The organism is Pseudoalteromonas sp. SG43-7 (assembly GCF_014164295.1).
Classification (GTDB): domain Bacteria; phylum Pseudomonadota; class Gammaproteobacteria; order Enterobacterales; family Alteromonadaceae; genus Pseudoalteromonas; species Pseudoalteromonas rhizosphaerae.
In genome coordinates, this window is record NZ_JACJEY010000040.1 from 1 (window position 1) to 44,740 (window position 44,740).

Here is a 44,740-nt window from a genome sequence, read left to right on the forward strand (position 1 = left end):
CAAGTGATAAGGTTTTCTTTGATGAGCTCTAGCATAGCAATAAAGCTAACCACTACACCACTGCGGCCTTCGTCAAGAGTGAATAAGTCAGTGAAAGGAAGTTGCGTGCCGACTGTCGATAACTTTTGCAAAATTAAACTCATTCTTTCGCGAGTTGATAAAGCTTCAGCGGTTATTTGATGATGCTCAAAAGTTTTAGCTCGCGCCATCACATCACTGAGCGCAAATAGTAAATCTTTTAAATCAACATCCGGTAACAATTGAGCATGCTCGCTCTGCTCAGGCACTAACGCATGGGCAATAAAAATATCGCGGCCAACACGTGGAATATCATCAAGGTTCTGCGCAGCTAGCTTAAATTGCTCATACTCTTGTAAACGACGAATTAATTCAGCCCGTGGATCTTCTTCTTCCTCAAGCTCTTCATGTTTTGGCAGTAATAGTCGTGATTTTATTTGTGCAAGTAATGCCGCCATCACCAAATATTCACCAGCAAGCTCCAATTGAAACTCGGTCATCATTTCAACATAACGGACGTATTGTTCAGTAATGCTAAAAATCGACAATTCCAGAATATCTAACTTATGTTTTTTTATTAAATATAGTAATAAATCAAGTGGCCCTTCAAAGGTTTCTAAAATTACTTCTAGAGCGTCTGGCGGAATATACAAATCTTCCGGGGTATTCATTACTTCTTTGCCATGCAAAAAAGCCAGCGGCAGCTTTTGTTGCGCCGGCTCTCGTATTTGAGCTACATCATCAGTATGTAGTTCGTTCATGGTTTATCGGCGTAGTTATTCAAATGGAGCTGTATCGCCACAGCCTACACGCAGCACCTCAACAGTATCTTCTGACAGGTCGATTACTGTGGTTGCTTGCTCAGCTAAATAGCCGCCATGAATAATTAAATCAACTTGATTACCTATGCGATCACGTATCTCGTCCGGATCAGACTCAGTAAACTGCTCACCGGGTAAAATTAATGAACACGACATCAATGGCTCACCTAACTCGGCTAGCAATGCGCAGGTAATTGGATGTTCTATTACACGAATACCAATGGTTTTTTTCTTGTCGTTTAACAAACGTTTTGGTACTTCTTTAGTGCCTTTAAAGATAAACGTATAAGGCCCGGGTGTATTGTTTTTAATTAATCTAAACAGTTGGTTATCTACTCGTGCATAAGTAGAAAGCTCAGATAGATCACGACATACTAAGGTAAAGTTATGGTGTTTTTCAATACCACGGATGCGCTCAATACGCTCTTTTGCTTGTTTGTTACCTAAATTACAGCCTATTGCATAGCCTGAATCGGTTGGGTATACCACCACACCACCTTGTTTGATAATGTCGACCGCTTGATTAATTAAGCGTGGTTGTGGATTATCTGGATGAATATGAAAAAAATCACTCATTTAGTTCTCCTGTTTGCCCTTCCCAAGTTTGCCAAACGCCTTGGCAATCTTTTGGCAAATATAAGTTTTTTCCTAATTCTAGCCAACTAGTAGGAAAATGAAAATCAGATCCTTGCGAACACAGTAAATCGTATTCACGGCTCAATTCGCCTAAAAACTGTCGCTCAGTCGGTGCTTGTTGTGGTTGTGCAACTTCCATTGCATCGCCACCGGCATCTTTAAACTGACTCAATAATTTGCGCAGCCATTTATTTGACATTTGATAACGCCCAGGGTGGGCAATCACAGCAACGCCACCTGCGGCATGAATGGCGGCAATGGCGGTTTGCATATCACACCAATCGCTTGGTACGTAACCCGTTTTAGCGCGGCCAAGGTATTTTTTAAACACCCCAGGAATTGTGGTTGCAACGCCACGAGCAATAAGTGCTCTTGCATAATGTGCACGGGTAATTTGTGCATCTGCGGCAAGCTCTTGCGCTTGTTGATAAATGCCATCAAAGCCATTTTTCTCTAAACGGCGACCAATCTCGACAGCTCTATCAGCACGTTTTTGCTGTTGGATAGTCAATAAGCTGGTCAGTGTTGACTCGTTGATATCTACGTTTAATGCCACGATGTGGATCTCAAAACTTTCCCACTTAGTGGAAATTTCAACCCCTGATATCAAGGTTAATGGTAGAGATTCGCTTTCTATATATGCTTGTGCAGGTTTAACCGCAGCAGTGGTGTCGTGATCAGTGATCGCAAACACATCTATCTTTTTTTCAACTGCACGCAATAATAATTGCTCAACAGTTAATTGCCCGTCAGAATGTGTGGTATGACTGTGTAAATCGTATTTTATCAAAAGAGAAGACTGCTCTTATTAAATGTGCGAAAGTTGTTATTAAGTATAACAAAATTTTTTAATAAATTGTTTTAAATAAATACTTGACACTAACGCCGTTGATACGGTTTACTGTAGTCACTTGAGACACAAATAGAACTACAACAATGATCAATTCAATCCAAAACACTATCTGGTGGTGGCACTCGTAAATTATCGGGTGACGAATTGTCGTGTCTAACACATTCTAAACCCGCTTATTGCGGGTTTTTTTATATTTAAATTTTAGGGTAACAAACATGAATAACGTAGCAACTCTTACACATCATTGGTGGTGGCGCCTGGTATAGCGGGACGGTAATGGTCTATCTGAAACATAGGTATCGTTATTCAAACCCCGCATAGCTTAGCTTGCGGGGTTTTATTTTTTTGAGGGAATGAGGTTTGATTTTTAGTCATATAACAACAACGCCAGGTGAAGTTACTAGCATCACCGAAGTGCGAGAATATATACATAGCCCATTGGCACTATATGGATTGCTTGATAAAGATAATTCATTACTGTTAGAGTCAGCAGAAATTGATTCTAAAGACAGTGTCAAAAGTTTAATTTTGGTAGATTGTGCACTAAAAATAATCTGCACAGGTAAAACAGTCACAGTAACGGCGCAATCTAATAATGGTCAGCAATTACTGCCTTATTTACAAACTAAATTAGAAAACTGCCATACTCAATTAAACAAGCAAACTCTCAGCATCGAATATCAAGGTATCGATCATAATATTGATGAAGCCTCAAAGCTGATTGCCGATAATGCTTTTAGTGCCTTGCGCTGTTGTATAAATAGTATCAGCAGCACCACAAACAATCCATTTTCGTTATTTTTAGGCGGTGTGTTTGCTTACGACATGGTAGCCAACTTTGAACAACTGAGTGATGTACCAGATGGAGAAAATAGCTGTCCTGATTACGTATTTTATTTAGCTGAAACCTTAGTGGTAATTGATCACCAAGCTAAAACCACTGAGCTGATTGGTAACGTTTTTAATGGCCCTGATGTGCATGCAAACTGTTTTGAAGTGGGTAAAAAGCTCGAACGTTTAAATACCTTATGCGACCAAGCCGATAGCTATAGTGCGCAGCAAAGTGCTGGCAGCAGTGACGTCAGTGTTGATATTAGTGACGAGCTCTATTGCCAACAGGTCAATAGTTTGAAAAAACACATTGTCGATGGCGATATTTTTCAAGTTGTGCCATCGCGTACCTTCTCGTTAGCTTGCGCCAACCCACTACATGCCTACAGCCAACTAAAAAAACAAAATCCAAGCCCGTACATGTTTTATATGCGCGACAGTGAATTTGCGTTATTTGGTGCCTCTCCTGAGTCAGCTTTAAAGTTTTGCGCTACATCACAACAAGTTGAAGTATATCCAATTGCAGGAACTCGCCCGCGAGGAAAGTTTGCTAATGGCCAAATTAATCCTGATTTGGACAGTCGTATTGAACTGGAACTGCGCAACGATCAAAAAGAGCGTGCTGAGCATTTAATGTTGGTTGATTTAGCACGAAATGACGTAGCTCGTATCAGTGTCCCGGGAACTCGCCACGCAAAAGAGCTATTAAAGGTCGACCGTTATTCGCAAGTAATGCATTTAGTGTCACGCGTTGTTGGCACATTAAAACCTCAGCTGGATGCCCTACACGCTTACCAAGCCTGTATGAACATGGGCACTTTAGTTGGTGCGCCTAAAGTCAGCGCGGCAGAGTTGGTAAGGCAAACTGAAGGTAAGCGCCGTGGTAGTTACGGTGGTGCGGTAGGTTATTTAACCGGTGACGGCGCCATGGACAGTTGCATTGTTATTCGCTCGGCCTTTGTTAAAAATAATACCGCGTATGTACAAGCCGGTGCCGGAGTTGTGTTTGACTCAGACCCTCAATCTGAAGCTAATGAGACTCGTGCTAAAGCACAAGCGGTTATTACAGCCATTCAATCGACGTACCAAGGACACTAAAATGAGTGAAAACATCAACAACTTAACGGACTTAAAAATCTACTTTTTAGATAATTTTGATTCATTTAGTTATAACTTAGTCGATGAACTTTCTATGTTAGGCAGCGATTTAGTGGTATATCGTAACAACATAGACGCGCAGGTGATTTATGACAAAATGTGTGCGGAAACTAAACCAGTGATTTTAGTACTGTCGCCGGGCCCAGGCACCCCCACTGCGGCGGGCTGTTTAATGGCATTGATTGAACTATGCAAAGGCCGTTTTCCAATGTTGGGGATTTGCCTTGGTCAACAAGCACTAACACAAAGTTATGGCGGTATTATTGGCCATGCTGGAGAAACCGTACATGGTAAATCATCAATCATAGAGCTTGGTGAGCACCCAGTATTTGCAGGTATGGGTGAACGTATGCCTGTGGCACGTTATCATTCACTGATGGCCACGAAAGTACCCGACAGTGTTGCAGTGATAGCCCACTATGAGTCAATACCGATGGCAATTTATCATCGTGACGATAAAGCCCTTGGCTATCAATTTCATCCTGAGTCTATTTTGACGCCCAATGGCGCCGCGCTACTTCAACAAAGTATGCAATTTTTAGCCAGTGCACAGCAGTAGAGGATAGTATGTCAGTAAACCAACAATCAGCCAGTGAGGCGAGCATTGGCTCAATGATTGATGTGTTATTAACGCAAACATCATTAAGCTTTAGTCAAAGCCAACAGTTATTTGATGCTATTATGCAAGGCAAAGTAAATGACATCGAACTGGCAGCCATCTTAGTGGCACTGAAAATAAAAGGTGAAGTAAGCGACGAAATCGCAGGAGCAGCCGCATCGATGCGTGCTAATGCGATACCTTTTATTACTCACTTAACCAACCTTGTCGATAGTTGTGGCACTGGCGGCGATGGCTCAAACACTATTAATATTAGCACCACCGCCGCCATCGTTGCTGCAGCTTGCGGTATAAATATGGTCAAACACGGTAATCGCAGTGTTTCGAGTAACTCCGGCTCCGCTGATTTACTCAAAGCATTGGGCATCAATATAGACATGAACCCAGCACACGCGGCGCAGTGTTTAGAGCAAACCGGCTTTACGTTTTTGTTTGCTCCGCATTATCACAGCGGCGTACGCCATGCTATGGGTGTGCGAACGACCTTAAAAACCCGTACTATTTTTAATATTTTAGGGCCATTGGCAAATCCAGCAGCACCGGATGTGCAATTATTGGGGGTATATGATGAAAGTTTATGCTTAGCGATGGCACACACCTTAAAAACGTTAGGTACACCGCGCGCAATGGTCGTTCATGGCTCGGGCACCGATGAAATAGCCTTGCACGGTGAAACGACCGTCGCAGAGCTTAACAACGGAAAAATCAGCCAGTACACACTTACCCCTGCTGATTTTGGTCTTGCAAACTATTCACTTGAACAACTTGCCGGTGAAGGGCCAGAATATAACGCCAAGGCTAGCATGGCTATTTTAGCTGGTAACGGCACCGACGCGCACAATGCGGCCATTATTGTTAACGTTGCTGCGTTGCTTTATTTAACCAATAAAGCCGACGATTTTAAAAGTGCCGCGATGCAAGTTAAAGAGGTTTTACAAAGCGGCCGTGCATTGAATACCTTAAATGCCATTGTCATAAGCAGTAATAAAGAATACGCAAACTCCGAGGTAAGTAATGGCTAATGTATTAGACAAAATAGTTGCAGATAAAAAAATAGAGCTCATTGAACGCAAATCCAAGCGCCCTCTTGAGAGCTTTAAGCATCAAGCAATACCCACAAATCGTGATTTTTATAAAGCCCTTGCAGCGCCTGGCACTCAGTTTATTTTGGAATGCAAAAAGGCCTCGCCGTCAAAAGGCCTTATTCGAGAGCCGTTTGATTTAGCCGAGATCACCCGTGTTTATAAAAACTACGCTAGCTGCATCAGTGTGTTAACCGATGAAAAATATTTTCAGGGTAGTTTTGATTATCTCGAATTTGTGCGCAGTCAAGTAGAGCAACCATTGATCTGTAAAGATTTCTTTATCGATGAATACCAAATTTATTTGGCCCGTATTTATGGCGGCGATGCTATTTTATTAATGTTGTCAGTACTCGATGATACGCAATATCAATCGCTTGAAAAAGTTGCAAAAAGCCTAAACATGGCAATCCTCACCGAAGTGAGTAACGAAGCTGAAGTACATCGAGCTCTGGCACTCAATGCGCAAATTATTGGTATTAATAACCGTGATTTACGTGATTTGAGCACAAACTTAGCTACCACAGAGGCACTAAGAAAGCTTATTCCTGATAACAAAGTGGTTATTTCAGAATCAGGTATTTACACACACCAAGATGTAAAACGCTTGGCCCCGTTATGTAATGGCTTTTTAATCGGTAGTTCACTAATGGCTGAGCGTGATTTAGAGCGCGCTTGTCGAAGCGTAATTTTAGGTGAAAACAAAGTTTGTGGCTTAACCCGTAGCCAAGATGCCATTGCCGCTTATGAAAGTGGTGCCGTTTATGGGGGGCTAATTTTTGCACCTAAATCCCCTCGTTTTGTTGATTTAGATTGTGCAAAACAAGTTATGCAAAGTGCCCCGCTTGCCTATGTAGGCGTATTTGTAAACGCAACAATCGCAGACGTTGTCAATCATGCTCAGAGCTTAAAGCTTGCAGCAGTGCAATTACATGGCCAAGAAGATGCAGTCTATATTAACGAACTGCGTCCTTTGCTACCAAGTAATTGTCAGATTTGGAAGGCGCAAGCTGTGAAGGATAGCTTGCCAACACCTGTCAATGGCGCTGATCGCCACTTATACGATACTCACAGCGATACGCAAGCCGGCGGTACCGGTAAGACCTTTGATTGGGCAATACTCAAAGAGACTAAGCAGCCATTTATGCTTGCTGGTGGCTTAAATCCAGAAAATATTCAAGGTGCATTATATCAAGGTGCGCATGGACTCGACCTAAATTCAGGGGTTGAGCAAAGCGCCGGTAAAAAATGTCCAAACAAATTAAATGATGCATTTATCAGCATCCGTAAATATTGAGGTTAATATGAATAATCCAGCTTATTTCGGCGAATTTGGCGGCATGTTTGTCCCAGAATTGCTAGTACCAGCACTTAAACAACTCGAAAACGAATTTAATAAATCGCAAACAGATCCGGCTTTTCAAGCTGAACTGGAAAAGTTACTTAATGAATATGCTGGCCGTCCTACGCCGCTGACATTAACGCGTAACTTAATTAAAAACCCAAAAGTAAAATTATACTTAAAGCGTGAAGATTTACTGCACGGTGGCGCGCACAAAACGAATCAGGTGTTAGGCCAAGCACTATTAACTCAACGCATGGGTAAAAAACAAGTTATTGCTGAAACAGGTGCAGGTCAACACGGCGTTGCAACGGCGCTTGCGTGTGCATTACTTGGTTTAAAATGCCGTATTTATATGGGCGCTAAAGACGTGGCACGCCAACAACCAAACGTATTTAGAATGAAACTAATGGGCGCTGAAGTGATCCCAGTTACTGCAGGCTCTGGCACATTAAAAGATGCCGTAAACGAAGCGCTTCGTGATTGGTCAGCAAATTATAAAGAAGCGCATTACTTACTTGGTACTGCTGCAGGTCCTCACCCATTCCCTACCATCGTTCGTGAGTTCCAAAAAGTGATTGGTGAAGAAGCGAAACAACAAGTATTAAAAGCTGAAGGTCGCCTACCTGATGCGGTACTTGCTTGTGTAGGCGGTGGCTCTAACGCCATTGGTATGTTTACAGATTTTATTGACGAGCCAAGTGTAAAACTCATTGGCGTAGAGCCCGCTGGCAAAGGGCTTGATACCCACGAGCACGGTGCAACAATCTGTAAAGGAACCAAAGGTATTTTGCACGGTACTTATACATATATAATGCAAAATGATGATGGCCAGATTGAGGAATCATATTCTGTCTCAGCGGGTCTTGATTACCCAGCTGTTGGCCCACAACATGCGTTTTTACATGAAACTGGCCGTGCGCAATATGTGGGTATTACAGATACCGAAGCATTAGAAGCATTCCAATTACTGGCTAAAAACGAAGGGATTATTCCTGCGCTCGAATCAAGTCATGCACTAGCTTACGCACTGAAGTATGCAGAGCAGCAAACTGAAGAGTCAATTTTAGTAGTGAATCTAAGTGGTCGCGGCGACAAAGACTTATCACACGTTATGGATGTACTTTCTAAAGGGGATCAGTTATGAGCCAGACAGCAATTCAAAAAACAGACCGCTACGGTAAAATGTTCGCCCGTTTAAGCGAGCTAAATCAAGGTGCATTTGTGCCGTTTGTTACAATTGGCGATCCAAATAAAGAACTGAGCGTTGAAATAATCAAAAGCTTAATTGATGGCGGCGCTGATGGCTTAGAGCTGGGTATTCCATTTTCAGACCCAATAGCAGATGGCCCAGTTATTCAAGCTGCCAATATTCGCGCTCTTAAAGTAAATATAAATACCCAAGATTGCTTTGATATCATCAAACAAGTACGCCAGTACAATGCTGATATCCCAATTGGTTTATTGTTGTATTCGAACTTAGTTTTTAAACGCGGTTTAGAGGCTTTTTACCAAGATGCCAAAGCAGTTGGCGTTGACTCAATTCTAGTTGCAGATGTGCCGCTTCATGAATCTAAAATGTTTCGCAAAGCGGCAATGAGTAATGGCATTGACCCCATTTTTATAGCCACGCCTAACGCACCTGATGACACTTTACGCGAATGTGCCTCTTATGGCCGTGGTTATACTTATTTGCTATCTCGTGCGGGTGTAACAGGCACAGAAACTAAAGCACAAATGCCTGCGACATCAATTGTCACTAAACTAAAAGAATACCACAGCGCCCCTGCGTTATTAGGTTTTGGGATTTCAACCCCTGATGATGTAAAAGCAGCACTTAATGCCGGTGCAGCGGGTGCTATATCTGGCTCGGCGGTAGTGAAAATTATTGAAGCGAATCTCGATACCCCTCAAGCTATGCTCAGTGGTTTACAACAGTTCGTAGCGAGCATGAAAGCTGCAACTGCGCTGTAAATTCATACTTCGAAAATAAGAAAAGGGCCTGTTGCGGCCCTTTTCTGGTAATCAAACGCGTTAAAGACTCTCTTTCAACGCTTTTGCTGCTTTAAATACAGGCTTGTTAGCGCCTTCAATGTCTATTGCCTCTCCCGTTTGTGGGTTGCGTCCTGTACGTGCGGGATAATAACTTAACGCAAACGTGCCAAAGCCATTTACTTGCACTTGATCACCTTCTGATAATGATTTAGTGATGGCTGCAAGCATGCTTGATAAAGCCGCTTGAGAATCTTTTTTAGTTAATTCACTGTGTGCAGACATTGCACTAATCAGTTGTGCTTTATTCATAAAATGCTCCTAAAAATACCGCTTACTCAGTCACTGTTCAGCAGATTTTGGTAATGATTGAATACAAAGGCACGCAGGCTAAGGGTTAGTAACTACTAAGTCAACCTTGTAAACAACACAATAAGTTGATACAACCTCTGCAACTATTTTTGGTTTTAAATTTTTGGGCATTCTATGCATGCAATAATTGAGTTTATTCCGCTAATTTTATTTTTTGCGGTATTCAAGTTAGTTGATATTTACTGGGCAACGGCATTATTAATGGGCACCACTTTTCTGCAGGTCGCTTATTCTTATTTTAAAATAGGCAAAGTACCTACACGCCAATGGTTATTTTTTGCCATTGCAGTGATTTTAGGCACTCTTACGCTGGTGTTTCATGATGAACAATTTGTGAAGTGGAAAGCCACTATCATCTACGCTGTGCTCTCATTAAGCTTATTGATCAGTCGCTACTTTCTTGGTAAAAATTTAGTTAAACAAGCACTCAGTGCCATTTTAAATAATGCATCAGACTCTGAGCAAGAAATTACCGTACCTGAGTCGCTTTGGGATAAACTCAACATATTGTGGATAGCGATCACAGCGGGAATATCAGCGTTAAATATCTATATCGCTTATAACTTTTCTCTCGATTTTTGGGTTAACTTTAAAGTGTTTGGCTTAATGGGGATCACATTTGTCAGTCTTTTTGCCACTATCATCATGTTGTATAAATATTTACCCGATGAAGATGAGCCCAAAGTAGACAATAAAAAGCGCTCTTAATGTCATAAATATGTCGTCTTAGCTTGTTAGCCTAGTATACAAAATCACGCTGAGACGACCTTGAACGCCAATCAATACCGCTGGTTTGAATTTACCTTTATATTTGTATGCCTTCCTTTGCTGGGTTTTTACCTTCGTGCCTACCTTGCTAATTGGCTGATCCCCGCGTTAATCGTGTTAATGAGTGTCTGCGGTATGTTGCTGCTAGGCGATCCCCACTTTAAACGCTTTAGACTTACCAGCCTTGGTCAATTTTCCGCAGTGAAACGCCGACTGTTTAGTTTCTTTTTTATCGGCGCACTGTTTTCAGGGGTTTTTTACGGGATCATTAATCAAGGTAATTGGTTTATGCTGCCTCGAAACTCATTTAATGACTGGTTAATGTTACTCGCGTTCTATCCATTATTGTCAGTCATGCCGCAAGAGTTGATATTTCGAACTTATTTTTTTCATCGTTATAAACGCATCATGCCAAAAAAAACGGTGCGCATAATTGTTAGCGCCACAGTATTTGCTTTAGCGCATATTGTTTATGCTAATTGGGTGGCAGTACTACTGGCATTTATAGGCGGGTTATTATTTGCATTTACCTATGCTCAAAGCCGCTCCACGTTTGTCTGCGTTATCGAACACAGCTTATGGGGACTGTGGATGTTTACATTAGGAATAGGTCAGTACTTAGATTCGGCAACAATCTCTTAACTGAAAAAGCCGTGCTAATGATACTTAACACGGCTTAATTATGGGAAGCTCAATTAGTTGTATTAATTAAAAACCGAAAATGCTCATAGCAAAAAACTTAGTCGCTACGGTATTAATAAATATAACTACTAAAATTACCGGAATAAAGGTTGATAGCGAAAAATTAACGTATTTTTCAGTAAAGCTACCTGCATAGCCTGGACAACCTTGGCTTAGCTCTTCACTTAAACGTACTTTTTTCCAGCGATACATCACGAATAAACATACCATTAAACCATTCAATGGCAAGATAGTGTCGTAAAATACATCATACACAATATCAAATAAGCTTTTAGACGCTCCACCATAGTTAGTAAATGAAGTTAACCCTTCAACCATACCAAACGACATAGTACATAACACTGTCAGTACACCGATGCTACCAGTTAATATCAGTAACGCCATTTTACGACTTATGCCTTTACGGTCACTTAGCGTAGCTGTTGGCACCTCAACGATGGATACCAACGAGGTAATTGCAGCAAAAAATACCAGCAAGAAAAACACAAACGCAACAATTGATGCACCAACATAGCCAATATCAGTTTGTAGCGCGAGTAAAATCTTTGGTAAAAACTCAAAAATCATCGACACAGATGAGTCAGACAATTTAGTAGGATCAGTATCTGGGTTAAAACTAAAGATAGCTGGTAGCACCATAAGACCGGCAATAAACGCCACCAGTGAATCAGTCAGTGCAACCATTTTAGCACTGCCAACAATGTCATCCTTTTTCGAGATATATGAAGCGTAAGTCATCAATATACCCATACCCAACGACAATGAGAAAAACGCTTGCGCTAATGCACCATTCAAGACACTGGCATTCATCTTAGAAAAATCAGGGATAATATAGTACTTAACGCCAGCCATAGCATTGTCTAGCGTCAATACATACGCCACTAATGCGATTAGCAATACGAACAATGCGGGCATTAAAAACTTAGCTGCTTTTTCAATCCCTTGCTTAACACCACCGACTAAAATCAAATTAACAATTAATGCCACGGCTGCCATATACGCAAACACGCTGGAACTATTAATAAACACCCCAAAGCTTTTTGGATCAGCCAACACATCTAAGTTCCCAACCGCAACTTGGCTTAAGTAACCAAAAATCCAGACTGTAATAACCATGTAAAACACTGCAATCATAAACGGGGTTAATACTGCTAAAAAGCCAGCAAAACTCCACTTAGCATCATTACCTGATAATAACTTGTAAGAGCCTAGTGGATCTTTTTGTGCTTGGCGTCCCATTGCCATCTCTGCCATCATTACCGGCAAACAAATAAACACAACAAATAGCGCGTAAACGAGCAAAAATGCACCACCACCATTTTTTGTTGCTGAGACTGGAAAACCAACCAAGTTACCAATACCGACCGCAGAGCCAGCAGCTGCTAATATAAATCCGAGGCGGGAGCTAAAATGCTCACGAGTATCGCTCATTTAAAAACCTTATTATTATTTTGTACCATTCAAGCGACTCTACCAGTGTTGTGCTGGGCTTTTCAAGCAGATTCCACTTAAAAATATAATGATACTGTAAACCTTAGAGGTTGTTGTTCTTTTAAGATTAAAATTTGTTCAAGCTAACAGTGATTAAATCGCAGCATCAATTTACAGCCTCGAAAGTTAACTAAAAACTGCGTAAAGCTTTCGCGCTTTAATAGCGCTCTAAACTAATCGTAATTTATTCGCCTATTAATTTTGCTGTGCTAATATCAGCATAATTCCAATAATATTGAAATCCAGAGAACACACCATGTTGTATATGATTTACTCAACTGATGTTGAAAATAGCTTAGAATTAAGAAAAGCCGCCCGCCCTGCTCATTTAGCACGCTTGCAAGAATTAGAGAAGCAAGGCCGATTACTGACAGCAGGTCCATTACCTGCCATTGATAGCGCCGAGCCAGCTGACGCTGGTTTTACTGGTTCTTTAGTGATTGCAGAATTTAGCTCATTAGAAGCAGCTCGCGAATGGGCTGCAGCAGATCCTTACGTCAACGGCGGCGTATATGAAAACTCACAAGTTAAACCGTTTAAAAAAGTTTTTCCTGGCTAAGTAAAACCAACAATCAAACAGGATTATACTATTTAAATGAACCAGATTTTAATGCAATGGCTATAAGACTTTGAGTCAAATCACCACAATTCAGTGTTTGTTCACCGGATGTTAATTAAACTCTGTTGCATTGAATCATCAGATTTAGTGATTTTTCACTTGAATTATAGCTACTTGGTTCATTAAACTATTCAGGTCTGGTTTAGGAGTTTCTCATCATGCGTACTGTGTTAGCTCTCAGCGTCGCCATCACTGTGCTATTTTCGAGTGTTTTTTCGACTAGTAGCCAAGCTGCATCTCAAGTCAATAAAGCTGAGATCAATAAAAAACAAGCTGTTGAGCTTGCTAAAAAAGTCGAAGATGGTAAAACTCTTAAAATTACCGTACTTAACGATATTTATACTGTAAGAATATTAAAATCGGACGGCCATGTCGTCGACGTTCATGTCAATAAAAAGACCGGCGAAGTGAAGAAGGATTAAGAAATGCGAATTTTAGTAATTGAAGATGATTTACACTTAGCAGACAATCTGCGTAATGCATTAGAAAAAGAACGTTATAGTGTCGATCTCTGTCATGATGGCGAAGCTGGTTTATTTCACATCACAGAATATCCTCTTGATATGGCGGTAGTTGATTTAGGCTTACCAAAAATCGATGGTATTGAACTGATCAATAAAGCCCGTGCACAAGGGGTCACCATTCCAATTCTGATTTTAACAGCACGTGACCGTTGGCAAGATAAAGTTGAAGGACTTGATGCTGGTGCTGATGACTATTTAACTAAACCATTTCATGTTGAAGAGTTAATAGCGCGTTGTAATGCGTTAATTCGTCGTAGCGCAGGTAAAGCAAATCCTGAAATGACTGCTGGGCCTATTAAAATTCATACCCGCTCACAACAAGTGTGGGTTGATGACCGAGAACTAAGTCTCACCGCATACGAATACAAAGTGCTTGAGTATTTAATGGTTAATCCACAAAAAGTGATTTCTAAATCTGAGCTTACAGAGCACATATATGATCAAGACTTTGATTTAGATTCAAATGTAATCGAAGTATTCGTACTGCGCTTACGTAAAAAGCTTGACCCTGATGGTACTTTAAATCCAGTAGAAACACTACGCGGACGCGGTTACAGGCTTAAAAGTCAGTGGTAGCATCGCAAATACCGTTAAAAGTAAGGCAAGGATTTATCCTTGTCTTTGTTTTATTAGTCGCTTTACCTATCCTATTCTTCTCTATTGGTAAGGCGTACTACGCTTCATTAGTCGAAGCCACCGAAAAAACCCTCGAAGCCCATTTATATTCTTTAATTTCAGAAGTCGATTTTACTGAGCGCGGCATTATCATGCCCAGCACTATTTTAGCTCCTGAATTGAATCGTTTAAATTCTGATACTTATGCGATGATCTATCGTGAAGAACAGCCTGTATGGCACTCTGAGTCGGCGGTAAATGTTAACTTTGTGCCTGACGAACTAGAAACCAAAGCAGGCGCTGCCGACTTTCGTCGTGTGGAATATAAAAATACAGTGTATTGGCAACTTAGCCTAACCGTTATTTTAAATAACATTGACCAGTCAGAGCATGCTCGCTTTATTTTATTAAAACGCAACGATGCTCTACTGCGGTTAATGGATGGTTTTAAACAAACCCTTGTAAACTGGATGTACGTCATGGGTGTAGCCATTGCAGCATTAATGGCTGTGGGCTTTGTGTGGAGCGCGCGGCCGTTGCAACGACTGGATAAAGAAATAAAAGCCATTGAGTCAGGTGATATTCAAGAAATTAAAGGACTTTATCCTGTTGAGCTGCAAACTATAAAAGCCGATTTAAATTTACTACTCGAAACTCAGCAACGCCAAAAAGAGCGCTATCGTGCGTCTTTAAGCGACTTAGCTCACGCACTTAAAACGCCACTGGCAGTATTAAAATCGAGCCCGCTTGCCAACGATGCCGATGCCCAAGAGCAGCTTGACCGTATAAATGTGATGATCGAACACCAATTAAAACGTGCTGCAACAGGTGCATCTGATACTTGGAAAAAACAAACAGCCATTAAGCCGGTGCTCGATTCAATCCTCAATGCAATGAGTAAAGTTTACCGCGATAAAGATATTATTTTTACCCATGCGGTTAAAGACAAAGATTACTTTTTAGGTGACAAGACTGATTTACTCGAACTACTCGGTAACTTAATTGATAACGCCTGTAAAGCTTGTCGTTCACAAGTCGATATCCAAGTCATTCAAAAACGCAATCTCACCATCGCTATTAGTGATGATGGGCCCGGTGTGCCGATTGATAAACGCGAGTCCTTACTTACTCGAGGTACCCGCTTGGACACCTACGAAAGCGGGCATGGTGTCGGTATGGCGATTGTGTCAGATTTAGTAAAGTCGTATCACGGTACCCTGACTATTTTAGATGCTGATACCTTAGGCGGCGCGAAATTTATTTTAGAGTTTAACTATAATGATAAAAAATAGTCGGTTAACAACAATCTCAGCACTAATTTTAGCACTGAGTACAACAACGTTTGCAGCAGAAGAGCAATGTACTGTCGTTGAGCAAGCAACACCTGATGAAGCTAAAAAATATATTCAATGTTTAGATAAACAAATAGAAAGCTTAACCCGCATTCAACAAACCTGGATAAATAAAATCACTTTAGATTTAAATAAGATCCAAGAAGATAGCGGTAATACTCAGTTGCTACCAATCTTTAAACGTAGCATTATTAGTCATGATAAATACGTGGAAGACAGCTGTAAATGGCGTTATTTACACAAAGTACCTAACGCCACCCAAGCTGCTATTGTATATAAACGCTGTGAATTGCGTATGTTAGAGCAGCACATCACTGTATTAAAACAACCTATCTAACCACCACTGTGGCTATTTAGACGGTGACTCGATTTCTTCACCATTACCCAAAAGAGTCGCTAACCAACGTCCTTCATCACTGGTTTCTAGGGCAATTTTAACAATCATCGTCAGTGGCACCGATAACAACATACCTACAGTGCCAATCAGCCAGCCCCAAAAGATCAATGATAAAAATACCACTAAGGTCGACAACCCTAAACCTTTGCCCATGTACTTTGGTTCGACTATATTACCCATCACGGTATTAATAGTTAAATAACCTGCACCTACGATCCCTGCGACCAATGGTCCTTGTGTGATCAAAGCTAATAAAACAGCTGGGATAGCGGCAATAATAGAGCCAATATTAGGGATGTAATTAAACATAAATGCCATTACTCCCCATAACACGAAGTAGTCAACATTTAAGAACCACAGTAGTAGCCCGGCTAATACACCAGTACCAACACTCACCACTGTTTTGATCGCTAAATAAGAATTAATAGAATTTAAAAAACGGTCTATTTGCTGCATTTTCATATCAGGATCGTCTAATGCCATATGAATTTTATGACTAAGCATAGGCCCTTCAAAAAGCATAAATACCACAGTTAAAATAATTAAGAACAAATTTGCCATCACGCCACCTAAGCCAGTCAGCATACCGGTGGCAACATCAATCATTTTTCCTGGGTCGAACATTGATATAACTTGCTCTTTATTGAGCAAAATATTGTACTTGGCAGCAACATCAACCAACCAAATAAACTCATCCTGTAACTTACTTTTATATTCAGGTAAATGCTGTGAAAAGTCAGTCAATGATTGCCCGACTAAGCTGGCAAGGCTAACCCCTAAGCCAACCACCATCAACATCACTAACATAATCGCGATGCCTTTAGGTATTTTGTACCGACCAAAAAAACTTAATAAAGGACTACAAATAATGGCAATAAATGCTGCAAGTACAAACGGAATGACAATTACACTTGCCGCTTTAATACCGGCTAAAGCAACCACCAACGCTGCAAAGATAACTAAACTTTTGTTTACCCCAGTTAAACTAGCCAAACTACAATCCTTTAAAATATAAACTGCAGCTAGTGTATGTGAAAAGTCTGTAGAATGAAATATTTGCAAAGTGATCAAAGCAGCCTACCCTACGTATAACCAATAAATAATTACTAAAAGAGTTTTATATTGCTATGCATATCTTAATAACTGGCGCAACAGGCCTGATCGGTCGTCATTTGTGCCCTGAGCTGAACAAAGAACATCAATTGACAGTGCTCACCCGCAATCCTGCAAATGCGACAAAACTGTTAGGTGAGAACATTCATACGACTGACTCCCTTGAAGAGGTTGATTTTAATAATCTCGATTGCATTATTAATTTAGCCGGTGAACCCATCGTAAATAAACGCTGGAGCGACAAACAAAAACAAATACTGCGAGACAGCCGTATTTCGCTCACTCAACAAATTAGCGCTGCAATTAACCAATGCGATACACCGCCGCATACTTTTATATCAGGCAGTGCGGTCGGATTTTACGGTCGCCAATCCACCAGTGTAATTGACGAAAGCTTTGTTGATGTGACCTCTGAATTTAGTCATCAACTATGCCATGATTGGGAACAAGCCGCCCTGCAAGCAGAATCAGTCAATACTCGAGTATGTTTATTACGTACCGGTATCGTTTTAGCTAACAATGGTGGTGCATTAGCCAAAATGTTACCACCATTTAAATTAGCACTAGGTGGTCCTATTGCTGATGGCCAGCAAGGCATGTCATGGATACATATCGAGGATATGATTAATTTAATTATACATATTATCAATAACGTGCAACTCAGCGGCGCAATTAATATGACCGCTCCAACACCTGTATCAAATAGCGAATTTAGTCAAAGTTTAGGTAAGGTATTAAATCGACCAGCAAAAATAACTATGCCTGCATGGGTACTAAAATTAGTAATGGGTGAAATGGCAGATTTGCTGCTTTACGGACAATATGTACAACCAACTAAAGCACTTGATAGCAACTATTGCTTTCGTTATAAAAAATTAGACAGTGCACTTACAAACCTATTACAATAAATGCAGCAATTTAATACTACCTTGCTATTTAAATACTAATACATAATAATTATAACAACAGTGACTAAAGCAGCTCGATTAAACAAGGCAGATTCATAATGCTACATTTACCTACTGTGATGAGCATATCATTACTTTTGAATGTCCTGATCGGCGGCTTTTTTTTTACCGTTTATAATTATAAAAAACAACCCTGTTATTTATACTTAGGCGGGTCGTGTATGGTATTTGTGGCCGCGCAAATCTTAGCATGCCTGCGAATAGTGCTTGATAACCCTTTTATTACGCACTATCTGGCTGATATGTGCATCATAATTAGTCCTATACTCGCTCTTATTGGTTTGCAGAAAGTAACTAACCTCACTAAAAATACTAACCGGCACTTTTTAACCTTAGTGATTGTCAGTGCAATTGTGTTACTACCAATCTATGCTATTACAGCAGGCCAATTGGTGACAAGTATTGTTATTGCAACACTCTTTATTTACGGCGCATGTTTAGTTCATAAGATGAAATGCGTAGCACCAATGCAACAAAAAATCTTGTCCGGCTGTTTTATTAGCCATTGTTTGATCATGTATATACAAGCATTTATGTTAGTAGCTCCTTTGGTTAGTAATTCTGCAACTGATTATAGTCTTTGGCTACAAATAATTTTAGTAAGCCATGTCATTCTAGCGACTGCTACAGCTTTGGTATTGCCGTTTTTATTATTTGTAAATATTGAAGAAAACCTTCAGCGACTAGTCAATCACGATGTGCTCACCCGCCTCTTAAATCGACGTGGTTTTTTTATGCAAGGTGAAAAACTCCTCAAACAAGGCGTTGCATATCAGCAATCATTTTCGATAGTTATGATCGATATTGATTACTTCAAAAGTGTTAATGATAAATATGGTCACAGCACAGGTGATACCGCTATTAAATGGATCGCGCAACATATCATGGCACAGCTAAATGATAACGATATTGCTGCGCGAATTGGTGGTGAAGAGTTTGCTTTATTACTCCCTGATCAATCTCTTAATCAAGCTCAGGTAACTGCTCAAAAACTCTGTGATGCAATTAGAGGGCATAGCTTACGTTTTAAAGGAAACACTATTAATTTATCAGTAAGTGTGGGAATTAGCAGTAGTTATGATGCCAATGCTTCAATTAAAACACTGTTAGATCAAGCCGATAAACGCTTATATATCGCTAAAGCAAAAGGCCGAGATCAAGTAGTTATTAGTGATCAACAAACCGACCATGTTGCCAACGGTGTTATGTAACCGAACTGAATTGTAATTTTTTTAAGCACTGAATCCACTGATTAAACTTAGCCTGGTGTCTTTGTCATATACAAACAATTAGCAAGTGGTATTGGCTCTGGGTAATCAGCAAGCACAAAGCCAAGTTTTTTATACGCTTTAATCGCACTTTTGTTATGAGCTAATACAAATAAAGAACATGTTTGCGTAGCTAAAGTTAATTGACCTACTTCACTGAGCTTCATAATTAGTGTTGCTACAATGCCACCGCCACGATACTCAGGGTTAACCACTAACCTACCTAGATGACAACGACCAATACGTAAATAAAACTGACCAAAAGCCATTAGCGTATTATCATCAGCAAGCAATACAAATGAGTTTATTTCATCAAGTTTTAAACCCTTTTTGAAAGAATTAAAATCGTACGGGTATCTAAAATTAGGCCCAGCCCATGCATGAACTTCTTCTTCATTTAAAAACCATGACATGATTTCTTTTATGTGGGTATTTCTGACGTGAGTTAACAACATAACGACTCTTACTTAATCGCGGGAAGTACGATATATTCCATGTTAATTGATAACAAACAATACGTTATAAATATACCAAACGCAATTAGATAATAACAATAAGATACTTTTTGCTTATGCTAATTGCTACTCCATCATTCACTTAGCCTCCCGTTTAAGTTCAGTTGTTTTCATATTTATGGGCATAAAAACCATGCGAACACTCATTTACCTAATAAAGTTACAAAGATGAAAATAAAAAATAATTGACCGATAATTATATATAAAACAATAAACACCACATCCAAATAAACAAATTTAATACATTTTAGCTGCAATAAATTAAACACAGTTGTTGACGCAACATAAAAATTACACTAGCCTTTCTGGAAGCGCTTCCACAGAAATTAATACAAGCCGCTATGGAAGCGCTTCCACACACAGTGATACCGCCGCATTTTTGTGGCGAGTAAATAATAATGATAACAGTACGAGGGAAGTCTAATGTCCAAGCATATTTTAATGAAAACAAAGTTAGCCACCAGCTTATCTTTGATTTTAGGTGCCGCAACCACTATGTCTACGTTTGCCGCCGAGGTTGAACAACAAAGTGAATTAGAAGTGATTCAAGTCACCGGTTTTAAAGGCAGTATCAAAGAATCAACTCAGCTTAAGCGTTACTCTTCTGGGGTTGTTGATGCCATTTCTGCAGAAGACATTGGTAAATTTCCAGACACTAATTTAGCTGAATCGCTGCAACGCATTACCGGTGTTTCAATTGACCGCAGCAATGGTGAAGGTTCTAAAGTGACGGTGCGTGGTTTTGGTCCAGATTATAATATGGTGACATTAAACGGACGTACAATGCCTGCGGCCTCTCTTCCTGCTGGTGGTGGTGCTCCAAACTCTCGAGCCTATGATTTTGCTAATCTTGCCTCAGAAAGTGTGAAATCAGTGGAAGTATATAAAACAGGTAAAGCAAGCATCGCATCTGGTGGCATTGGTGCAACCATTAATATCAATACTGCTCGTCCGCTTGATAACCCTGGCCTAGTTGCCAATATTGGTGTTAAAGCACAGCACGATACAACTAACCGTGTCGGCGATGATGTTACTCCAGAAATTTCAGGGATCTTTAGCTGGACAGATGAAGATGCTAAATTTGGTGCTTCACTCACAGCAAGTATGCAACAGCGTGATAGTTCAGCAACCGGGGCATTTGTTGGCGAATGGCGCACCACAGAATATGATGGCACCATCCCTCAAGCAGCAGATGACATTGTATTAGAAAATGCTCCTGCGATGGGCCAGTATTATTCAATGCCATCAGACTTGCGCTACACCATTGCAGATCGTGAGCGAACTCGTACTAATGCTCAATTAACATTGCAATACAGCCCTATTGACTCGTTTACCGCAATACTTGATTATACTTACTCACAGCAAGAGTTATTTGAAGCCCGTGCAGAGCAATCAATTTGGATGGACAACTATAAAACCCATTTAACATTTGATGACAATGCTGTTAAAACACCTATTTATTACCGTGAAGAACGCCGCGACTTATCCACTCGCGACTTAGGCTTAGCATTACAAGAGCAAAATCAAGTAAACGAAAATAATTCAATCGGTTTAAACCTTCAATACTACTTTAGTGATCAACTGAACTTTACGTTTGATGCCCACAGCTCAAAAGCCACCAGCAAACCCGATGCGCCTTATGGTAGTTGGATAAATGCAGGCTTAGGTGCCAATGTCGTGGCCGCACAACAAGTTGACTTTAGCCGTGACTTACCCTCTATGGTAATAGATTTCGATGACTGTAGTCGCACAAATCTAAACTGCTCAGGAGCGCTTGATCAAGCTGATGTAGGTAGCTCAATTTTAGATGCAAACTTTGCAAGTCAAGAATCAACCGTTGATGAATTTCGACTACACGGTAGTTATCTCATAGACAACGGCAGTATCGACTTTGGTATTGAGTCACGCTCAATGGAAAGTCACTCTTTACAATCGCTAACACGTAATACAATGGGTAACTGGGGCATTGAAAACCCTGGTGAACTACCCGATGGCTATTTAGATCCAACTAATTTTTTAGCCGAATTTGATGATTACGATACCAGTGGTTCGTTTGATCAAGGCTTTACCGGTAGTGCTTCACAGATTGGTTACTGGGCGGCAGATCAATACGGGTTCAATTTTGCGGCTGATGGCGCCTTTGCAACAAATCGCACTATTGAAGAAGATATTCAAGCGGCATTTGTACAATATAATTACAGTAACGAAATCAATGGTATGGTATTTAACCTTGTGATTGGTGCGCGCTATGAAACAACCGATATTACCTCAACTGCTAATATTGATTTACCTGATGCAGTTGCATGGGAAGGTAACAACGACTTTAATGTGCGTTACGGCACCAATAAAGATGACTATTCCTTGAGCTCAAGCTATAACCATTTTTTACCTAGCTTAGATTTTAACATTAACGTTATTGAGGATGTGACTCTTCGCGCCTCTTACAGTACCACTATTGCCCGCCCTACTTACGACAATTTAAGTTCTGCGGCAACGGTAGGTGTACCTACCGGCCCTTCGATCATTCCAGGCACCACTAATGCACCAGCAGCAACTGGTAACCCTAGCCTTGTCCCACTTGAATCGAATAATTTTGATGTATCTGCTGAGTGGTACTTCACTGATCTAAGTTATGTGTCGATTGGTTACTTTAATAAAAAAGTAGATAATTTTATTGGTCTATCACCAATGACTCAAAACTACTACGGCTTACGCGATGCATCTGCGGGTCCAAGAGCACAAGCAGCCAAAGCAGAGCTTGAGGCACAAGGTTTTGCGTTTACTGATTCAAATTTATTCCAAATGGTCGCTGCAATGGAAAATGGTGTAGCATTTGACTCGATGAGCTATGAAGAATTTGAAGCCGCTTACGACGTTCTACCAAACAGTGATGACCCACTGATGGACTTTACGGCACAAGTACCAACCAACAGTAAAGATGCCAAAATTGATGGTTATGAATTTGCCGTACAACACTTCTTTGGCGACACGGGTTTTGGCTTACAAGCTAACTACACCATAGTAAATGGTGATATTGATTATAATGTAGCCGCTGATCCAACCGTCACACAATTTGCCCTTGTTGGCTTAAGCGACACAGCTAACTTTATAGCCATGTACGAAAACGATAAGTTTCAGGCGCGTATCGCCTATAACTGGCGTGATAAATTCTTAAACAGTGCTGCCCGTTACGTTAACGAACCGGGCTTTACAGAAGAGTATTACCAAATTGATTTTAATATTGCTTACAACTACAGTGAACAAATGTCGTTCTTTGTCGAAGGGCTTAACATTACTGAACAAAATATGCGCCAACATGGCCGGTATGAAGCACAGTTATGGAATTTAGAACAAAATGGTGCACGCTATAATATTGGTATGCGTTATAACTTCTAAGCAAGGGTTATTGACTCATTAACGCCATGAGTATTAAGCCGCTAGTTGTTAGCGGCTTTTTGCGTTGCAGGTTAATAGCAATTTTATTAAAACAACAGAGCACACAATGAATAATAAAATACAACACATTGTGGTATTAGGTGGTGGCGCAGCAGGTTGGCTAAGTGCAGGGCTATTAGCCGCTGAACACCCTAAACAAAAGATTGCCTTAATAGAGTCTGCAAACATTGCTATTTCAGGTGTAGGCGAAGGCACTTGGCCGTCTATGCGCAATACGCTCAAGCGAATTGGTATCGAAGAAATAGATTTTATACGTCACTGCGATGCTTCATTTAAGCAAGGTTCAAAATTCATAAACTGGCGTAACATAAATATAGGCGAAAACTACTATCATCCGTTTATGACTCCCGAAGGCTATTTAGAAACCGATTTACACGCTTACTGGCAACATCATGCAAGCACTCAAAAATATGCCGACGCCGTTAATATGCAAAGCTTTGTTTGCCAAGCATCACTTGCACCTAAGCAGTTACACACACCAGAATACGCGGCGGTCACTAATTACGGCTATCATCTTGATGCCGGTAAGTTTGCCACATTTTTAAAACACCACTGCGTAGAAAAACTCAATGTGCATCATATTATTGATGACGTCATCGAAGTAAAAAATAGTCATGACGATTATATTCATTCACTCACCACCATAAAGCACGGTGACATAGACGGCGACTTATTCATTGATTGTACCGGTGCTCGAGCGCGTTTGATTGGTGAGCACTATGGCGCAACGCTTATCACACAAGATCATATTCTTTTTAATAATAGCGCTATCGCTGCACATCTCCCTTATAACGATAATCAACAAGAGATCGCCTCAGCCACTTTATCAACGGCGCAGCCACATGGTTGGATCTGGGATATTGGTCTACCGAGTCGTCGTGGTATCGGTTATACCTATAGCGATAAATACTGCGATGAACAAACCGCTGTGAACACCTTAAAGAGCTATGCTGCGCTATCTGTTGGTGAACAAGTCGCCGAGCAAATACAAACTCGCAAGCTGAGTTTTCTTCCTGGTTACCGCACACAGTTTTGGGTAAAAAACTGTGTTGCTGTTGGTATGTCGCAAGGTTTTATAGAGCCACTTGAAGCATCAGCACTGGCGATGGTGGAGCTTTCAATCAGCATGTTAAGCGAACAAATGCCGCAAAACCGTACTCATATGGACTTGCTGGCTAAACGATTTAATCAGCGCTTTAGTTATCGCTGGCAGCGAGTAATCGACTTTTTAAAGTTACATTACATATTAAGTGAACGTGATGATAGTCAATACTGGCGTGATATAAAAAAACCATCGAGCATTCCTACTCGTTTGAATGAATTGCTGGCACTTTGGCAATATCAACCACCAAGCAGGTTTGATTTAATTGAAAACGAAGAGGTAGTCCCCTCTGCCAGCTATCAATATGTATTGTATGGAATGGGCTTTCACACGCAAAATACAACAGCAGAAAATACCTTTAATAACGCTAAAGCTGGGCAGTATTTTTATCAGCAAAACCGTGAAAAAATTGCCAAATACTTACAAGGGTTACCAACAAATCGCGCATTATTAAATCAACTTTTAAACAATAAGGCTTAACCTGACAATGACACACAACAAACCTATAAAAAATGTGGTGATCGCTGGCGGTGGTACAGCTGGTTGGATGGCTGCGGCTGCATTCAGTAAACTCGTTGGTAAAAATATCAATGTCACCCTTATCGAATCCGACGACATTGCTACGGTTGGTGTTGGTGAAGCTACTATTCCACCGATCCGCACTTTTCATAAATTACTTGGCATAAATGAGCAAGCATTTATGAAAGCTACCCAAGCAAGCTTTAAATTAGGGATCAGTTTTGAAAACTGGGGCGAAAAAAACACCGATTATATTCACTCATTTGGCATGACGGGCAAAGAATGCTGGGCAGGTGAATTTCATCATTTTTGGCTACACAGCTTAACATTAGGACTTGAATCCGAGTTTGGTGATTACTGTTATGAACTGCAAGCAGCTAAACAAGGTAAGTGTGCTTTTAATCAGCAAAATCCAATTAATTATGCATTTCATATGGATGCGAGTCGTTATGCATTATTCCTACGTGAATTTTCAGAACAACTAGGGGTTAAACGTCTAGAGGGAAAAATAATCCACGTTAATAAATGCGCCACTTCGGGCTTCATAAACAGCCTAACTCTTGCAGATGAAAGTATCGTAAATGGTGATTTTTTTATTGATTGTACCGGCTTTAACGGACTACTTATTGAACAGGCTTTGCATACCGGCTATGAAGATTGGTCACACTTACTGCCGTGCGATAGCGCAATTGCAGTACAAACTAGAGCCATTAGCGATGATATAGTGCCTTATACCCGCTCAATAGCACATGATGCAGGCTGGCAGTGGCAAATTCCTCTGCAACAGCGCGTAGGTAATGGTCTAGTGTATTGTAGCCGTTATTTAAACGATACTGATGCAAAGCAGCTTTTACTCAGTAATATTCAAGGTGAAACTCTCACTGAACCCAGAGTAATTAAATTTAAAACTGGCCGCCGCCGCAAAGGCTGGAATAAAAACTGCCTTGCTCTGGGGCTTGCCAGTGGCTTTGTTGAACCACTTGAATCTACCAGTATTCATTTAATTATGTCGGGCATTATTCGCTTTATCCGGCTATTTCCATTTGATGGTATTACCGAACAAGCAATCCACGAATACAACAAACAGCTAAAAAGTGAGATTGAAAATATTCGTGATTTTATTGTCTTGCATTATAAAGTCACTGATCGCACTGATAGCGAATTTTGGCGTCATTGTAAAAATATGGAAGTGCCTGATACCCTTGTTCATAAAATTAGTTTATTCAAAGAAACTGGGCGGGTATTTTTAGATGACGGCGATATTTTTAGAGTCGACTCATGGGTGCAAGTAATGTTGGGTCAAGGTATCAAACCCAAACAATACCATTTAATTGCAAGCCTGATGAGTGATGATGAGTTAAGCCACTTTCTGAACAGTATCAAACAGCAAATTACTCAACGCGTGGCACAATTGCCAACACATAAAGCGTTCTTACAACAATATTGTTCTGCGGAGTAATCTGAGTGAGCATAAAAAGCCCTTTAATCACTTAAAGGGCTTTGCACAACAAAACAAAATCAAAGACTAAGTTAACTATCTGGGCAGATAATTGTTGCCTGTTTTGCTCCCTCTGGCACAAAGTTGATATGCGCCACAGAAACCGAACCGTTACCCGTGCTCTGTAATGAAAATGGGCTAATCACTCTTGAAAAATCAACGCCTTGCTCAGTAAAGCAGGTTAAGTCTATGCTGAGTGTTTGCCATCTATTTAATGTAGCCTTTTTGAGTTCTGCGCTGATATCAACACGTCCACCACAACCATGCTCGCAACTCATAGCAACAAATAATGGAGCAGCAAATTCGCTATTTATCTTGTAATCAAAACTCAGCGCTGAGTTTGCTTCGATATAAGCCACTTTATCTTCAGTGAAGTTACTATTGATTTCGGCTGTAGTAAGGCCTATACCTGTAAATACAAATGCCATTGCATCTTCTTGAATATTTTTATCTTCAGTACGATAACTAATACCTGCTAATTCAACGCTATTGCTAGCTACTTGAACTTGCTGCTGTGCTGACTTTAAAAACAATCGCCATGGATCAGTCAGCACGCCATTAAAAATAGCCATATTAGGCAAACTAGCTATATCAACACCTGAGTCTTCATTTAAATTATCTGCCAGGGTATTTTTATCTGTATAGGTTAAACCAAAGCCATAAGGAAATAGTGGCGAATAGTCTACATCATCTCTATTTACTGCGGTTTGCAGTGGTGATTTTGGCCATGAAAACGACAATTTACCAGTAAAGTCATGCTGAATATCACCTCCTGCGTCAGTTAATAATACATCGGCCACACCTTGTCCTTCTGTACCCGGTAGCCATGCGGCGACAAACGCATCAGAGGCATTTAACTCAGCGTTAACCCACATTGGTCGACCTGAAATGAATACCGATACGACCGGCACGCCTTTTGATTTAAGCTGTTTTAATAACGCTAACGACTTTTTATTATTACGCTCAAACTCAAGATTATCCCTGTCACCGTGGCCTTCTGCATAAGGTTCTTCTCCAAACACCACAATCGCCACATCAGGTTTTTGTGTAAAGTGTCCATCAGGACTTAAAATGGCCTCTCCACCTGCGGCCGTGATCTGCGCTTTTAAACCCGCAAAGATTGACGTAGCACCAGGGAAATCGGTATTTTCGTTATTGGTGCCTTGCCAAGTAATACTCCAGCCCCCCGCTTGCTTAGCAATATTATCTGCGCCATCTCCGGCAATTAATACTCGTGAATTAGCCGCTATCGGCAAAGTATTGTTGTTGTTTTTTAATAACACCAGTGATCCACGCACAGCTTGTCGCGCAATATCGCGGTGCGCTTGCGCGCCAATTAACTGCGTTTTACCTGAGAACTGACGTTTTGCAGGGCTCGGTTTATCAAATAAACCCGCTCTTAGTTTGACTCTTAAAATACGCGCAACAGCATCGTCAATTCGGCTCATGGCAATTTCACCGGCTTTCACTTGCGCTATCGTATTTTCATAAAGTGGTTTCCACGCCCCCGTAGGAACCATAAAAATATCAAGCCCCGCGTTTACAGCCTGTGGGCAGCTTTCGTTACTACAACCTACAACTTGTCCGTGGCCATTCCAATCACCAACAACAAAACCATCAAAGCCCATTTTCGTTTTCAGTACATCGGTAAGCAGGTATTTATTGCCATGATTTTTCTTACCATGCCAGCTATTAAACGACGCCATAACAGATTGACTACCAGCCGACAAACCACCAATGTAGCCTTGAGCATGAGTATCAAACAAGGCTTGCTCTGAATCGATATTGTTACCTTGATCGTCACCATCGACGGTACCGCCATCACCTAAAAAGTGTTTAACTGTGCTAATCACCCGCTTATTACTTAAAAAATCACCATCGGCATGGCCTTGCAAGCCGTTAACAATGGCAACTGAGTACCGGCGGACAATCTCTGGATCTTCAGAATACCCTTCATAAGTTCGACCCCAGCGGTCATCACGTACAACAGCAACAGTCGGCGCAAATACCCAATCAATACCAGTAACCATCACTTCGATTGCCGTCGCAGCGGCTATTTTTTCTATTAAAGCGGGGTTATTTGCTGCGCCTAAGCCAATGTTATGTGGAAATAACGTTGCACCAATCACGTTATTATGACCATGTACAGCATCGGTGCCCCACATGGTAGGAATATCGATGCCATCAAGAGAATCATCAACCGATGCTTGATACATCTGTTCAGCAAGTGCAATCCAATCTTGTGGTGTGGCATGTTTATTCGCGTTCGGAAATGAGCCTCCGCCATTTAAATACGAGCCAAAACCATATTTACGCATATCATCAGTCGTTATATCGCGGATCTCAGGTTGAATCATCTGCGCAACTTTTTGCTCTAATGTCATCGTCTGCAAGTACTGAGCAATCTTAGACTCAATTTGCGGATCAGCTCGAACCACATTATTCAGCTTTGGCCAAATAGCTAGCGATTGTTGCTGCTGCATTTGTTCAACAGCTCTATTATTTTGAGACGTATCTTTACTTTCGCTTGCTGAACAACCAGCCAGAGTAACTAATCCAGCTAACAAACTTAGTGTAGGTAACTTAGCTGTGTGTAAGTGTGTTTTCATTTTTATATACCTATCTATTATCAACTCATTGCTGCTTAAAAGACTCTAAGTACCTGCTGTATTACAAAAGCGAGACCAAGCGGTTTATTCATCTAAGCAACGGTAGAACTATTTTTTGTCATCATTGAAATTAAAATTTAACTGTTGACCTGTTAAGAAATAGTCACTAACCTAAATATGGAAGCGCTTCCTTAAAGTCATTAAATACCATCTATTGGCATTAATCAAATTAAATATGGAAGCGCTTTCAGATATGTTAGCTTTAAAAGCTAAAAATAACAGCATCACGGACTATAAAAAGAAAGCAGAGGTTTTCTATTAATGAAACAATTATCTTTACCTAAACACTCGCCGCTACTGAGCAAAGACTTCACTTTTGGCGTAGCAACTGCTTCATTTCAAATTGAAGGTGGTGCAGCAGATCGTCTGCCATGTATTTGGGACACCTTTTGTGCTCAAGACGATAAAATTGCCGATAACTCAAATGGTCTAATCGCCTGTGAACACTACACTCGTTGGCCTCAAGATATTGAGTTAATAGATTCTCTGGGCGTTGATGCCTATCGTTTATCAATTTCTTGGCCACGCGTAATGCATCAAGATGGTAGTTTAAATCCATTAGGTGTGAAATTTTATACTGATCTTCTAGATGAACTTAAACGCCGCAACATCAAGGTATTTGTCACTTTATATCACTGGGATCTACCGCAGTATTTAGAAGATCAAGGCGGCTGGTTAAATCGTAATACCGCCTATGAATTTGCTCACTACACAGATCTTATTAGCAAAGCGTTTGGTGATCGTGTTTATTCATATTCAACCTTAAATGAACCTTTTTGCAGCTCTTATTTAGGGTATGAAATTGGTGTGCATGCCCCAGGTATTGTCGGTCGGGAATTTGGCCGAAAAGCCGCCCATCACTTATTACTAGGTCATGGTTTAGCGATGCAAGTGCTGGCTAAAAATAGCCCACAGACACTTAATGGTATCGTACTCAACTTTACTCCCTGTTACCCGGTAACACAAAGTGACGCAGATCTTAAAGCCACAGCCTTTGCTGATGATTATATTAACCATTGGTATATGCGCCCTGTAATGACTGGCAAATACCCAGATATTATTGAGCAACTTCCAGCAGAGCAGCGTCCAGATATTCACCCCGGTGATATGGAAATTATTGCGCAGCCATTAGATTACCTTGGCGTTAATTTTTATACGCGTTTACATTACCAAGCAAGCGCTGATGATTTTTATGACGAGCGCCCACATCAAGGCCTATTAACTGATATTGGTTGGGAAATTTACCCGCAAGCACTTACTGAATTATTAGTATCGTTAAATGAGAAATATACCCTACCACCGATTTATATTACTGAAAATGGCGCAGCAATGGCCGACAAGATGATAGATGGTAAAGTTAACGATTCAGATCGCATAGCTTACTATCAGCAACACTTAAACGCATTGCATAACGCAACTGAACAAGGTGTGGTGATCCATGGCTACTTTGCATGGAGCCTAATGGATAACTTTGAATGGGCTGAAGGCTATTCAAAGCGATTTGGTATCGTTTATGTTGATTATCAAACTCAACAACGTACTGTAAAAGCCAGTGGCCTTGCGTATAGTAGTTTAATTACTAGCCGGTAAACTTAGCTAGTGCTCCTTTAAAAACAACAATAAGAAACACACAGTGAACAAAATTCCTTTATACGAAAAAATCGGTTATGCGATGGGTGATGCCGGAGCCAACTTGGTTTGGCGAGGTGCACTTGCCTACCTAGCAGTATTTTACACTGACACATTTGGCATATCGGCTGCGGCCGCAGCTATGTTATTTTTGGTGGTTAGGTTATCCGATGGTGTAACCGATATCATTATGGGAATGATTGCAGACAGAACCACCACTCGGTTTGGTAAATTTAGACCGTGGATTTTATGGTCTGCTCCTTTTTTAGGACTGTTCATGGTGTTGTGTTTCACCACACCTGATTTCAATGACACCAACAAGTTAATTTACGCCTACATTACCTACATAGGCTTAACGTTAGCTTATACGGTGAGTAACGTGCCTTACTCTGCATTAATGGGAGTAATGAGTCCAGACGATACCGAGCGCACGAAACTATCGAGTTTTCGCTTTGCCGGAGCCTTTGCAGGCGGTTTATTAGTGATGGGCTTTTTACCTGAACTGGTTGCTTATTTTGGCGATGGCGATAACGCCAAAGGTTATCAGTTAACCATGTACTTATTTGCAGCATTACTAATTGTTTTGATGGTGATCACTTTTGTTAGCACCAAAGAGCGGGTAATACCCCACAAAACAACCAGTGGTAATTTAAAATCAGAGCTCAAAGATTTAACTAAAAACTTACCCTTTATTATTCTGCCATTATTGGCAACTACCTTGTTCTTTTATTATCGCGAAATCTACAGTGGGCTATTTTTTGCATTTATCATGACTATGATGACTGTTGTGATAAAAAAATTACTCAACAAAGATCATCAAAATCTAACGGGAACTCAACGTGATATGGTTGATTTGCTCACCAACAAGCCTTGGTTAATTTTATTAGGCATGGGCTTTTTGACCATGATGTTCAACGGTATAAAGTATGGTGTAATTGCTTATTACTTTAAATATCAGGTTGGCAGCGAACTGATGGCAGGCCAATACTTCGTTGCGTTATTAGTGGTGTCTATCCTCGGCGCTCTTGCCACTGGTAAACTTGCCGAACTAATAGGCAAACGTAATTTATTTATCATCTCTTTAATATTAAGTGGCTTATTAACCACAGCATTTTATTGGGTGCCTGCTGACAACATTGTTGCCATATTTACTTTTGGGTGTGCAGCTGAATTTTTTGCTGCCATGATGCCTACCCTGTTTTTTAGCATGTTAGGGGATGCTGCCGATTATTCTGAGTGGAAAAATAAACGCCGCGCCACGGGCTTAATTTATTCCGCAGGGACGTTTGTGCAAAAAACTGGCGGCGGTTTCGCTGGGGCATTAGTATTAGTGGTATTGGCAGGCTATGGCTATAACGGCATGAACGAAGCAACCATTACGCAATCATTACCTGGCATGCAACTATTAATGAGTTGGATCCCCGCAGCATTTGCTTTTTTAGGTGCCGCCTTGATGCTTATCTATCCGTTGACACCCGCAATGACGCAGAAAATCACGGAAGACTTGGCTTTTAGACGCAGTAATGTGTAAATTATATTTCATTATCAATACGTTTTTATAAAGTGCGAATAATCACGCTAGGAAATTAATGGCTACAATTTATCAAGTATCAGAACTTGCAGGTGTCTCTCTCTCTACGGTATCAAGGGTTCTGAACGACAATGATTATGTAAGTAAAAAAACCAAGAAAAAAGTGCTCGAAGCAATGCAGCAACTTGGCTATCAACCCAGTTCTATTGCCCGTTCTTTAGCATCGAGTCGTACCAGTAGTGTTGGTGTTTTAGTCTCTGAACTAGACGGCCCATTCTTTGGCCAAATGATGTCGGCGATAGAGCAGCAACTTCGTGCCGCAGGTAAGCATGTTATTATTACCGCAGGGCACAGTGACGAAGACAAAGAGAAAAATGGCTTTGAATTTTTAATCAGTCGTAACTGTGATGCCATAATTGCCCATGTGGAAATAGTATCGGACGAATATTTAATTGAACTTAGTAAGGGAAAAATCCCCATTTATTTAATGAGCCGTTATGTTGAGGAAATTAAAGACAACTGTATTAGTCTTGATAACGTTCTGGGCGGTTATCTTGCCACTAAAACGATGATCAATAAAGGTCACAAAAATATTGCTTATATTGCGGGTCCACAATTTAAAGTTGATGCGTCAGATCGACTCGTAGGACATAAAAAAGCGCTTGCTGAATACAATATAGCCTTTGATGAAAGCCTTTTTTACATTGGCGACTTTAAAGAAACCGGCGGCAATGATGGCTTAAAACATTTTATTGAAAATAAAGCGCAATTTAGCGCAATTGTCTGTGCCAATGATGAAATGGCCTCAGGTGCGATGAAGTTCGCCAGAGAACACGGTTTTAATTTACCGAAAGATCTCGCCATTATGGGCTACGATAACGTGATTTTCACCAATTACCTTTACCCGACTCTAACAACCATAGATAACCCAGTCCCAGAGATGGGCAGAATGGCGGCTAACCTTGTACTTAAAGATATTTACAAACACCCTGGCATTACAATTAATCGTGTATTCCAGCCGACTCTCGTTTTAAGAGACTCCACGCCAGATATTAATTAATGCGGTAAAATCATTCGTTCACTAGGTTGAATTTTCAACTAACGAATTTGCTGATCAGCTAAACTTAGATTCAGCCCATGCAATTCATTACGTACCCATCGACCATCTAAGTATTGTTCAAGGTTGTCTTGGGCAAATGTTAAAAAACTACGTGCAGCATGAGCAATATGCCGATCAGTGCGGATCACAAAGTACCAATGACTTGCTAAGCTTGCATCACTTACAGTTAATACTTTGAAGCCATGATCTCCTATTGGCAACACATGGCGAGACAGCACACCAATTCCCATTCCTGATGATACTGCAACACGAATAGCCTCATTACTTGCCATTTGCACGCTGTTGCTCAGTACTAAACCGCGTCTTTGCAGTTCGCTCTCAAATAACATCCGGGTTGCAGAGCCAGGCTCCCTTAATAAAAAGCGGTATTTCACTAGCTCAGAAAGTGCAACGTGTTGTTGATTCGCTAATGGATGATCAGTAGGCACAATAAACTCAAGCGGGTTTTTTAAAAAGCGCGCCGCCTTTGCATGTTCAAGTGACGGTGGATGGCTAAATACATAAATATCATCTTCACCGCGTTCAAAGCGCGCTAACACCTCTGCTCTATTGCCAATCTCAAGAGGCAACTCAACATGAGGATGCAAATTACTATAGGGCCCGAGTAATTTTGGCAAAATATATTGTGCGGTATTCACCATGGCGATTTTACATCGCCCGCGCTCACCCCCTTTGAGTTCAGCTAAAAAATCGTTGTAATCATCAAAGTGGCCAAACACTCGTTGGCAAGTCCTAAATAACTCATGCCCGGCTTCTGTGACATGCAGTTTTTGTTGCTGCATAATCACCAGCGGCTCATCTACAGCCTCTTGTAAACGTTTAATTTGCAGCGACACCGTTGGCTGAGTTAAGTGTAAACGCCGTGCGGTTTCACTGATCGAGCCGGTTTTTACTACACTCATAAACACTTCAAGCAGCCGAAAAGAAATATGTCTTAAATCCATCGCTATCACATCCCCTCTGGTATTAATCAACCCATAGATAATAACCTATAACTAACTACCAATCATTTTATTATTTACAATGCATGATTTTATCTACAATAGCGCAACTTTAAATTAATAGGAGAAAGGTGTGCCAGATATTGTTGTAATGTTTTTTGTTTTGGGTTTAGTTGCGGGGATTTTACGTTCTGATCTCGTTATTCCAAAAGCAACTTACGAGACCTTAAGTTTGCTGCTGATGCTGACCATAGGCTTAAAAGGCGGCATGGTATTACACGGCAATCTTAGTTGGCAATTATTGCCAGAAATGGGCTCGGTGATGCTGCTTGGCGCATTTATACCTTTAATGCTCTACCCTATTTTAAAATATGTGATAAAACTTTCGGTAGCGAACAGCGCAAGTATCGCCGCCCATTATGGCTCCGTAAGCGCGGGGACATTTGCTGTCGCCCTCGCTTATGCTGAATCGGCGCAGCTAGCAGTAGGTGCTGAAGTAACCCTGTATTTAGTGATGCTAGAGCTTCCCGCGATTATCGTCGGGCTGTTACTTTATCGACGACTTGATAAACAACATAGTGCCGATAATACCTTATCGCTTAAAGCACTCTGGCATGAAACCTTAACCAATAAGAGCGTTATTCTCCTCGTAGGCGGTGTTGTTATTGGTATGATGTATGGCACACAGCAAGGCAGCCAAGTAACTGGATTATTAACCAATAGTTTTAAAGTCGTGCTTGCATTATTTTTACTCGAAATGGGTTTAACGGCAGCGCAAACATTACGCCCTATACCTTGGCATCACTGGAAACTGACACTATTTGCTATAATCAGTCCATTAATATTAGGCGCGATTGGGGTCAGTGTCGGCACTTTATTAGCGCTTGAGTTAGGCTCAATCGTTATCTTGGGGAGTTTAGTGGCCAGTGCATCTTATATTGCAGCACCTGCCGCTATAAAAGCCGCAATCCCCAAAGCCGATATAGGTCTGGCTATGCTCAGTTCACTAGGCATCACTTTCCCATTTAACGTACTTATCGGTATCGGTTTGTATCATCAACTTGCTGTTGCGATGCAATAAATTAAACAATAGATAAGGGCTATTTAGCCCTTATCTATCTATAGGTTAAGCAAGCTCGGGCCATTGAATTGACTTACTGTCTTTGCCATTTTTACAGCTAAGTGGATCATTACCTTTATAATTTTTGCATCCCCAAAACTGCCCTTTTGCACTATTGCGTAATACCATTTCAGCACCGCATTTATCACACGTTGGCACTAGATGGTTACAGGCTGTATTTATACATAATTTAAACCCTGTATAGCGACTGCGAGTCATTGGGCTTTGGCACTGCTCGCACGATTTTTCTTTATGCCCACAACGCGGAAATAACGAACAGCCGTAGAATGGCCCAAAACGACCACTGTGTTTTTTTAATACCCCGCTATCACAGCGCATGCAGTTTATATCTGCGCTATGTAATTGATCAACATCACTAGTAAATTCATCCAGTTCAATGTCATGTTCAGCAATTAACTCCGAAACAAAACAACTGCTATTGGTCATATCAACGATGAGGTAGGCGCGGTGTTTTGCGCGCGTTAGTGCAACATAAAATAACCGTCGCTCTTGTGCGTAAGCGAAGTTTTCTGGCGCTGGTAATAAAGCTTCGATAATTGCGGGCGCAACTTTTTCAGATGGAAAACCATGTTTACCCTTTTGTAATCCGATAATAATAACATGATCGGCTTCTTTACCTTTTGAGGCGTGAAAAGACTGCGACTGAATTTTTAACAGCGGATACTTCACTTGCATGGCTTTAATATCTGCATTAGTAGGTAGTTGAAACCAAAAACGTGCTAAAAAATAGACCGTAGTTGGTTTGCAGACTGTTCCGCTAATTGCATTAAGCACATCATCTATCGCGCCATTGGCAAGCTCAGGTAGCTCGCTGTGATAATGATTTAAAGTAGTCGGCGCTTTATTGCCGCGTCTTAATATTGATATCGCAGGCTGAGCTACTTGAGCCAAAGACGTGATGGTTTTATCAAGCTGCGCGGGATTTTTACTAATAAATGCTGAGGCAACTTCACCAATTTTATTATTGAAACGAAACGTAAGATCCAGCGCCGTTTGCGTAGTAAAGCCAAAATACGTTGCAAACTCAGTGGTCAACTTAATATCAGCGCCGCTGAATCGGTAAATTGCTTGCCAATCGTCACCCACTGCAAATACTGAACTACCTTTGTTGCTATCGCGAAGTGCTTTAACCAATCGTGCTCTTGGCTGTGATATATCTTGAAATTCATCAACCATAATATAACGCCAAGGCGATTTAAACTTGCCCGACTCAACATACTCGATTGCCTTGATAATCATATCATCAAAGTCAATTTCACCGCGCTGCTGCAAGTGAGCGTTGTAGTTAGATAAAATTGGTTTTAATAGCGCCAACGCTTGGGTTGTTTGTTTGGCGTCAAGGGAGCGTTTAATGACATCAACTTCATCAGCATCAGTTAAATAAGCCGCCTTATATAAACTCAGCAATTGACTAAATAACGCAGCTAATACGGTGATCCTGCCAGTTTCTTTTAAGCTTTCGAGCAGTGATTCTAAGGGCAATATCTGTGTTTTCACGCTCGCACTTAAAAGCGCTTGTTCAAGTTCGTTTAACAGCTTACCTTGTTTATGTTGCCCATAAGTCAAAGCTATACAGTGAGTGTTATTACTGGCATGAGTGGTATTTTTCCAATCAATTTCGCTATGGTATTGCGCTTTATCAATGTAAGGCGCAGTATTGCCAGCGTCATCGATGCCGTAATACTCAATGTAAATATCGTACTCAGGTAAATAAAAATCAGGCTTGTACTGTCTGCGTTCAATGGTTTTTACGTCAACTTTATAAGGCGCTTCGTATTGATAATCTATGCCGTGATAAAACAGCCAATTAGCTATATATAACTCACCAAAGCTTTTTACCTTGTCGCCTTTTAGGCTACGGATATCGTTATCATTTAAGTAGCTGTAATAATCACCCAATGTTTTAAAATCAAATTCATTTTTTTCAACATAATAGTATTTACTAAAATAATCTAAAACCAGATGACGATACTCGGCACTGTTTTCAATCAATGATTCAAAGCACTGCTGCACCCATTTTGCTTTCGCTTTTTCGTCTTCTGCAAATACACTCATAGTCGGTTTAGCACGTTCAACTTGTGAGATAATCGCCAGTCCGACACTATGAAAAGTAGCGGCTTTTATTTTATCGGTGGCGAGCTTATTTTCGATCCGTTGATCCATTTCATCAGCAGCTTTGCGACCATAGGCCAGCAATAAAATATCACTGTAACTTGCCTGCTGACTTTGCACTAAAAACCCAGCCCTGCCAATCATAACACTGGTTTTACCGGTGCCTGCGCCAGCCAATAACAAGTTATTATCGTCATCAATCACACAAGCACGTCTTTGACTTAGTGTTAATGGATTTGCTTCAACACGGTCAAAAAAAGCGTGGTGTAGGTTAAGTTGCTTAGTAACGTATTTTTGTTGTAGATACTGGGTAAGTGCAGCATCCCAGTTTGCATATTGCTCTAATACGTTTATTTTTTTATCCACTAAAACAAATGCGGGGCTGATTTTTATCCACGGCAACCAACGATCATGCTCTTGCTGTGCCAACCGCTGAATACGACTAACATAAGACTGGCGTAAATATCGCTGCTTGACCAGTTTTGTTATTTTATTAAGAAAAGTGTCAAGCTTAGCTTCATTAGCGTTCACCCAATAGCGTTCAAATTCAGCTTTTAATTTACGGTGAGCACCATATGCCAGCAGCGAAAATGTATGATTTTGTTGTGCCGTAACAAAAGAAATCGTTTGACCAAACAAGCCGAAAGCAAACGACGGCGGTGCCTCCAAATCACTCCAACTTATTTGTCTAGTTGAGTTACCTTGGCAAATAGTCAACATATGGTGATCAAACGCCAACATGGCTTTATTAGAAAACATCCTGCCAAACAGGCTAACTGCAATAGAATTCATTACTGCTGAATTCCTAAATAAAAAGAGTGAATTACCGGTATTTTAAGTTAATCAGCTGGATAAGTGTGAAAATAACGGCAATTATTTTAGCGTAGTTTTTCATCTGGATTTAAAAAGAACATTTTCTTCCAGCCTTGGCTTTGCGCGGTCATTAACCATGGGTACGGCAGTAGCGATAAAATAGAGTAATGTACGTGAGGTTGTTTACCTGCCGCATTCCCCGTGTCTCCTAAGCTACCAATCACCTCACTGACTGCAACATAGTCTCCTGCACTTACCGAATAACTTTCTAAGTGGGCAAAGTAATGCAGTCGCCACTTAGGCCCAAGTAATGCCACCACTTTACCACCGCGCTTTAGCTCACCTGAATACAGCACCACACCACTTACCGAAGCAACCACTGCCGTGTGTTTTTTGCCAAAAATATCTATCCCTTTGTGTACACCTGATTTACCCCAAGGGCTATACCAAAAAGTATTATGATGCCAATCATTTGCTGTTGCACCTTTGACTGGGATCACTATTTTTTCAGGTATGAGCAGCCCAATAACAAGGACTGTAAAGAACGTTAGTCCCATGTACTTCATCACTTTCATTACAACTTCCTTGAAATAGTTTAACAGTGAAATAGTTCATTATTGTTTGATACGTGTGCAACCAGCCACTCACACAACTCATGTGTTAAACTATCTTTTTTAAGCTGTAATTGGTCTACCTGCTGCGTTTTAACCGCCGTTAGCCATGCCTCTAGCATTGACTCAAAGCCCCGTTTATATAGCGTTGCTTGCCAATCATTTTGCATCGCGCTCTGCTGTATTCCATTAACCATAGAGGTCATATTGGTTAGCGATTCAAACCGCCACTTTTCATTCAAACCGGTTATTTCAACCACTTCTTCATTACAGCCACTTAATCTATCCATAGCGCCTTGAAATAACCGCCCCTGAAACTCAAAACTAACATGTATTGCTGCCAATAAGCCTTGTGGATCTAGCTGTGAAAACACCTGTAACTGGTTAAGTTGATCAAAACGCTCTACATTTGCAAAATGGCATAAACTATCAACCACATGGATGAAGTCATCAAAAATAAAAGTGCGCGGCTGTGCTGGTAAATTTAAGCGGTTTTTTTGCCATTTAAGATGGCGTATTTGTGGCTTTGCAATATCGGCCATAATTGGTAAAAAGCGACGATTAAAACCTAAAAATAATGGCGTGTTATGTTTAGTTGCTAACGCAATAAGTTCACTTACCTCACTAAAACTATATGCTAATGGCTTATCCACAAACGTAGCGATTTTTTGTTCAAGTGCCTGCTTCGCAAACGTAAAATGAAACTCAGTATTAGTGTGGATCATCACCCCATCGGGCTTACACGCCAGTACCGCTTGGTAATCTGTAAAGCACTTTTGAACCCGATACTGCTTCGCTAACTGCGTTAATGTTGTCAGGTTTCGTGTACAAAAAATAGGATCGATCTGTGCATGTTGCGTGGCAATAGGTAAATATGCTTTTTGTGCTATATCCCCAAGCCCGACTAAAGCGATTGTTAGCTGGTTCATTTTTACTACTGCCTCTTGATGAAAAATAAAAACACAGCATACCAAGTTATTATTTAGATTGATAAAATAACTACAAATTTTAAACAATTTCGCTAAAAAAATGATACCAAAATGACGTAAATAACCGGTTAATTTACCTAACTAACCGTTCTAAATAAAATGTTGAGTAAATATTCAAATATAACTTTACTTGTGTTCAAAATCGGATTAAATTCGCCGCAAAATTAACCAACCAAAAATAATTGCCAGCGATTAAAACACTCCAACGCAATTATTTATGCCCTTTAAATCGGATTCTTTAATGGTTGAGCTCGCTGCCGGTCATAAACCAAATAACCCACTTGCGCCTGTTATTGGTTTGTCTTTTTTTGCTATTGCCTCAGGCTTTTTAATGAGCCTAATTCCTTTATCATTGAGCGCCTTTGGGCTTGATAATGAACTTGCCTCTTGGTTAGCTAGTGTCTTTTATCTTGGCTTATTAATTGGTGCTTTTTTTATTGAGCGTATTGTTGCAAGAGTAGGCCACCGTCATGCTTTTCTGGCATTTCTGGGGTTATTAATTTTCAGTGTTGCAGCACAGCTTATTTTACCTAATGCCAACGTGTGGCTTTTAGCCCGCTTTGTAGCTGGTATCGCCGTAGCTGGGGTATTTGTGGTGGTTGAATCTTGGTTACTAATGACTGACACTGCCAAAGCACGAGCTAAACGATTAGGCCTGTATATGACATCCCTGTACGGTGGCAGCGCCGTTGGCCAACTAGCTATCGATCCGCTTGGTACCAGTGGCCCACTCCCCTATTTGTTTGTTATTGCTCTATTATTTTTAGCGATGTTAGCACCGCTGCTGATTAAATCAGGGCAACCGCAAAGTCAGCACTCGCAAAAACTACAATTAACTGAGTTAAAAAAGCTCAGTCGCCCAGCAATTTTAGGCTGTTTGGTATCAGGATTAGTACTTGGCCCAATATACGGTTTAATGCCAGTATATATCGCTGCCCAAAGTGAGCAGGCCGCTTTTACTGGCACCTTGATGGCGGTGATTATTTTAGGCGGTATGTTAGTACAGCCGTTGGTGAGTTATTTATCAACACGAATGGCAAAAAGCTTATTAATGGCATTATTTTGTTTATTTGGCGCGATGGGTGTAGTTGGTATTATGCAAGCTGTACACTTCAACGTATTGATGGCCAGTTACTTTATTTTAGGGGCTGCAAGTTTTGCACTCTACCCCATTGCCATCACCTTAGCCTGTGACGCATTGCCAATCGAAAAAATAGTCTCAGCAACGGAAATTATGTTACTGAGTTACAGCTTTGGCTCGGTCTTTGGGCCTTTGCTTGCTGCCAACCTATTTGCTTCAGCTAACGGCATTATGTTGTATTTAGGCGGTTGTTTATTCACCACCTGTATTTATATGCTGATCAAAAGCCTTAAAGGCATCTCCACTGACAATACCCCTGTGGCAGGATAAGCCATAGCCTAATAACGCAAAAACCCCATGCTGAGTTAACAGTATGGGGCTTTAATTCAAGTAATAAGGCCTAATTTATAAAGATAGGTATTCTTTAGCACGAGTAAGGTTATGCGATACCATCGCGCTATCAGCCATTTGTGCAGCTTCATATAAATCTGAAAGACCAGCGGTATCATTTTTAGCCATCATACGTGATACACCGCGATTACTTAATGCAAACGATGTTAATTCACGTAATTTCATTTTTGGGCCTTCGCTTTGTTTTAGCAACGCAATCGCTTTAGTACAAATAGTTTCTGCTTGCGCGTAATTTTTTGATTTAACGTTTAGTGCGCAATTATTAAATGATTGTTCAACTGGCTGTGGCGCTGTTGCTGTCTCAATAACCATTAATTTGTAATCACTTTGATCAGCCAGAGCAACAGCTGAACATGTTAATAGTGAGCTAAGAGCAATAGTTTTGATAAGTGTACGTTTCATGATTATATTCCTATTTGATTATTTGCCTAAATCGTGTCGTATCTGGTGCCGACAATTGAACTTTAGAGTGTTAGCTCAATTTCAACAAACGATAAAAATAAACCTAATAGGTGAAGAAAATTAACTTATAGACTTTAGTCTAATAAAACAGCTTCCTCGCTCTGTTAATATTAATTGCATTAAATTATTGACCTTATAGCTTCACGAAAATAACTCAATAACAGGGCAAAAATTATGACGTATAGTTGTTCTCTGCAATTGCTCTTGCATTGCTCTACCTTTTGCCTCCATGAATTTACTTTAACGCAATTAGTGAGCTATTTGATCAGCAAGAATGCCCATATTTTTAATAGATATACTATAGCTGCTTGAATAGCTAAATCGCGCAATTTTGTTCAAGTTCTTATATTTCAATCTGCTTATACTCAAGCAATAGGTGATTAGCGAAGAGTGCGAAGCAAATGAATCAATTTCAGTACATCAACGATAAAACATTAAACCAGTTTACTTTGCTTGATGCGAAGATGACCGACTTTAGCTACTCAAAACATGCCCATGAAGAGTACTCACTGGGTGTTACCTTAAAAGGTCGGCAAGATTTTTTTAGTCAAAGAGCCTTTCACAAAAGTCCAACTGGCGGAGTAATAGTATTTAACCCAGAAGACGTTCACGATGGTCACTCAGGTTTAACAGAACATCTTGAATACGTTATGCTCTATGTACACCCAAATGAATTTGAACCAATGTTTAAAGCATTGGGTTACACCAAACATGCAACGCCAAGAGTCGCTACACCTTTGCTGGCAGACCCACAATTAGCACAGCAGATTTTAGCGCTCAAACAACTTATCAGTGGTAACAATTACACAACCATTGATACCGAAAACACGCTGTTTAATATTGCTCATTCAATCATCAAACAGACAGGCTGCGCCATAGAGCCGCTGGGGCTCAGTTCAAGAAAAGACACTTTATTACTTAAAGCAAAAGACTACATTATGGCGAACTTAGGTCATGACATCTCAATTGATGATATCGCTGGTGTCGCTACTATGTCGAAATATCATTTCATTAGGCTGTTTAATAAGCAGTTTGGCCTAACGCCTTATCAATATGTGGTGAACTGTCGGATAAATATGGCCCGAAAATATATCGAATCAGGCGCACGAGCATCTCAGGTCGCATTAGATTCGGGCTTTGCCGATAACAGCCATTTAAATCGCCATTTCAAGCGTATTTATGGTTTAACTCCTAAACAATACCAATTACAACTTTCGCTCTAAACAATAAGGGATCAAAATGTTAGAAATATTCGCTTATGCAATAGGTATAATGTACACCCCTGGACCCATCAATCTGCTCGGTTTACAAAGTGGCATCAATAATAAAACCACGGCACATTTAGGCTTTTTCTCAGGTGTAGCCACCGCGATGCTAATCTTATTTATATTACTAGGCTATGTGGGTATAGAGTTGATCCCGGCGAAAACATTACCAGTTTTAAGCTTTGCAGGTTGTTTATATATACTATATATCGCGGTTAGAATTGCTAAAACACAGGTCAATTTTAACAATCAAAAAACCACTACAAAATCGCTGTCATTTAGTAACGGCTTATGGATGCAGCTACTTAATCCCAAAGCACTGGCTGCGACATTACCCATCACCACCATTCAATTTCCAGCAGCGGATATATCAGGCATGGCAGTCATCGTTTGGTCATGTATCCTCGCATTACTAGCGTTTGGCGCTCCTGCGAGTTACTCATTAGCTGGCCATGCTATTGGTAAACATATGACAAACTCAAAATACTTTAAAATAATTAACTTAGTCATGGCTGTTTTGCTGGTCGTGGTTGCCATTGATATAGCCCTCACACACGTATTAGTACAGTAATTATGATTATTACTTCACTCAGTATGAGTGAAGTAAACAGTTAACTATCCTGCTTGAATCTCTACCTGCTTAATCTAAACCTTTTGATGAACGCACCACTGAATTCTAGCTGTTAAAAATAACATCTTGAAGATTACTTTCTGATAATTTCACATTTTTAACACTACAACCTTGCAACTACACCTTTAAGAGTAAGCATAACGGTTATTAAAAACCATATAAATGTAATATAATACTATATGATTACTTTAGCTCCTCTGCTAATCTACAAAGGAAATTAGTTTTTCTATATCAACCTGAACTCTGGTTAACATTTTAACTAACAGTTTGTTCTTATTTTATAAACTTATATTTCACCTTTCCATCCATAGACTTCCAGTGATAATAAAACGAATTTAAGATATAAGTATTTGATTATTAAATAAATCGAACGCTGGAAATAGCTGCTGGAAATAGCTGCTGGAAATAGATTTATTATCCACAGTTCAAATTATATTAATGGTTCATATTGTGTTCTTAACAGCGTCCCAGTCTTCACTGTTAAGAATATAATATGCTTAACCCCAACTAGAAGGTGTGATTATCAATGTTCAAAAATTTAAACTTAGGGAAAAAAATAGGTGTTGGCTTTGCAACTGTACTTTGTTTGTTGTTAGTCGTCGTTGGCATCAGCATGGCAGCATTACAAAAAGCCAGTTCAGAAACAGGTGAATACCAAAAAATAACGCAAGTCACTACTCTAGCAGGTAGAATTCAGGCCAAT

Annotated in this window: 38 protein-coding genes; 25 read left to right on the plus strand and 13 right to left on the minus strand. The window is 40.5% G+C overall.

Annotation, left to right across the window (positions count from 1 at the left end; translation table 11 throughout):
- From H5200_RS16320 to H5200_RS16330, 3 genes are all read right to left on the minus strand, one after another.
- Window positions 1–779: ScpA family protein (locus tag H5200_RS16320; RefSeq protein WP_182761869.1), on the minus strand; the 779-nt coding region annotated here is incomplete at its 3' end.
- 15 nt (window positions 780–794) lie between these two features.
- A complete protein-coding gene (locus tag H5200_RS16325) occupies window positions 795–1,415 on the minus strand; it encodes an L-threonylcarbamoyladenylate synthase (protein ID WP_145233655.1) in 621 nt (206 codons plus the stop codon).
- Entirely contained in the window at window positions 1,408–2,265 is an 858-nt protein-coding gene (locus H5200_RS16330) for an RNase RNM (protein ID WP_182718907.1), read from the minus strand. Before H5200_RS16330 ends, H5200_RS16325 begins: the two co-directional genes overlap by 8 nt.
- Window positions 2,266–2,688: 423 nt before the next feature.
- Here H5200_RS16330 and H5200_RS16335 point away from each other — a divergent pair, with 423 nt between their 5' ends.
- The 6 genes from H5200_RS16335 to trpA are packed head-to-tail and all read left to right on the plus strand — an operon-like array spanning window position 2,689 to window position 9,334.
- Window positions 2,689–4,257, plus strand: coding sequence for an anthranilate synthase component 1 (locus H5200_RS16335; RefSeq protein WP_182734838.1), 1,569 nt, complete (start codon window positions 2,689–2,691; stop codon window positions 4,255–4,257).
- Window position 4,258: 1 nt separating this feature from the next.
- Window positions 4,259–4,876 (plus strand): aminodeoxychorismate/anthranilate synthase component II, encoded by a 618-nt coding sequence (locus H5200_RS16340; protein ID WP_182718905.1) that lies wholly within the window; start codon window positions 4,259–4,261, stop codon window positions 4,874–4,876.
- Between the two features lie 53 nt (window positions 4,877–4,929).
- Window positions 4,930–5,958 (plus strand): anthranilate phosphoribosyltransferase, encoded by a 1,029-nt coding sequence (gene trpD, locus H5200_RS16345; protein WP_149981183.1) that lies wholly within the window; start codon window positions 4,930–4,932, stop codon window positions 5,956–5,958.
- A complete protein-coding gene (trpCF, locus tag H5200_RS16350) occupies window positions 5,951–7,315 on the plus strand; it encodes a bifunctional indole-3-glycerol-phosphate synthase TrpC/phosphoribosylanthranilate isomerase TrpF (protein WP_149981000.1) in 1,365 nt (454 codons plus the stop codon). The genes trpD and trpCF overlap by 8 nt, the downstream gene beginning before the upstream one ends.
- Before the next feature lie 7 nt (window positions 7,316–7,322).
- Window positions 7,323–8,507, plus strand: a complete 1,185-nt coding sequence (gene trpB / locus H5200_RS16355) for a tryptophan synthase subunit beta (protein ID WP_145233645.1) — start codon at window positions 7,323–7,325, stop codon at window positions 8,505–8,507.
- Window positions 8,504–9,334 (plus strand): tryptophan synthase subunit alpha, encoded by an 831-nt coding sequence (gene trpA / locus H5200_RS16360; RefSeq protein ID WP_149980999.1) that lies wholly within the window; start codon window positions 8,504–8,506, stop codon window positions 9,332–9,334. Before trpB ends, trpA begins: the two co-directional genes overlap by 4 nt.
- Window positions 9,335–9,394: 60 nt before the next feature.
- Here the strand turns inward: trpA and H5200_RS16365 are convergent, their stop codons facing one another.
- A complete protein-coding gene (locus H5200_RS16365) occupies window positions 9,395–9,664 on the minus strand; it encodes an HU family DNA-binding protein (RefSeq protein WP_145233641.1) in 270 nt (89 codons plus the stop codon).
- A 174-nt stretch (window positions 9,665–9,838) separates the two neighbouring features.
- Here H5200_RS16365 and H5200_RS16370 point away from each other — a divergent pair, with 174 nt between their 5' ends.
- Together H5200_RS16370 and H5200_RS16375 are read left to right on the plus strand one after the other, a co-directional pair.
- Window positions 9,839–10,432, plus strand: coding sequence for an inner membrane-spanning protein YciB (locus H5200_RS16370; RefSeq protein ID WP_145233638.1), 594 nt, complete (start codon window positions 9,839–9,841; stop codon window positions 10,430–10,432).
- 60 nt (window positions 10,433–10,492) lie between these two features.
- Window positions 10,493–11,134, plus strand: a complete 642-nt coding sequence (locus tag H5200_RS16375; RefSeq protein ID WP_145233636.1) for a CPBP family intramembrane glutamic endopeptidase — start codon at window positions 10,493–10,495, stop codon at window positions 11,132–11,134.
- 66 nt (window positions 11,135–11,200) lie between these two features.
- On the opposite strand, the gene H5200_RS16380 is transcribed toward H5200_RS16375, so the two are convergent.
- On the minus strand, window positions 11,201–12,625 hold the full coding sequence (locus tag H5200_RS16380) for a sodium-dependent transporter (protein ID WP_182718902.1): 1,425 nt from the start codon (window positions 12,623–12,625) through the stop codon (window positions 11,201–11,203).
- A 316-nt stretch (window positions 12,626–12,941) separates the two neighbouring features.
- Here H5200_RS16380 and H5200_RS16385 point away from each other — a divergent pair, with 316 nt between their 5' ends.
- From H5200_RS16385 to H5200_RS16405, 5 genes are all read left to right on the plus strand, one after another.
- Window positions 12,942–13,244, plus strand: a complete 303-nt coding sequence (locus H5200_RS16385) for a YciI family protein (protein ID WP_182761870.1) — start codon at window positions 12,942–12,944, stop codon at window positions 13,242–13,244.
- Window positions 13,245–13,462: 218 nt separating this feature from the next.
- Complete coding sequence (locus H5200_RS16390; RefSeq protein WP_145233630.1) at window positions 13,463–13,726, plus strand: PepSY domain-containing protein; 264 nt, start codon at window positions 13,463–13,465, stop codon at window positions 13,724–13,726.
- A 3-nt stretch (window positions 13,727–13,729) separates the two neighbouring features.
- Window positions 13,730–14,404, plus strand: a complete 675-nt coding sequence (locus H5200_RS16395; protein ID WP_058558569.1) for a response regulator transcription factor — start codon at window positions 13,730–13,732, stop codon at window positions 14,402–14,404.
- On the plus strand, window positions 14,398–15,735 hold the full coding sequence (locus H5200_RS16400; protein WP_149980994.1) for an ATP-binding protein: 1,338 nt from the start codon (window positions 14,398–14,400) through the stop codon (window positions 15,733–15,735). Before H5200_RS16395 ends, H5200_RS16400 begins: the two co-directional genes overlap by 7 nt.
- On the plus strand, window positions 15,722–16,132 hold the full coding sequence (locus H5200_RS16405) for a hypothetical protein (protein ID WP_182761871.1): 411 nt from the start codon (window positions 15,722–15,724) through the stop codon (window positions 16,130–16,132). The genes H5200_RS16400 and H5200_RS16405 overlap by 14 nt, the downstream gene beginning before the upstream one ends.
- Window positions 16,133–16,144: 12 nt before the next feature.
- On the opposite strand, the gene H5200_RS16410 is transcribed toward H5200_RS16405, so the two are convergent.
- Complete coding sequence (locus H5200_RS16410; protein ID WP_182761872.1) at window positions 16,145–17,185, minus strand: AI-2E family transporter; 1,041 nt, start codon at window positions 17,183–17,185, stop codon at window positions 16,145–16,147.
- A 134-nt stretch (window positions 17,186–17,319) separates the two neighbouring features.
- On the opposite strand from H5200_RS16410, the gene H5200_RS16415 reads away from it, so the two are divergent.
- Both H5200_RS16415 and H5200_RS16420 read left to right on the plus strand, forming a co-directional pair.
- Window positions 17,320–18,213 carry a TIGR01777 family oxidoreductase gene (locus tag H5200_RS16415; protein ID WP_182761873.1) on the plus strand — a complete coding sequence of 298 codons (894 nt, stop codon included), beginning with the start codon at window positions 17,320–17,322 and terminating at the stop codon, window positions 18,211–18,213.
- A 221-nt stretch (window positions 18,214–18,434) separates the two neighbouring features.
- Window positions 18,435–19,484, plus strand: coding sequence for a GGDEF domain-containing protein (locus H5200_RS16420; RefSeq protein WP_182761874.1), 1,050 nt, complete (start codon window positions 18,435–18,437; stop codon window positions 19,482–19,484).
- A 47-nt stretch (window positions 19,485–19,531) separates the two neighbouring features.
- Here H5200_RS16420 and H5200_RS16425 read toward each other — a convergent pair whose 3' ends face one another.
- Entirely contained in the window at window positions 19,532–19,996 is a 465-nt protein-coding gene (locus H5200_RS16425; RefSeq protein ID WP_259399224.1) for a GNAT family N-acetyltransferase, read from the minus strand.
- Between the two features lie 483 nt (window positions 19,997–20,479).
- Here H5200_RS16425 and H5200_RS16430 point away from each other — a divergent pair, with 483 nt between their 5' ends.
- The 3 genes from H5200_RS16430 (at window position 20,480) to H5200_RS16440 (ending at window position 26,592) form a co-directional block, all read left to right on the plus strand.
- On the plus strand, window positions 20,480–23,452 hold the full coding sequence (locus tag H5200_RS16430; protein ID WP_182761875.1) for a TonB-dependent receptor: 2,973 nt from the start codon (window positions 20,480–20,482) through the stop codon (window positions 23,450–23,452).
- Window positions 23,453–23,558: 106 nt separating this feature from the next.
- On the plus strand, window positions 23,559–25,094 hold the full coding sequence (locus H5200_RS16435) for a tryptophan halogenase family protein (RefSeq protein WP_182761876.1): 1,536 nt from the start codon (window positions 23,559–23,561) through the stop codon (window positions 25,092–25,094).
- 7 nt (window positions 25,095–25,101) lie between these two features.
- Complete coding sequence (locus H5200_RS16440; protein WP_182761877.1) at window positions 25,102–26,592, plus strand: tryptophan halogenase family protein; 1,491 nt, start codon at window positions 25,102–25,104, stop codon at window positions 26,590–26,592.
- 71 nt (window positions 26,593–26,663) lie between these two features.
- On the opposite strand, the gene H5200_RS16445 is transcribed toward H5200_RS16440, so the two are convergent.
- A complete protein-coding gene (locus H5200_RS16445) occupies window positions 26,664–29,240 on the minus strand; it encodes an exo 1,3/1,4-beta-D-glucan glucohydrolase (protein WP_182761878.1) in 2,577 nt (858 codons plus the stop codon).
- Between the two features lie 321 nt (window positions 29,241–29,561).
- Between H5200_RS16445 and H5200_RS16450 the strand changes: the two genes are divergently transcribed.
- The 3 genes from H5200_RS16450 to H5200_RS16460 are packed head-to-tail and all read left to right on the plus strand — an operon-like array spanning window position 29,562 to window position 33,520.
- A complete protein-coding gene (locus H5200_RS16450) occupies window positions 29,562–30,890 on the plus strand; it encodes a GH1 family beta-glucosidase (protein WP_182761879.1) in 1,329 nt (442 codons plus the stop codon).
- Between the two features lie 43 nt (window positions 30,891–30,933).
- Window positions 30,934–32,460 carry an MFS transporter gene (locus H5200_RS16455; RefSeq protein ID WP_182718893.1) on the plus strand — a complete coding sequence of 509 codons (1,527 nt, stop codon included), beginning with the start codon at window positions 30,934–30,936 and terminating at the stop codon, window positions 32,458–32,460.
- A gap of 58 nt (window positions 32,461–32,518) precedes the next feature.
- Window positions 32,519–33,520 carry a LacI family DNA-binding transcriptional regulator gene (locus H5200_RS16460; protein ID WP_182761880.1) on the plus strand — a complete coding sequence of 334 codons (1,002 nt, stop codon included), beginning with the start codon at window positions 32,519–32,521 and terminating at the stop codon, window positions 33,518–33,520.
- Between the two features lie 38 nt (window positions 33,521–33,558).
- Here the strand turns inward: H5200_RS16460 and H5200_RS16465 are convergent, their stop codons facing one another.
- The gene (locus tag H5200_RS16465) at window positions 33,559–34,524 is read right to left on the minus strand and encodes a LysR family transcriptional regulator (protein ID WP_182761881.1); all 966 of its coding nucleotides are present in this window, start codon (window positions 34,522–34,524) and stop codon (window positions 33,559–33,561) included.
- A 130-nt stretch (window positions 34,525–34,654) separates the two neighbouring features.
- Here H5200_RS16465 and H5200_RS16470 point away from each other — a divergent pair, with 130 nt between their 5' ends.
- Entirely contained in the window at window positions 34,655–35,602 is a 948-nt protein-coding gene (locus H5200_RS16470) for a sodium-dependent bicarbonate transport family permease (RefSeq protein WP_145233051.1), read from the plus strand.
- A 45-nt stretch (window positions 35,603–35,647) separates the two neighbouring features.
- Here H5200_RS16470 and H5200_RS16475 read toward each other — a convergent pair whose 3' ends face one another.
- The 3 genes from H5200_RS16475 to H5200_RS16485 form a co-directional block, all read right to left on the minus strand.
- Window positions 35,648–38,566, minus strand: coding sequence for a UvrD-helicase domain-containing protein (locus tag H5200_RS16475; RefSeq protein ID WP_182761882.1), 2,919 nt, complete (start codon window positions 38,564–38,566; stop codon window positions 35,648–35,650).
- 86 nt (window positions 38,567–38,652) lie between these two features.
- The gene (locus H5200_RS16480; protein WP_145233049.1) at window positions 38,653–39,162 is read right to left on the minus strand and encodes a M23 family metallopeptidase; all 510 of its coding nucleotides are present in this window, start codon (window positions 39,160–39,162) and stop codon (window positions 38,653–38,655) included.
- A gap of 20 nt (window positions 39,163–39,182) precedes the next feature.
- Window positions 39,183–40,127: a Gfo/Idh/MocA family protein gene (locus H5200_RS16485; RefSeq protein ID WP_182761883.1), complete on the minus strand. Its 945-nt coding sequence runs from the start codon at window positions 40,125–40,127 to the stop codon at window positions 39,183–39,185.
- Window positions 40,128–40,428: 301 nt separating this feature from the next.
- Between H5200_RS16485 and H5200_RS16490 the strand changes: the two genes are divergently transcribed.
- Window positions 40,429–41,598, plus strand: a complete 1,170-nt coding sequence (locus H5200_RS16490) for an MFS transporter (RefSeq protein WP_149980981.1) — start codon at window positions 40,429–40,431, stop codon at window positions 41,596–41,598.
- Window positions 41,599–41,673: 75 nt separating this feature from the next.
- Here the strand turns inward: H5200_RS16490 and H5200_RS16495 are convergent, their stop codons facing one another.
- Window positions 41,674–42,081 (minus strand): hypothetical protein, encoded by a 408-nt coding sequence (locus H5200_RS16495; protein ID WP_182718887.1) that lies wholly within the window; start codon window positions 42,079–42,081, stop codon window positions 41,674–41,676.
- Between the two features lie 461 nt (window positions 42,082–42,542).
- On the opposite strand from H5200_RS16495, the gene H5200_RS16500 reads away from it, so the two are divergent.
- Window positions 42,543–43,364 carry an AraC family transcriptional regulator gene (locus H5200_RS16500; protein ID WP_182718886.1) on the plus strand — a complete coding sequence of 274 codons (822 nt, stop codon included), beginning with the start codon at window positions 42,543–42,545 and terminating at the stop codon, window positions 43,362–43,364.
- 16 nt (window positions 43,365–43,380) lie between these two features.
- Window positions 43,381–43,977, plus strand: coding sequence for a LysE family translocator (locus tag H5200_RS16505; protein WP_182761884.1), 597 nt, complete (start codon window positions 43,381–43,383; stop codon window positions 43,975–43,977).
- Window positions 43,978–44,740: the final 763 nt, after the last annotated feature.

Bases quoted from the DNA above. Each gene is read 5' to 3' on its own strand.
- H5200_RS16325 (WP_145233655.1), bottom strand. From the start codon at position 1,415: ATGAGTGATTTTTTTCATATTCATCCAGATAATCCACAACCACGCTTA.
- H5200_RS16340 (WP_182718905.1), top strand. From the start codon at position 4,259: ATGAGTGAAAACATCAACAACTTAACGGACTTAAAAATCTACTTTTTA.
- trpD (WP_149981183.1), top strand. From the start codon at position 4,930: ATGATTGATGTGTTATTAACGCAAACATCATTAAGCTTTAGTCAAAGC.
- trpCF (WP_149981000.1), top strand. From the start codon at position 5,951: ATGGCTAATGTATTAGACAAAATAGTTGCAGATAAAAAAATAGAGCTC.
- trpB (WP_145233645.1), top strand. From the start codon at position 7,323: ATGAATAATCCAGCTTATTTCGGCGAATTTGGCGGCATGTTTGTCCCA.
- trpA (WP_149980999.1), top strand. From the start codon at position 8,504: ATGAGCCAGACAGCAATTCAAAAAACAGACCGCTACGGTAAAATGTTC.
- H5200_RS16365 (WP_145233641.1), bottom strand. From the start codon at position 9,664: ATGAATAAAGCACAACTGATTAGTGCAATGTCTGCACACAGTGAATTA.
- H5200_RS16370 (WP_145233638.1), top strand. From the start codon at position 9,839: ATGCATGCAATAATTGAGTTTATTCCGCTAATTTTATTTTTTGCGGTA.
- H5200_RS16380 (WP_182718902.1), bottom strand. From the start codon at position 12,625: ATGAGCGATACTCGTGAGCATTTTAGCTCCCGCCTCGGATTTATATTA.
- H5200_RS16385 (WP_182761870.1), top strand. From the start codon at position 12,942: ATGTTGTATATGATTTACTCAACTGATGTTGAAAATAGCTTAGAATTA.
- H5200_RS16390 (WP_145233630.1), top strand. From the start codon at position 13,463: ATGCGTACTGTGTTAGCTCTCAGCGTCGCCATCACTGTGCTATTTTCG.
- H5200_RS16395 (WP_058558569.1), top strand. From the start codon at position 13,730: ATGCGAATTTTAGTAATTGAAGATGATTTACACTTAGCAGACAATCTG.
- H5200_RS16405 (WP_182761871.1), top strand. From the start codon at position 15,722: ATGATAAAAAATAGTCGGTTAACAACAATCTCAGCACTAATTTTAGCA.
- H5200_RS16415 (WP_182761873.1), top strand. From the start codon at position 17,320: ATGCATATCTTAATAACTGGCGCAACAGGCCTGATCGGTCGTCATTTG.
- H5200_RS16420 (WP_182761874.1), top strand. From the start codon at position 18,435: ATGGTATTTGTGGCCGCGCAAATCTTAGCATGCCTGCGAATAGTGCTT.
- H5200_RS16425 (WP_259399224.1), bottom strand. From the start codon at position 19,996: ATGTTGTTAACTCACGTCAGAAATACCCACATAAAAGAAATCATGTCA.
- H5200_RS16430 (WP_182761875.1), top strand. From the start codon at position 20,480: ATGTCCAAGCATATTTTAATGAAAACAAAGTTAGCCACCAGCTTATCT.
- H5200_RS16435 (WP_182761876.1), top strand. From the start codon at position 23,559: ATGAATAATAAAATACAACACATTGTGGTATTAGGTGGTGGCGCAGCA.
- H5200_RS16440 (WP_182761877.1), top strand. From the start codon at position 25,102: ATGACACACAACAAACCTATAAAAAATGTGGTGATCGCTGGCGGTGGT.
- H5200_RS16445 (WP_182761878.1), bottom strand. From the start codon at position 29,240: ATGAAAACACACTTACACACAGCTAAGTTACCTACACTAAGTTTGTTA.
- H5200_RS16450 (WP_182761879.1), top strand. From the start codon at position 29,562: ATGAAACAATTATCTTTACCTAAACACTCGCCGCTACTGAGCAAAGAC.
- H5200_RS16460 (WP_182761880.1), top strand. From the start codon at position 32,519: ATGGCTACAATTTATCAAGTATCAGAACTTGCAGGTGTCTCTCTCTCT.
- H5200_RS16465 (WP_182761881.1), bottom strand. From the start codon at position 34,524: ATGGATTTAAGACATATTTCTTTTCGGCTGCTTGAAGTGTTTATGAGT.
- H5200_RS16475 (WP_182761882.1), bottom strand. From the start codon at position 38,566: ATGAATTCTATTGCAGTTAGCCTGTTTGGCAGGATGTTTTCTAATAAA.
- H5200_RS16480 (WP_145233049.1), bottom strand. From the start codon at position 39,162: ATGAAAGTGATGAAGTACATGGGACTAACGTTCTTTACAGTCCTTGTT.
- H5200_RS16485 (WP_182761883.1), bottom strand. From the start codon at position 40,127: ATGAACCAGCTAACAATCGCTTTAGTCGGGCTTGGGGATATAGCACAA.
- H5200_RS16490 (WP_149980981.1), top strand. From the start codon at position 40,429: ATGGTTGAGCTCGCTGCCGGTCATAAACCAAATAACCCACTTGCGCCT.
- H5200_RS16495 (WP_182718887.1), bottom strand. From the start codon at position 42,081: ATGAAACGTACACTTATCAAAACTATTGCTCTTAGCTCACTATTAACA.
- H5200_RS16500 (WP_182718886.1), top strand. From the start codon at position 42,543: ATGAATCAATTTCAGTACATCAACGATAAAACATTAAACCAGTTTACT.
- H5200_RS16505 (WP_182761884.1), top strand. From the start codon at position 43,381: ATGTTAGAAATATTCGCTTATGCAATAGGTATAATGTACACCCCTGGA.